50 protein-coding genes and 5 pseudogenes (1 of these 55 running past the window's edge) are annotated in these 57,671 nt (G+C 65.8%); 35 read left to right on the top strand and 20 right to left on the bottom strand.

The genetic code is table 11. The features are described 5' to 3' along the window. Together ACIBI9_RS62040 and ACIBI9_RS62035 are read right to left on the bottom strand one after the other, a co-directional pair. A protein-coding gene (locus tag ACIBI9_RS62040; protein WP_397237553.1) for a protoporphyrinogen/coproporphyrinogen oxidase crosses the window boundary here: on the bottom strand, positions 1-930 show its 5' portion. 408 nt of this gene lie to the left of the window's left edge; 930 of the gene's 1,338 nt are visible here — the first part of the coding sequence; the start codon lies at positions 928-930; the stop codon falls past the left edge of the window. Further along, positions 927-1,601 carry a PIG-L deacetylase family protein gene (locus ACIBI9_RS62035; RefSeq protein ID WP_397237552.1) on the bottom strand — a complete coding sequence of 225 codons (675 nt, stop codon included), beginning with the start codon at positions 1,599-1,601 and terminating at the stop codon, positions 927-929. Before ACIBI9_RS62035 ends, ACIBI9_RS62040 begins: the two co-directional genes overlap by 4 nt. A gap of 52 nt (positions 1,602-1,653) precedes the next feature. On the opposite strand from ACIBI9_RS62035, the gene ACIBI9_RS62030 reads away from it, so the two are divergent. After that, positions 1,654-2,574 carry an aKG-HExxH-type peptide beta-hydroxylase gene (locus ACIBI9_RS62030; protein WP_397237550.1) on the top strand — a complete coding sequence of 307 codons (921 nt, stop codon included), beginning with the start codon at positions 1,654-1,656 and terminating at the stop codon, positions 2,572-2,574. 49 nt (positions 2,575-2,623) lie between these two features. On the opposite strand, the gene ACIBI9_RS62025 is transcribed toward ACIBI9_RS62030, so the two are convergent. Further along, positions 2,624-4,399, bottom strand: a complete 1,776-nt coding sequence (locus ACIBI9_RS62025) for an ABC transporter ATP-binding protein (protein WP_397237548.1) — start codon at positions 4,397-4,399, stop codon at positions 2,624-2,626. Continuing rightward, positions 4,396-6,147 carry an ABC transporter ATP-binding protein gene (locus ACIBI9_RS62020; RefSeq protein WP_397237546.1) on the bottom strand — a complete coding sequence of 584 codons (1,752 nt, stop codon included), beginning with the start codon at positions 6,145-6,147 and terminating at the stop codon, positions 4,396-4,398. The genes ACIBI9_RS62025 and ACIBI9_RS62020 overlap by 4 nt, the downstream gene beginning before the upstream one ends. A 352-nt stretch (positions 6,148-6,499) precedes the next feature. Here ACIBI9_RS62020 and ACIBI9_RS62015 point away from each other — a divergent pair, with 352 nt between their 5' ends. The 4 genes from ACIBI9_RS62015 to ACIBI9_RS62000 are packed head-to-tail and all read left to right on the top strand — an operon-like array spanning position 6,500 to position 9,802. Further along, positions 6,500-7,195: a hypothetical protein gene (locus ACIBI9_RS62015; RefSeq protein WP_397237544.1), complete on the top strand. Its 696-nt coding sequence runs from the start codon at positions 6,500-6,502 to the stop codon at positions 7,193-7,195. Beyond that, positions 7,192-8,172 (top strand): NAD-dependent epimerase/dehydratase family protein, encoded by a 981-nt coding sequence (locus ACIBI9_RS62010; protein WP_397237542.1) that lies wholly within the window; start codon positions 7,192-7,194, stop codon positions 8,170-8,172. Before ACIBI9_RS62015 ends, ACIBI9_RS62010 begins: the two co-directional genes overlap by 4 nt. After that, on the top strand, positions 8,169-8,654 hold the full coding sequence (locus tag ACIBI9_RS62005) for an NUDIX domain-containing protein (protein ID WP_397237540.1): 486 nt from the start codon (positions 8,169-8,171) through the stop codon (positions 8,652-8,654). The genes ACIBI9_RS62010 and ACIBI9_RS62005 overlap by 4 nt, the downstream gene beginning before the upstream one ends. Beyond that, the gene (locus ACIBI9_RS62000) at positions 8,654-9,802 is read left to right on the top strand and encodes a nucleotidyltransferase family protein (RefSeq protein ID WP_397237574.1); all 1,149 of its coding nucleotides are present in this window, start codon (positions 8,654-8,656) and stop codon (positions 9,800-9,802) included. The genes ACIBI9_RS62005 and ACIBI9_RS62000 overlap by 1 nt, the downstream gene beginning before the upstream one ends. Before the next feature lie 98 nt (positions 9,803-9,900). On the opposite strand, the gene ACIBI9_RS61995 is transcribed toward ACIBI9_RS62000, so the two are convergent. Then, positions 9,901-10,953 (bottom strand): phosphoglycerate kinase, encoded by a 1,053-nt coding sequence (locus tag ACIBI9_RS61995; RefSeq protein WP_397237538.1) that lies wholly within the window; start codon positions 10,951-10,953, stop codon positions 9,901-9,903. Positions 10,954-11,087: 134 nt separating this feature from the next. Between ACIBI9_RS61995 and ACIBI9_RS61990 the strand changes: the two are divergent. The 3 pseudogenes from ACIBI9_RS61990 to ACIBI9_RS61980 form a co-directional block, all read left to right on the top strand. Further along, a pseudogene (locus ACIBI9_RS61990) lies at positions 11,088-11,397 on the top strand (transposase); the annotation flags it as partial. A 292-nt stretch (positions 11,398-11,689) separates the two neighbouring features. Then, positions 11,690-12,484, top strand: a pseudogene (locus ACIBI9_RS61985) (transposase); the annotation flags it as partial. A gap of 120 nt (positions 12,485-12,604) precedes the next feature. Then, a pseudogene (locus ACIBI9_RS61980) lies at positions 12,605-12,887 on the top strand (IS630 family transposase); the annotation flags it as partial. On the opposite strand, the gene ACIBI9_RS61975 reads toward ACIBI9_RS61980, so the two are convergent. From ACIBI9_RS61975 to ACIBI9_RS61960, 4 genes are all read right to left on the bottom strand, one after another. Next, positions 12,888-13,340, bottom strand: coding sequence for an NUDIX domain-containing protein (locus ACIBI9_RS61975; RefSeq protein WP_397237536.1), 453 nt, complete (start codon positions 13,338-13,340; stop codon positions 12,888-12,890). Then, entirely contained in the window at positions 13,337-14,152 is an 816-nt protein-coding gene (locus ACIBI9_RS61970) for an aldo/keto reductase (protein ID WP_397237534.1), read from the bottom strand. Before ACIBI9_RS61970 ends, ACIBI9_RS61975 begins: the two co-directional genes overlap by 4 nt. Continuing rightward, positions 14,145-15,323, bottom strand: coding sequence for a radical SAM protein (locus ACIBI9_RS61965; protein ID WP_397237532.1), 1,179 nt, complete (start codon positions 15,321-15,323; stop codon positions 14,145-14,147). The genes ACIBI9_RS61970 and ACIBI9_RS61965 overlap by 8 nt, the downstream gene beginning before the upstream one ends. A gap of 89 nt (positions 15,324-15,412) precedes the next feature. Beyond that, a complete protein-coding gene (locus ACIBI9_RS61960) occupies positions 15,413-15,547 on the bottom strand; it encodes a hypothetical protein (RefSeq protein WP_397237530.1) in 135 nt (44 codons plus the stop codon). A 297-nt stretch (positions 15,548-15,844) separates the two neighbouring features. Between ACIBI9_RS61960 and ACIBI9_RS61955 the strand changes: the two genes are divergently transcribed. Further along, entirely contained in the window at positions 15,845-16,465 is a 621-nt protein-coding gene (locus ACIBI9_RS61955) for a hypothetical protein (protein ID WP_397237528.1), read from the top strand. A 105-nt stretch (positions 16,466-16,570) separates the two neighbouring features. Here ACIBI9_RS61955 and ACIBI9_RS61950 read toward each other — a convergent pair whose 3' ends face one another. Next, on the bottom strand, positions 16,571-17,227 hold the full coding sequence (locus ACIBI9_RS61950) for a polysaccharide deacetylase family protein (protein ID WP_397237527.1): 657 nt from the start codon (positions 17,225-17,227) through the stop codon (positions 16,571-16,573). Positions 17,228-17,493: 266 nt separating this feature from the next. Here ACIBI9_RS61950 and ACIBI9_RS61945 point away from each other — a divergent pair, with 266 nt between their 5' ends. Continuing rightward, positions 17,494-18,159 (top strand): class I SAM-dependent DNA methyltransferase, encoded by a 666-nt coding sequence (locus ACIBI9_RS61945; RefSeq protein WP_397237525.1) that lies wholly within the window; start codon positions 17,494-17,496, stop codon positions 18,157-18,159. 30 nt (positions 18,160-18,189) lie between these two features. Here ACIBI9_RS61945 and ACIBI9_RS61940 read toward each other — a convergent pair whose 3' ends face one another. After that, entirely contained in the window at positions 18,190-18,384 is a 195-nt protein-coding gene (locus ACIBI9_RS61940) for a hypothetical protein (protein ID WP_397237523.1), read from the bottom strand. Continuing rightward, positions 18,381-19,508 (bottom strand): annotated as a pseudogene (locus tag ACIBI9_RS61935) (IS701 family transposase). Before ACIBI9_RS61935 ends, ACIBI9_RS61940 begins: the two are co-directional and overlap by 4 nt. A 460-nt stretch (positions 19,509-19,968) precedes the next feature. Between ACIBI9_RS61935 and ACIBI9_RS61930 the strand changes: the two are divergent. The 5 genes from ACIBI9_RS61930 (at position 19,969) to ACIBI9_RS61910 (ending at position 26,490) form a co-directional block, all read left to right on the top strand. Next, positions 19,969-21,924 carry a KedN5 family methylcobalamin-dependent radical SAM C-methyltransferase gene (locus ACIBI9_RS61930; RefSeq protein WP_397237521.1) on the top strand — a complete coding sequence of 652 codons (1,956 nt, stop codon included), beginning with the start codon at positions 19,969-19,971 and terminating at the stop codon, positions 21,922-21,924. A 1-nt stretch (position 21,925) separates the two neighbouring features. Beyond that, entirely contained in the window at positions 21,926-23,041 is a 1,116-nt protein-coding gene (locus tag ACIBI9_RS61925) for an acyl-CoA dehydrogenase family protein (RefSeq protein WP_397237519.1), read from the top strand. 153 nt (positions 23,042-23,194) lie between these two features. Next, positions 23,195-24,367 (top strand): acyl-CoA dehydrogenase family protein, encoded by a 1,173-nt coding sequence (locus ACIBI9_RS61920; protein ID WP_397237517.1) that lies wholly within the window; start codon positions 23,195-23,197, stop codon positions 24,365-24,367. A gap of 85 nt (positions 24,368-24,452) precedes the next feature. Then, positions 24,453-24,719: an acyl carrier protein gene (locus ACIBI9_RS61915; RefSeq protein WP_397237515.1), complete on the top strand. Its 267-nt coding sequence runs from the start codon at positions 24,453-24,455 to the stop codon at positions 24,717-24,719. Between the two features lie 127 nt (positions 24,720-24,846). After that, positions 24,847-26,490, top strand: a complete 1,644-nt coding sequence (locus ACIBI9_RS61910; RefSeq protein ID WP_397237513.1) for a glycoside hydrolase family 3 protein — start codon at positions 24,847-24,849, stop codon at positions 26,488-26,490. Between the two features lie 64 nt (positions 26,491-26,554). Here the strand turns inward: ACIBI9_RS61910 and ACIBI9_RS61905 are convergent, their stop codons facing one another. Further along, the gene (locus ACIBI9_RS61905; protein ID WP_397237511.1) at positions 26,555-27,799 is read right to left on the bottom strand and encodes a type III PLP-dependent enzyme; all 1,245 of its coding nucleotides are present in this window, start codon (positions 27,797-27,799) and stop codon (positions 26,555-26,557) included. A gap of 205 nt (positions 27,800-28,004) precedes the next feature. Here ACIBI9_RS61905 and ACIBI9_RS61900 point away from each other — a divergent pair, with 205 nt between their 5' ends. Then, positions 28,005-29,480 carry a class I adenylate-forming enzyme family protein gene (locus ACIBI9_RS61900; protein ID WP_397237509.1) on the top strand — a complete coding sequence of 492 codons (1,476 nt, stop codon included), beginning with the start codon at positions 28,005-28,007 and terminating at the stop codon, positions 29,478-29,480. Here the strand turns inward: ACIBI9_RS61900 and ACIBI9_RS61895 are convergent. Next, positions 29,477-31,129 carry an AMP-binding protein gene (locus tag ACIBI9_RS61895; protein ID WP_397237507.1) on the bottom strand — a complete coding sequence of 551 codons (1,653 nt, stop codon included), beginning with the start codon at positions 31,127-31,129 and terminating at the stop codon, positions 29,477-29,479. The genes ACIBI9_RS61900 and ACIBI9_RS61895 overlap by 4 nt on opposite strands. 398 nt (positions 31,130-31,527) lie before the next feature. Here ACIBI9_RS61895 and ACIBI9_RS61890 point away from each other — a divergent pair, with 398 nt between their 5' ends. After that, positions 31,528-31,800, top strand: coding sequence for an acyl carrier protein (locus tag ACIBI9_RS61890; RefSeq protein ID WP_397237505.1), 273 nt, complete (start codon positions 31,528-31,530; stop codon positions 31,798-31,800). 70 nt (positions 31,801-31,870) lie between these two features. On the opposite strand, the gene ACIBI9_RS61885 is transcribed toward ACIBI9_RS61890, so the two are convergent. The 4 genes from ACIBI9_RS61885 to ACIBI9_RS61870 all read right to left on the bottom strand — a co-directional run bounded on the left by ACIBI9_RS61885 (position 31,871) and on the right by ACIBI9_RS61870 (position 37,047). Next, positions 31,871-33,589, bottom strand: a complete 1,719-nt coding sequence (locus ACIBI9_RS61885; protein ID WP_397237503.1) for an acyl-CoA dehydrogenase family protein — start codon at positions 33,587-33,589, stop codon at positions 31,871-31,873. Continuing rightward, positions 33,586-34,551: a ferritin-like domain-containing protein gene (locus ACIBI9_RS61880; protein ID WP_397237501.1), complete on the bottom strand. Its 966-nt coding sequence runs from the start codon at positions 34,549-34,551 to the stop codon at positions 33,586-33,588. The genes ACIBI9_RS61885 and ACIBI9_RS61880 overlap by 4 nt, the downstream gene beginning before the upstream one ends. A gap of 38 nt (positions 34,552-34,589) precedes the next feature. Continuing rightward, on the bottom strand, positions 34,590-35,840 hold the full coding sequence (locus ACIBI9_RS61875; protein WP_397237499.1) for an aspartate aminotransferase family protein: 1,251 nt from the start codon (positions 35,838-35,840) through the stop codon (positions 34,590-34,592). Between the two features lie 289 nt (positions 35,841-36,129). After that, on the bottom strand, positions 36,130-37,047 hold the full coding sequence (locus ACIBI9_RS61870; protein ID WP_397237497.1) for a transglutaminase domain-containing protein: 918 nt from the start codon (positions 37,045-37,047) through the stop codon (positions 36,130-36,132). Positions 37,048-37,408: 361 nt separating this feature from the next. On the opposite strand from ACIBI9_RS61870, the gene ACIBI9_RS61865 reads away from it, so the two are divergent. Continuing rightward, complete coding sequence (locus tag ACIBI9_RS61865; RefSeq protein WP_397237495.1) at positions 37,409-38,398, top strand: hypothetical protein; 990 nt, start codon at positions 37,409-37,411, stop codon at positions 38,396-38,398. Next, positions 38,383-38,807: pseudogene (locus tag ACIBI9_RS61860) on the top strand (IS5/IS1182 family transposase); the annotation flags it as partial. The gene ACIBI9_RS61865 and the pseudogene ACIBI9_RS61860, both read left to right, overlap by 16 nt. Before the next feature lie 238 nt (positions 38,808-39,045). On the opposite strand, the gene ACIBI9_RS61855 reads toward ACIBI9_RS61860, so the two are convergent. Continuing rightward, positions 39,046-40,128, bottom strand: coding sequence for a streptomycin biosynthesis regulator (locus ACIBI9_RS61855; RefSeq protein WP_397237493.1), 1,083 nt, complete (start codon positions 40,126-40,128; stop codon positions 39,046-39,048). A 1,193-nt stretch (positions 40,129-41,321) separates the two neighbouring features. On the opposite strand from ACIBI9_RS61855, the gene ACIBI9_RS61850 reads away from it, so the two are divergent. The 7 genes from ACIBI9_RS61850 to ACIBI9_RS61820 all read left to right on the top strand — a co-directional run bounded on the left by ACIBI9_RS61850 (position 41,322) and on the right by ACIBI9_RS61820 (position 48,330). Then, positions 41,322-42,689 carry a condensation domain-containing protein gene (locus tag ACIBI9_RS61850; RefSeq protein WP_397237491.1) on the top strand — a complete coding sequence of 456 codons (1,368 nt, stop codon included), beginning with the start codon at positions 41,322-41,324 and terminating at the stop codon, positions 42,687-42,689. A 69-nt stretch (positions 42,690-42,758) separates the two neighbouring features. Further along, positions 42,759-43,673 (top strand): hypothetical protein, encoded by a 915-nt coding sequence (locus ACIBI9_RS61845; RefSeq protein WP_397237489.1) that lies wholly within the window; start codon positions 42,759-42,761, stop codon positions 43,671-43,673. Between the two features lie 85 nt (positions 43,674-43,758). Then, a complete protein-coding gene (locus ACIBI9_RS61840; protein ID WP_397162065.1) occupies positions 43,759-44,013 on the top strand; it encodes an acyl carrier protein in 255 nt (84 codons plus the stop codon). A gap of 165 nt (positions 44,014-44,178) precedes the next feature. Beyond that, entirely contained in the window at positions 44,179-44,577 is a 399-nt protein-coding gene (locus ACIBI9_RS61835) for an acyl-CoA dehydrogenase family protein (protein WP_192783573.1), read from the top strand. Then, positions 44,574-45,779, top strand: a complete 1,206-nt coding sequence (locus ACIBI9_RS61830) for an acyl-CoA dehydrogenase family protein (protein WP_397237487.1) — start codon at positions 44,574-44,576, stop codon at positions 45,777-45,779. Before ACIBI9_RS61835 ends, ACIBI9_RS61830 begins: the two co-directional genes overlap by 4 nt. Further along, entirely contained in the window at positions 45,776-46,150 is a 375-nt protein-coding gene (gene acpS, locus ACIBI9_RS61825; protein WP_397237485.1) for a holo-ACP synthase, read from the top strand. Before ACIBI9_RS61830 ends, acpS begins: the two co-directional genes overlap by 4 nt. Positions 46,151-46,608: 458 nt before the next feature. Then, positions 46,609-48,330 carry a carbamoyltransferase C-terminal domain-containing protein gene (locus ACIBI9_RS61820; RefSeq protein WP_397237483.1) on the top strand — a complete coding sequence of 574 codons (1,722 nt, stop codon included), beginning with the start codon at positions 46,609-46,611 and terminating at the stop codon, positions 48,328-48,330. Here ACIBI9_RS61820 and ACIBI9_RS61815 read toward each other — a convergent pair. After that, on the bottom strand, positions 48,325-49,107 hold the full coding sequence (locus ACIBI9_RS61815; protein ID WP_397237481.1) for an alpha/beta hydrolase: 783 nt from the start codon (positions 49,105-49,107) through the stop codon (positions 48,325-48,327). The two genes, ACIBI9_RS61820 and ACIBI9_RS61815, sit on opposite strands and share 6 nt — an antisense overlap. A 28-nt stretch (positions 49,108-49,135) precedes the next feature. On the opposite strand from ACIBI9_RS61815, the gene ACIBI9_RS61810 reads away from it, so the two are divergent. From ACIBI9_RS61810 to ACIBI9_RS61770, 9 genes are all read left to right on the top strand, one after another. After that, a complete protein-coding gene (locus ACIBI9_RS61810; protein WP_397237479.1) occupies positions 49,136-49,855 on the top strand; it encodes a hypothetical protein in 720 nt (239 codons plus the stop codon). Between the two features lie 5 nt (positions 49,856-49,860). Then, positions 49,861-51,132, top strand: a complete 1,272-nt coding sequence (locus tag ACIBI9_RS61805; RefSeq protein ID WP_397237477.1) for a UDP-N-acetylglucosamine 1-carboxyvinyltransferase — start codon at positions 49,861-49,863, stop codon at positions 51,130-51,132. Positions 51,133-51,148: 16 nt separating this feature from the next. Then, positions 51,149-52,168, top strand: coding sequence for a serine hydrolase domain-containing protein (locus ACIBI9_RS61800; RefSeq protein ID WP_397237475.1), 1,020 nt, complete (start codon positions 51,149-51,151; stop codon positions 52,166-52,168). After that, a complete protein-coding gene (locus tag ACIBI9_RS61795; protein ID WP_397237473.1) occupies positions 52,165-53,232 on the top strand; it encodes a UDP-N-acetylmuramate dehydrogenase in 1,068 nt (355 codons plus the stop codon). Before ACIBI9_RS61800 ends, ACIBI9_RS61795 begins: the two co-directional genes overlap by 4 nt. A gap of 9 nt (positions 53,233-53,241) precedes the next feature. Then, a complete protein-coding gene (locus tag ACIBI9_RS61790; RefSeq protein WP_397237471.1) occupies positions 53,242-53,883 on the top strand; it encodes an HAD family hydrolase in 642 nt (213 codons plus the stop codon). 50 nt (positions 53,884-53,933) lie between these two features. Beyond that, a complete protein-coding gene (locus ACIBI9_RS61785; protein WP_397237469.1) occupies positions 53,934-55,133 on the top strand; it encodes a nitrate/nitrite transporter in 1,200 nt (399 codons plus the stop codon). A 19-nt stretch (positions 55,134-55,152) separates the two neighbouring features. After that, positions 55,153-56,016 (top strand): class I SAM-dependent methyltransferase, encoded by an 864-nt coding sequence (locus tag ACIBI9_RS61780; protein WP_397237467.1) that lies wholly within the window; start codon positions 55,153-55,155, stop codon positions 56,014-56,016. 231 nt (positions 56,017-56,247) lie between these two features. Further along, entirely contained in the window at positions 56,248-56,703 is a 456-nt protein-coding gene (locus ACIBI9_RS61775) for a DUF402 domain-containing protein (protein WP_397237465.1), read from the top strand. A 499-nt stretch (positions 56,704-57,202) separates the two neighbouring features. Further along, the gene (locus ACIBI9_RS61770; protein ID WP_397237463.1) at positions 57,203-57,568 is read left to right on the top strand and encodes a transposase; all 366 of its coding nucleotides are present in this window, start codon (positions 57,203-57,205) and stop codon (positions 57,566-57,568) included. Positions 57,569-57,671: the final 103 nt, after the last annotated feature.

The raw sequence follows: 57,671 nt of genomic DNA, 5'->3' as shown, positions 1-57,671 counted from the left end.
ATAGTAGTGCCACAACGTGCGGTGCGCCGGTCGGCGGCCGCGGACCGACAGGGCGACCGACCGTACCCGGGTCGATGGAAGCCGCCGGCAGGCGGCTCGGAGACCGGCCGGGATCTGCGGGACCAGCTCGACGACGACCGGAAGCGGCAGGGTGGATACGCATGCCCGGTACCGGACAGTGCTGACGCCACCGGCGTGCCGTGCCCGGACCGTACGGGCCGCCGTGTCCACCTCCGTCACGGTGTGTCCCGTCCGCAGATGGCCGACCCTGGCGGCCAGTGCCCGGCTCAGCACTTCCATGCCTCGGACCGGCGCGTCCGCGAGAGGGCGTGGGTACCAGCCGTTCTTGTTATACGGTTCGGTCCGCGGGCCGGTCTTCACGGAGCCCCGGACGATCTCGTCGAGGCTGGGGCGCTGCAGGTTCCATTGGAATCCGGTGGTGGCCAGCTCGTCGAGCGGCCGTCGCCACTGCTTCCGGTTGTACGGGAAGTAGAAGAGCTCGCACATGGACGCGCCGAACATGGCGAGCAGCTGTTCGCCGTAGTGGCGGACGGGCGCCTCAGCGCCCAGCGCGGCGAAGTCGGCGAGACACCGGTCGCGTAATTCGGGCGGCAGATCACCGAGGTTGAGCTGGAACGGGTACCGGACGGCGTGGCCGGCGATGTCGATCAGCGCCCGCGGCGGGCACCGTTCCAGAACGTCGCCGAGCAACGCCCGGACCACCTGCTCGATCTCCCTGTCCGGCAGGTGCAGCAGATGGAGCACGTGGTCGAACCAGTAGCCGTCGAAGTTCTCGGTCCGGACCAGGCCACCTGGCCGGGCTTCCCGCTCCAGCACCATGCTGTGCCGGCCGAGCTCCGCCCCCACGGTCAGGCCTGCCACGCCGCCGCCGAGCACCACGACGCCGACGTCCTCGACCTCCCCGCTCACCCGAGCATCCGCTGCCTGATCGTGACGAAAGCCTCGGCCGCGTGGCAGCCGAACTGGGCCCCGCGCAGCGTGGCCAGCGCGCGGATGGCCTCGGAGGACCGCTCGTGCGGGAACGGCCGGATCTGGGACGCGAAGCATTCCATCGCGGCCACCTTGCGATCGAGCTCCGCCGCGACGTCGACGAACGCGGTCGGGCTGAAACGCGGCGTCCACGGCGCGTTCCAGTTCGACTGCGACAAGGTCTCGTAGCCGTAGACACCGGCTGGTGGCGCCGCTCCGATCGGCCGGGCGCACACCAGCGCGGACAACGACACCCGCTGATGGTCCAGGAACAGGTCGTGGCCGAACGGCAGGAACACCACGTCGGGACGGCGTTCGCTGAACACGTCCAGGAGCTGGGCGTTCATGTCGGCGTGGGATACCTGGTCGAGCTCGGCAATCGGGAAATCGAGCACCGTCGTGTTCGCCACGCCCAGCAGATCATGTGCCTTGCGCGCCTCGTCGACGCCGGCCCGGCCGAGTTCCGCCGGGAAGCGCGGAGGCTGCGCTCGCGACACGATGACCACCGAGACCTCGGCCCCCGCCTCGGCCAGTTTGCACATCGTCGCCCCCGCTCCCAGCACTTCGTCGTCGGGGTGCGGGGCGATCACGAGCACTCTCCGTGGACTCATTCACGCGATCATAGGACGGCGGTGCCGCTGTTCGGTACCTTACAATCCGGCCATGGGTACCGAGAGTCCGACCGACCTGGCCTGCGCGGAAATGCTCCGCATGTGGCCGACGGTCGCCGACCACCGGGTGGCGACCGCTGACCGCATCCTCACCGCCGCCCGCCCACTCCTGGGTGACGCGCCGGACATCGCCGAGCCCGCTGCCGCGCCCCGGTATGCGCTGCTCCACCACATGCTGCTGACACTGCAGGCAGCCGCGAAGGACGAGCGCTCCGACCTGGTCAAGGCGGCGGGTCGCCTGCTCGACGAGGCCGGCACCGTGCCGGCCGATCGCATCCGCACCGTGACGGCGGCTGATTGTTCCTCGTTCTCCATGACGGGCATGAGTGACCCGGTTCACGTGGTGCCGCCATCGGCCACCGCGACAGACCAGGCCGGCTTCGATCTCGCCGGTGCTCTGAAGGCGGTCCGGGCGGCCGGGTTCGGTCCGCTGATCGAGCGAGCCACGGGCGTGATCATCGATCTGGGAGCCCGTGCCGAGTACGCCTCTCCGGTGAGCTTCACCTTGAGCTTCCTGCCCGCCACCATGGGGATCGAATGGTCGTCCGACCCGGTCGAGGTCGGCGAGTCGATGGTGCACGAGGCCGCGCACACGTGGCTCAACGAGTGCTTCGACGCTCAGGGCATCAACGTCCCGGCCGGGCCTCTCATCTACTCTCCGTGGAAGGACGCCGACCGGCCGCCCAAGGGGATCATCCACGCCGCGTTCGCGTTCTCGACCGTGGTGCGGTACTTGTCTGCGGCCGGCGAGAGCCGGGACGTGGCCGATCGGCATGTGCGCCGGATCTCCGCCGAGAAGCGCATCATCGACAGGCACCGCGCGAGTGTCGAGTCGGCCATCGCCATGATGCCCGATGGCGACACCCGCAACATGGTGCTGAGCCAGCTCGACATCGCGCTGTCCGTGGAATGAGTGCCTCGATGCCCCCGCCCTGCGGGCCGGGGGTCGGTCGGCACCCTTGTCAGCGGTAGGACATGGCCTGCGCCCGGTACAGCCGCGCGTATCGGCCGTTCGCTGCCATCAGCTCCTGGTGCGTGCCCTGCTCACTGATCGCGCCTTCCTCGAGCACGACGATGTGATCGACCATGTGCAACGTCGAGAAGCGGTGCGACACCAGCACTGCGATGGTGCCGTGGCGCGCGCCGGCCTCGCGGGCCAACGCGGTGAACTGTTCGAACATGGCGTGCTCGGCGTGCGGATCGAGCGCGGCCGTCGGCTCGTCCAGCACCAGCAGCAGCGGGTCCTCACGCATCATCCCGCGAGCCAGGGCCAGCTTCTGCCACTGACCGTGCGACAGGTCGACGCCGCCGAACGCCGGCCCGAGCTGCGTTTCGAGTCCGTCTGGCAGCCCGTCGACGATGCTCCGCGCGGCCGCCGCGTCCACCGCCCGGCCGATGTGGCCGGCGTCGTCGATCCGCCTGGTGTCCCCGACTCCCACCGTCTCGCGGACCGTGAACTCGAACTTCACGAAATCCTGGTGGGAGCCGGACAGCCGGGCCTGCCAGGCGGCGGGACGGATCTCAAGCAGCGGCCGGCCGTCCACCGTGACTTCGCCGGAGGTCGGCCGATACAGGCCTGTGAGCAGCTTGACCAGCGTGCTCTTGCCGGCACCGTTCACCCCGACCAGGCCGATCATCGCCCCGGCCGGCATGTCCAGGCTCAGGTTCTCGATCACGTACCGGTCAGTGCCCGGATACGCGAACGTCACCCGATCCAGGCTGATCCCCTTGGTCAGGCGGTCCGGCGGGGCGGCGCCCTCGTCGACGAACTGATCGGAGTAGGCCCGGAGCCACTGGTACTGGTCGACGATGTTGCCGGCCGCCGCGACGTCGTTGGCGCTGAGCACAGTGCTGGAGAGCTGGTTGCGCAGCCGGCTGGCCAGCACGACCACGAGTACCACGTCGCCGAGGGAGGCCGACCCCTCGGCCGCGGCCTGGGCGATGAGCCACACGGCGACCGCGAAGCCGGCCCCGTAGCAAACCCAGCCGAGAAGCATCCACAGCGTGCCCTTCAGCCGGGCCAGCGTCTGGATCCGGATCACCTCGTTCCACCTCTCGTCGGCCCGCCGATCGATCTCCGCTGCGCTGCCCGAGACTCGGATCTCCTTGGCCGGCCTCGGGTCGACACACAGGTAGTGCAGAGCCTCCTCGTGCCGGCTCAGCTCGGCCGTGGCGTTGACCGCGCCGCGGAAGAGGTTCTGCCCTTTCCGCGCGAAGATCAGCGGTGGTACGCCGAGCAGTGCCAGCAGGCCGAGCATGGGCTGGACGCTGGCCAGCAGCCAGATGCTCAGCGCCAGGCTGACGGTGGTCGAGCAGGTTTCGGCTACCGACCAGCACGACGAGGCCAGGGTGAACGTGCCTTTCCGCAGGATGCGCAGGCGGTCGAGGTAACCGGGTTGCTCAAGGTGCGTGATCGTCGGAACCGCGCTGGTCCGCTGAAGGATCTCCTGGGAGAGCCGGAGGTCGACCTTCTCTGCCACGCCGACGCGCAGGTTGTACTGGACGCGGCCACCGGCCGCCTTGACTGCGTACGCGGCCCCGCCCATCGCCACCACCACCAGCAGGCCCCAGCTGGGCGAGAGGCCGGCGTGGTCCACCACCTGCTTCTGGCTCAGGGCCAGCGCCGCGACGCCGATCGCCTGCACGACGATCCAGGCGAACACGATGGCCGAGCCCTTCGGGTCCACGCGCACGGTCAGTGCCATGATGTCGGCGACGGTCCGCAGGCGGCGGCTCACGTCGTCACCTCGACCGTCTCGAAGCGGGCCGCCTGCAGGGCGAACATCTCGGCGTACTCACCACCGGCGGCCAGCAGCGAATCGTGGCTCCCCGACTCCACGATCCGGCCGTCCGCCAGCACGACGATCCGGTCGGCGTCGCGGATGGTCGACATCCGGTGCGAGATGAGCAGCACGGAGGCATCCCGGACCACGGCCGTCACCCGGCTGAAGAACTCCGTCTCGACCTCCACGTCCAGATGCGCGGTCGGCTCGTCGAACACCAGGACGCTGCGGCCGTGAGCGTTGGCGAACAACGCACGGGCGATGGCCAGTTTCTGCCACTGGCCGCCCGATGCCTCCCGCCCGTCCGAGCCACCACGCCACATCATCGTGTCGAGGCCGTCCGGCAGTTGCTCGATCAGATCCTCGGCCGCGGCGTCGCGGATCGCCGCCCGGATGCCGGTCACGTCGTCCAGTGCCTCCGGAGCAGACAACGCCACGTTGTCGGCGGCCGAGCCCGGGTACCGTACGAAGTCCTGGAACACTACGGTCATCCGCCGGCGCCACTGGTCGATGTCCAGCTCTGCAAGGTCGACCCCGTCGATCGTGATCCGGCCCGAGGTCGGCTTGTAGAGCCCTGCCAGCAGCTTGGTGAGTGTGGTCTTGCCCGCGCCGTTGCGGCCCACGAGGGCCACCCTCTCCCCCGGCTCGATCGTCAGGCACAGATCATCGAGAGTCGGCCGCGTCGCGTTCGGGTAGCTGAACGTCACGTTCTCGAAGCGGATCGCGGGCGTGCCGGTGAATGCCAGATCGCGGCCGGAAGCCGCGACCGGAGCCCGGTCGGTCTCCAAGCGGTTCAGGGCGTTGACGGCGCCGATCCCGAACTCGATGTCGAAGGCTTCCCGGCCCATACCGCTGATCAGGAACAGCGACCACGCTGCCATCAGGCACGTGGTCAGCGTGTCCTGGGATATCTCGCCACGCGCGGCGGCCAGGCCGGGCACGCCCAGCGCGAGACCGGCGCAGATGAACGCGATGGCGATGATCAGACGCTGGCGGCGCATCACCGCAGAACGCGGACGCGCGTAGGAGTCGAGCCACGCGGCCATCACCCGTTGGCGCCGCTCGGCCAGCCATCCGCCGATGCCGAACATGCGCACCTCTTTGGCGAAGGCGCCATCGCTCATGGCGTCGGACAAGTATTGGACCCGGCGCCCCTCGGCGCTGCGGGACTGGTCCACCAGTGACAGGTAGGTCCACTGGCGCCGCACGATGGATCGGCTGATCAGGCACAGCACGAACAGGCCGATGCCGAGCGGCACGTTGAAGGTGCAGATGAGCCCGGCACCGAACATCGCGCCGACCATCCGGAAGGTGATGATGGCCTGGCCGACCGCGGCGAGGCCAGGTGAGCCAGTGCGACCGCGGGTGCTGCCGATGTCCGATGCCCGCTGCACGTCGTCCTGGTATCCGGGGTCCTCCAGGTGCGCGATCCCGCGCGGCGACAACACGATGGCCCGCACCCTGCGGCGGACCAGGCCGTCGATCCTGCCGGCCATGTTGGCGGCAGCGAGGCTCGCCACCGAGTCGGACAGCTCCTCCATCACGAACATGACAATCAGCGCGAACAGCGGCAGGATGACCGCGGAGCCATCCGTTTCGCCGGCCAGCACCCGGGACGCCTCGCGGACGAGCCAGCCCGCGGCCAACGCGACCAGGGGACTCGCGACCGCGTTGGCCAGGTACGAGCCGAACAATCCGGCCAAGCCACTCGGCCGCCCTTGGAACAACAGGACAAGTAACCGGCGACGTTCACCGAATGTCTTCCGCCACGCCGGCAGCGCGGTCCGGAAGCGAAATCGTGGATAGGCAATAGCAGTATTCGAAACGGACTCCGCCAACGATCTCCCCGTTCGCAATTCTTCGCCGTTATCGGGCGCACGCCGGTTTGCCGCCCAAACGTAATGCCATTCCGAACCTAGGCGAGGACAACTCGCCAGTCAATGACGGTTTGAGAAAGGCCGAACCAGGCTTGTACGATGTAGGCCCGATTGAGATCTCGAAAGAAAGGCTGATCGAGTGCAAACCCATGTGCCGCCGGCCTTAGTCGCGAGTTCCATGGCCAAGGCGATCGAGACAGCGTCAGTCCACACAGATCCATTCACGTACGCGGTTCTCAGCGATATATTCCCGGACGACATGGTAGCGGAGCTCCACGCGCTCCTCCCCGACGACGCGGAATACGAACGACTCCGTAGCCCGGATTCGCTATTGAGCCGCAACCCGTTCCGCTCGTCCTGGCGGTTGAAACTCGACGAGCGTACGCCGGCCGATCCATCGCCGCGGTTCCGGGCCTGGGTCGCCGTTGCCGAAGAGCTGAAGAAGCCGGCCACCGTGGAGAGCTACCTGACGGCCTTCCGCGACTGGTTGCCGCGGGGTCTGCGCGCCGAGTCGCTGAAGATCGGCGTCCGGCTCTACCGCGACCTCGGTGGCTCCGTCATCGGCCCGCACACCGATGGGGCCGACAAGATCATGACGTGCATCCTGTACTTGCCCGGGGCATCCCCGCGAAGCGATTCGGGCACGCGCATCCTGCGGCACCGGGATCCGGCCTTCACTCCCCTGCCCGACTCCGAGTACGACCACACCCGCTACTACGACGCGTGGGACCTGTTCGAGACGGTGGAGGCGGTGCCGTACCAGGCAAACACGGCGATAGCCATGGTGCGCGGCCCGCGCTCGTTCCACAGCGTGGCCATCTCGCCCGACGCACCGCCACGGTTCAGCCTCATGTATCGGTTCATCGTCCAGTGAGCGGCTGTCCCGACGAACTCGTCCTGGTCACCGGTGGCGCCGGCTTCCTGGGCCGACATCTCGTTCGGCACCTGACCGAGAGAGGCCGGCCGGTTCGCGTGCTCGACGATCTGTCGACTGGCGACCACGCCGCCCTGCCCGCCGGGGTGGAACTACGCGAAGGCGACGTGCGCGACGCGGCCGCGGTCCGCTCCGCCTGCGAGGGTGCCACTACCGTGGTGCACATGGCCGGCGTCGTCGGCATGCGACTCGCCACCGCGCACCGGCAACTGTCCTTCGACGTGGCCACCATCGGGACAAGGAACGTCATCGAGGCAACCGGCGAACACGTCGACCTGGTGCTGTTCTCGTCCTCTGCCGTCTACGGCCTCAACGAGGCGGCCGTGCCCATGCGCGAGGCGGTCGCGATCCCACGGTCGGTGCCCCACGCCTACGATGGCGGCAAGGACGGCTACGCCACCGGCAAGTGGGAGATGGAGCGGTTCGGCCGCGAGGCCGCCATGGCCGGTCGGCGCACTCTGACCGTGCGACCGTTCAACGTGGTCGGCGACGGCCAGAGCTCGGCGTACGGAATGGTCATGCCGACCTTCCTTCAGCGCGCGCTCGAAGGCGAACCGCTCGTGGTGTACGGCGATGGCCGCCAGCGCCGGTGCTTCAGCGAGGTGAACACCTTTACCCGGGCTGTGTTCGACCTGATGGCCACGCGGGAGGCCTGGACGCCGGGCAGGAACGTGGTCAACGTCGGATCGACGGCGGAGACCGCGATCCTCGATCTGGCGCACCGCGTGATCGCCAAGGTGGGAAGCGACTCAGCCATCGTCCACGCCGACTACGGCTCTGTGTTCGCCGGGCGCCGCGACGTGACCCACCGGGTGCCGGACAGCACACTGCTGAACAGCCTCGTCGGCGAGCCCGGCTGGATGGACGTGGACATGATCATCACCGACATACTGCGGAAGCTGGTGGTTAAACAGTGATCAACGGTCAGTCGATCAGTGTCAGTGCCAAAGCGGCGGTCATCCGCGACGGCAAACTCCTGGTCACCGTCTACGAGGAGCCGTTCCTGCACTACAACCTGCCCGGGGGCCGGCTGCGCAACGGCGAGTCACTGGAGCAGGCGGTCGTCCGCAAGCTTCGGGAGGAATGCTGCGCCGACGTGGAAGTCGACCGCCTGCTGTACGTCTTCGAGTACATCCCGCCGGAGGGCGCCGACGACCCTGCGGAGTACCAGAAGGTTCAGTTCAACTTCCTGGCCCGGCTCGCGGACGGCTGCGAGCCGCGTCTCCCGGACACCAAGGGCGAGGAGGACGGCATCGCCTGGCTCGACCTCGCTGCGGTCGCCGACGCACCGATCCTCCCCCCGGTCGCCGGCAAGCTGCTCGAAGCACTGGCCAAGCTACCTGAGTACGATCCGCTCATTCCCGCGCATACACCGGTCGCGCCGAAGAGCGTGGCGTGATGGAGACGGCCGCCGTCAACCTCCGTGCCGAGTATCGGCTCCTCATGCTGTTGTCCCGTATCGATCTCGATGCCGAGGACCGGGCCGCCGTCCGCGAGTTGCTCGCCAAGTCCACGGACATCGACTGGGGGCTGTTCATCGACGCGGCCGGCCGGCATCGGGTGCTTCCGCTGGCCGCCGGCAACCTGGCGCGCTACGACCTGGCCTTCGACGAGAGCGACGGGCACCGGCTGCTTCCGTACTGGTGGCTGTTCGCTGGTGTCCCCCGGGCCAACGGCGAGCGCAACGCGGTGCTGCGTGCCGGGTACGCACCGGTTCTCCGTGCCCTGACCGAGGCGGGCGTGCCGTACGTGGTGCGCAAGGGTCCGGCGATCGGCGAGCGCCTGTACGGCGATTCGTCGCTGCGCGTCACCAACGACCTCGACATCATGGTGGCTGAGAGCGACCTGCCCCGGTTCGCGGACTGCCTCACGTCCGTCGGTTTTCAGCAGGGCCGGTTGGACCGGACGCGAGCGAGGATCGAGCCGTTCAGCCGCAGCACCACGATCTACTGGAAGGTTCACCTGGTGAACGAGCTTCCGTTCGTGCGGGCGGCCGGGTTCGCCGGGGTCGACCAGTACATCGTCGACGCGGTGACCAGCACGCTGCACTCGGCCGCCGCCCGGCCGGGAGACACCGCGGAGGTGCTCGCCCGGGCCGTGCCCACCGTCCTGCACGGCGAGCCGAGCTTCGTGCTCGACTGGCCCGACTGGCTGCACAATCTCGCGGTCCACCTGTACGAGGAGGCGGTCAGCCCGTACCACATCCGCCGGGGCAAGGACCTCCGGCTGCAGAAGTTCGTCGACATCGCCGCGATCGTCCGGGCCTCCAGAGGCCAGGACGACTGGGACCGCTTCGCCGCGCTGGTCTCGCAGTACCGTACGGAGCGCGAGATCTACTACACGCTTCACCACACGGATCTCGTCTTCCCTGGCGTGGTCCCGCCTCACATCCTGGCCGCGCTCCGCCCCACCGACCTGGTCTACCTCGATGAGTACGGCGGCCTGAAACGCCCGGCCGAAGCCTGGTCGCAGCCGTTCCTGGTCCGGCTGTTCGACACGAGTCGACGTCACGTCGCCGAGGGCCTCCAGATCCCGCCGAGTGCGTGACCGTCCGCCTGACCGGCCCACCGTACGGCGCTCCGTGCACGGACAGTCGCGCCGCTTCGGGCAGCCGACGGTCCGCACATCCCGTCGCGACCGGCGCCTCAGGCACTCCGCCGCAGTGCGCGTAACGCCGGCAGATCGCCGTCTCGCATAAAGGCCAGCAGCGCGCCTCCCGCCGTCGAAACGTGGTCGAGCCGATCGGTCAGCCCCAGGGTGCGCAACGCGGCCGCGGTGTGCCCTCCCCCGGCGACGGAACGGCCGGATGATCGACCGATCGCGAGGGCGACCTCCCGCGTCCCTGACGCGAACTCATCGATCTCGAACCGCCCGACGGGCCCGCTCCACAGCACCGAGCCGGCCGATTCGAGCACGGCGCCGAACGTGGCGACGGTCGAGGGCCCGATGTCGGCGATCCGCCCGTCCGCGTCGTGGACGAAGTCGGTCGGCAGGCGTACCGGTACGTCGCTGTCGGCAAAGGCCCGTACGGCGCCGAGGTCGGCCGGTGGAAGCCGGATCTCGTCGCCACGATGCGCGGCGCGCAGCGCGACGGCCGTCAGCCCGCCGACCAGCATCTCGTCGAACTGTCCTGCCAGCATGCGGGCCAGCGTCAGCTTGTCGGCGATCTTGGCACCGCCGATCAGGAGGACGCGGGGGCCAGAGGCCAGAGTGCGGAACCGGCTGAGCGACGTCACCTCGTCGACGAGCGCGAAACCCGCGGCCGAGGGCAGGATCGCCGGGACACCGACGACGGACGCGTGCCGGCGGTGCGCGACGGAGAACGCGTCGTTGACATACAGGTCGTGGCGGTCGGCCAGTTCTGCGGCGAACGCGGGGTCGTTGGCCTCCTCCCGGGGATCGAACCGGAGGTTGGGCAGCAGTTCGACCCCGTCGATGAGGCGGTCGACGATCGGGCGTAGCACCCCCGTGTCCAACTCGGGCTGTGGCCCGGACGGGTTGCCGAGATGGGTGGCGACGGTGACGCTCGCACCCTGTGCGCGCAACCAGCGGAGCGTCGGGATGCCGGCGAGGATGCGCTGGTCATCCAGCACCCGCCCGGCCACCAGAGGTGTGTTGAAGTCTGTGCGGACCAGGACTCGCCGGCCTCGCACCGCGATGTCCGGCAAGCGTGCGATGCCGGGCAGGTGGTCGTCCATCTAGTACTCCAGTGACACTTCGCGATCTTGAGGCGTTTGGGCCACATGGCGACGGCCACCGCGTGATCATCGGAGTTTGTGAAGACAACCAAAGATCGTGCGGTGGCCGCGGACCACAGCGTAGACCCTGACGGCTGGATGGTCATCTTCAACGAGCTGATGGCCCGGATCCCCGGCCGTTCGGCCGCGTCGAGCCCCGCCGCGCCGCCAGTGCGTACGTGCGCGGTCTGCTGGCCGACATCGACCGCAAGAACTGCTGGAACCTGGCCGAACACGCCGCCGCCAACGGCCCGCAGGCGCTGCAGCGGCTGCTGCGTACCGGCCCGCTGGGACGCCGAGGCCGTGCGTGATGACGTGCGCTCGTTCGCTGTCGAGCGGCTCGACCCCGGCGGTGTGCTGATCGTGGATGAGACAGGGTTCGTCAAGAAGGGCGCCCGTTCTGCGATAACTGTGAGACTCATGGGTGTGCTGCCTCAGACCGGGTTTGACCCGTGCGACAACTGGCCGATCGCGTGTCTTGCTGTCGATCTGTCGGCCCGGCCTGGGGCGGTATGTGGCGCCGGTCTGGAAAGCGTGTCCCGATTGGGGCCTTGGCCGAGAAGGCACCGTCACAGTTGTGACCGCCCTGCCCGGTCCGGCGCCGGTCATCAACACCGAACCGAATCAGGAGCAGACAACCCGTGCCCAGCACGCCCCACCCGAGGTATCCAAGCCCCTGGCATCCAACCTCCCGTAGGTGCTGCTGGGCGTCGATACCCATAAGGACGTCCACGTCGCCGCCGTGCTGCTGGGCAGCCACTCCATTGCAGCCACCGCCGCGGGCTATCGGACGCTGCTGGCCTGGGCTCGACAGTTCGGCAACGTCGTCCGCGCCGGGGTGGAGTGCACCGGTTCGTATGGTGCGGCGCTGGCCCGTTTCCTGCAGCAGGCGGGCTGTGCAGGTGATCGAGGTCAATCAGCCGGAACAAGGCGACCCGCCAGCGCCGCGGCAAGAACGACGCCGTTGACGCCGAATCGGCTGCCCGGGCGGTGTTGTCGGGCCAGGCCCAGTCCGTGCCCTAGAGCAGCGACGGGCTGGTGGCGGCCATGCGCATGTTCAAGCTGGCTCGCGACTCGGCGGTCAAGGCCCGCACCCAGGCGATCAACCAGCGGGGAAGGCCGTGCTGGTCAATGCCGACCCGACGCTGCGCGAATCGCTGACCGGGCTGGGCCTCCAACCACTGGTCCGCAGGTGCGCCGAGTTGCCCGAGCCCGCTGCCGAACGCCCCCCGCTCACGCCGCGGCGATCATCACGCCACAGCTCCCGGCCGGCCGCATCCTCCAGCTGGCCGCAGAAGCCCGGAACCTGGAACGACGCCTCCATGAAGCGGTCGCCGCTCATACTCCCCGGCTGCTGGAGCGCGTCGGTGTTGGACCGGACTGCGCCGCCGCGCTGCTCATCGCCGCCGGAGACAACGCCGAACGCCTGAACAGCGAAGCCTCCTTCGCCGCCCTGTGCGGTGCCAGCCCCATCGAGGCATCCTCGGGCAAAACCCCAGAGACATCCGCTGCCTCAAACGCTACGTCGCCCGCGAGCTCTACCCTCTCCTTCGCCCAAACTCTTCCCGTTCCTCCGGCCAGCCCGATGCGACTTGACATCCATAGAGGCATCGACAGCATCCATCACGCCAAGCCGTCGCCGCCTACCTGGCCGAGCATCCCAGCATGGAGAAGCTATTCGGAGCGCGCTACAGCCCGCACGACAACCCGGTGGAGCGCATTTGGGCCGCGCTCAAGGCATCATCGCCAACACCGCCGTCAGCTGGCCCGGCAGGCTCAGACAGATCCACGCCTTCTTCCGCGCACGCTCGCCGAGCCAGCTGCTGACCGCGGCGGCACCCTGGACCAGCCCCTGGCTGCCTGCCGGTTACAAACGGAACTTCTGGAATGCCGCTCTAGTCGACCGCGAGCAGACGATGGGCTGCCGGCGGCGCGTCCTTCAACGCCTCCAGGAGCAGCCCCTGGATCGGGGGCAGTAACGGTGCCGATGCGAGCCGGTCGAGTGCCACGGGCTCGATCGACGCCGACGCGCGATCGAGCCGGAACGCCGCGCCGACCCGCGCCGCCATCACGAACTCGAGCTTGTGGAAGACCGACGGATCGCTGCCCGAGCCGCCCGGTAGCGTCTCGTGCACGAAGAGCAGGTCCTCGATCTGGACACCGTCGCCCAACGACTCCGCGCACTTGCGGTTCAGAGTGTCCAGCATCGGCTCGTCCGGCCGCACGGATCCACCCGGCAGGTTGTAGTGCAGGTGCGGGTCGTGATGGGCGATGAGCAGCAGCCCGTCGCCCATCCGCACCGCCGCGCGGACCGCGATCTTGAGCCGCGGCGTGACCGAGGCGGTCATCGTGGATATCCGAAGATCCGGTCGAGCTCCGCGATGACGTCCGGCGGAAGCGACACGTCCCCGGCGTCGAGGTTGAGCTCGAGATGGTCGAGGCGGCGGGTGCCCGGAATCGGCGTGACGACGTCGGCCACAGTGAGCAGCCATGCCAGCGCGAGCTGGGTCGGCGGCAACCCGATCCGGTCGGCCACCGCGGCCATGCGATCGTCGGGCACCGCGTCGTTGAGCGGCGTATAGGCCAGGAAGCGGATGCCTTCGCGCGCGCAGATGCGCAGCACCGGTGAGGCGCTCAAGTCCCACAGACTCAGCCGGTTCTGTACGACCTCGACGTTGGCCACGCGCCGGGCCTCGGCGAGTTGCTCCACATCGACGTTACTGACGCCGATGCTTCGGATGAGCCCTTCCCGCTGCAACTCCCCGAGGCAGCCCATCGACTCGGCGAGAGGCACGTCCGGATCAGGCGTGTGCAACTGGTAGATGTCGATGATTTCGCGGCGCAGCCGACGCAGGCTCTGCAGGCAGGAGGAACGCAGGTGCTCGGGCCGGCCATTCGGCTTCCACCCGCCGTCTTCACAACGCACGAAGCCGCCCTTGGTCGCAACCATCGTCGCCGCACCTGGCGGAACCTCCTCGCCGATCAGGGACTCGTTGAACCCGGGGCCATAGGCGTCGGCGGTGTCGATGACCGGCACTTCGCGTTCGATCACACGCCGCAGGACCCGGCGCGCGTTCTCCAGGTTCTTCGGCGGCCCGAGCACGCGGGAGCCGGTGAGCCGCATCGCCCCGAAGCCGATGCGCCCCACACTCTCAGGCATGCGCCCGCGCCGCCTCCCCCTTGATCCGCGCGATGTCTTCCGAGACGTGGTCGATGATGCGCTTGCGTGCGTCGCAATACTGCTTCTCATAGACCGTTCCCTCGTACGGGATGCGCTCGGAGAGCATGCCGCCACGGCACGTGCTCTGGTGGCTGCAACCCGTGCACTTGTCCAACAGTCGCTGCATCTGGTGGAGAAGCGCCGGGTTCGCCCGGTAGTCGATCAGTTCCTCGACTGTCGTGAGCGTGTCCATGCTGCCGATCAGCGATTGCGGCAGGTCGATCTCATCGGTGGTTCCGATCCGGCCGTCGGGATAGAGCGTGACGACAAAGGGGCATTTGCGGTCGCTGAACGACTCGTAGCCGTTGAGCAGGCCGGCGATGCTGCGGATGACGCTGACGAAAGGCTCGATCGAGAACTTGGAGTACAGGCCCGTGTTCCGCCAGTAGTCGTAAGCCTGCAGAATGAACTCGGCGTACTCCATGGGGCTGGTCGACCACCCCGGCATTCCGACGCCGTCGGGGTTGAGAACCTGGAGCGAGACGCGGTTCGGCGTGGCGTACGCCTTGGTCGTGACGTTGTAGTCGAAACACGGCGCGAGCTTGACGCCTCGCACCGCGCCGAACTGCGCGATGTTGTCGAGCACCTCGGTGGCGCGGCCAAGCATCCGCCGGGTCACCACAGCGATGACGCCGACACCACGACCGCGTCGCTCGCACAGCTCCAGCGCTTGGACGACCTTCGCATACGTCGGGCGATCGTGGAAGTCGACGCGATGGGCGTTGCCTTCCTGATCACCGTCGAGGCTGATGCCGATGTCCAGACCTGGCCACTGCTCGTCGAAGAAGGCCAGCCATTCCTCGTTGAGGAGGATGCCGTTGGTCTGGATGGCGACCCGGGCGACGCCCGGATACTGACGAAGGAGCGCGAAGATCTCCGCCATGCGCGGCCTCTTCATCAGCAGCGGTTCGCCTCCGTGGAGCTGGATCGCGAGCGGCCGGCCGCCGCAACTGTCAAGGAACTTGGCGACGTCCTCGGTCTTCAGATATTGAGAACCTCCGTACGGCTTGCGGCGCTCGTAGCAGTAATGGCAGTTGATGTTGCAAGTCTCGCCGACAACCTTCAGCACGACCAGCAGACTGTCCTGCGATTGCGGCATGCGTAGCTGCATGATGATCCTTCGCTCTTCGGCTGCCGACAATCCAGACAGTGACTGGAGACAGATTTGCGTCTCCGGTCACGGTCCGGATCAGAGGTTCGTTACTCCTCGGGCTTGCCCCAGTCACGAGACGAAACAGCGGTGGAGTGCGCCGCCTCGTGCACCAGGCTGGCCTCATCGAGTTTTACCTGCTCGACGGCCTCGACGAATGCCTTGAAATTGTGTTCCTGCTCCACTGAAACCCTCCTGTCTGGTCTTCATTACGCTAATGGTGACAAGCCTCAGCAACATAACAACGGCTCAATGGCTCGTGCAAGAACGGCAAATCGATTCAGCGTATACGGACGCGGCAAATGAATCCTGAGCGCTGGACACGATTCGTGCGGCTGGTGCAGCGTGGAGCCGTACGCTCCTCCGTTCTGCCTCAGAAGCGGTGGTGACGCCGGCTGACATGCCACGGCGAATCGCAGGAGGGCGACGCATCCGACAGAGAAATCGCCCTGCCGAGGCGCTCCGATCCGAAACGGGGAATCATGCGAAGCACCCACCACTTGCGCCTGCGCCGACGCGACCCGCACACCAACACCATGGACGACGTCGCCGATTTCACGCAGCGATGGGACGATCCGTCCGCCGGGCGTCCGGAGGAGTTCTACCAGCTGAAACACTCGTCGTACGGCAACATCAACATCAGTGGCGAGCCGGCCGACTACACGGCCGATGATCTGTCGCCGCACGACGCTCAGTGGTGGGCGGCCATCGAGCCGGGCGTCGTCCCGCTCGTACGACTGGTCGTCGAGGAGTTCGGCTGGATCACCTACAGCAGTTGCGAAGGCCACCTGTACGTCGGACTCGACCACCCGCCGAAGTCCCGCGACCTGGGCATCCTGCCTCGTGACGAGGAGGAGGCGGAGCGCGTCGCCAAGGTCCTGGCCGACGCGCTGGACCGGGTCGAGGCGAGCGCGCTGACCACGCCGCACGTCTACCTCCGGGCCTGGCACAACGAGCTGGCCTGCAAGGCGTCGGGGCGGATTCACACCGTGTACGACCTGGCCATCGAGCCGGCCGAGGGCGCGAGCTGGCCGGACTACTTCGCCTGCGTGGACGCGGCGAGCGTCGAGATCGTGGCGCTCCTTCGCGCCGCGGCCGGATAGCGTGGCTGTGAGGTTCGTGCCGGCCCGTACAACTGCCGCACTGCCGCAGTTGTACGCCGCCCGGATCACGCACGTTCGGACACGTGGACTCGGTGGCCGGAGCGGTCAGCCGACGAATGGGCTCTGTGAGCTCACTCGGCTCCATACCGATGTGGGACCCAGCCGAGAAATGGCGTCGTCCGGCAATTGATCAAGAGTCACGAGCTGAAATTCTTCTCGTGCGCCTTTGATGAACGAAGGCAAGGCCGCCATGGTCAGCTGCGACCAGGAGTGGCAGACGATCACCGCGGGACCGTCCACCTCCCGCGTGCCGGCCGCCATGGCATGACCGACCTCAGCCGTCGTCGCCGTACAGTCCCAGTCCACGGGATCAACATTCCAGTAAACACTTCTGAACCCGGACTCGGCCAGCCGTGCGAGCACACGCGCATCGTCCGCGCCACGGCCGAACGGCAGCCGGAACCAAGGGAGCGGGTCGCGGCCCGTGACATTCTTGACGATCTTGTGACCGCGAGAAAGGTCCGCGTCCATGCCGTCGTCGTTGAGATAGGTATAGGCGGTGTGCCACTGGGAGTGAAGACCGATGAGGTGCCCCTCGTTCGCGATACGACGGGCTGTTTCGGGATACGCGGCTGCCCACGAGCCCTGGATGAAGAAGGACGCCTGTATCGCCGCCTCACGGAGGTGGTCAAGGGTGGCCTGCACGATGAGCGGGTCGCCATTCGGCTGATCCGGGTGTTCGACGTCGAACGTAAGCGCCACAGCTCTCATGTTGATCCCTCTGGAAGTCGGCTTATTCCGCCCGCGGGCGGCCTTTCAGGCGGGCTGCAAAGCGTACGGCATGCCATCACGCCCTACAACCGTCCGCCATAGAGCCCGGAGAACCAACTGGCTTCCCAAAGGATCGGCCTTCCAGGTAACTTCTTGCGAGGCCTGGGCACGGTGTCGTGTCTTTGGTTATCCGATGCCGCCCCTTTCGGGGTGCCAGTGACCGAGGAACACCTACCCCAACCCGACAAGGGGTCACATTGACGTTCGGTATTGATTACTTCGAGGAGCGCTACAAAGCAGACTCCGACCCGTTCCTCTTCGAATCCAGATGGTATGAGGAACGGAAGCGCAGAATCACACTCGCGGCGCTTCCGGATCAGCGATACGATAACGCTTTCGAACCCGGCTGCGCAACCGGAGTGCACACACTCGAGTTCGCGCGGCGATGCAAGCGGGTTCTTGCCGCGGATTTCTCCGAATCGGCCCTTCGGCATGCTCGGAGGCGGTACGCGCAGGCACAGGGCGGCGGCGACCGGCTCGGGCAGGTGGATTTTGCCAGGTTGATGCTGCCAGGTGAGTGGCCGGACGAGAAGTTCGATCTCATCGCGGTATTGGAGACGCTCTGCTATTTTGAGCGTGACGATTATCGAGACTTCGTCTCCAGAACCGTCGACAGCCTCATAGAGGGCGGTATTCTCCTGCTCGTCCACTGGCGTCCGCACGATGATACGCCGCTGAGCGCCGACGAAGTTCATCGCGGTTTCAGCGAACAGCCGGGCCTGGTTCTTCTCAGCCGGCACGAGGAACAATTTCTTCTCGAGGTCTATGGCAAGGGGTCTGCCGAAACGTTCCGATCGAGGCCAGGGCTCGTCGCGGAGGTCGAAGTCCGCCAGCAACGAAGCGCCCCCCTCACCGTGACCTAGGACTGATGAGCTGAGTGACCGGTACTACATTCACAGATCTTGAAGTAGTGGATCTCCGCGTCGGCGGTAGTGGCTGAGCCGGGCGCGGGCTTGGTGAAGGCGGCGGAAGGCTGACCAGGTCAGGACGTGTTCGATGGCGTTGGCGGCGGGGATGACCAGCCGGGCCAGGACGCGTCGGATCTCCGCCGGCGAGAGCGGGGGCACGGGTTCGGGGGCGTTGTTCATAGTGGTTGTAGCGGCGGCTGGCGGTCTTTTCCCTCGTCGGCGGGGGTGTCGTTGTCGTCGGGTAAGGCGGCCTGGGTGACGGCGAGGAAGGCCAGGGCGAGCATGGCGGTAGTGACGTGCCGATGCCAGGGCGTCCACTTGCGGACCTGGTATTGGGTCAGGCCGAGCAGCTCCTTGCTCTGAGCATTGTTCTCTTCGATTTTCCAGCGCAGCCCGGCGAGTTTGATCAATTCGGTGATCGGCGTGCTGAGCGGGGCATGGGCGAGGAAGAACTCGATCTCGGCCGAATCGGTCACCGAGCGGCGGATGAGCACGGTGTGGGCGTAACCGGGGGCGGGTTGCTGCTCGGCCAGATGCACGGGCACGGAGGTCCAGTCATACAGGCGGATGCCCTTGGCGCCCTGCCAGCAGGAGCGGCGCTCCCAGATGGCTGGGTTGCCGTGGGCCAGCAGGCGATCCAGCAGGTGGCCGACTGGTTCGGTGCCGCCGCGCACGGCGATCAGCGGGAGGTCGACAGGGACGGCCAGCACGTAGCCGATCTGCCGATCGTGGCAGAAGGCGCGCAGGCCGGGGTCGCGCCCGTAACCGGAGTCGCCGCACAGGTAGCGAAACGGAGTGCCGGCCGCGATCTCCTCGGTGAGCATGTCGATCGCCAGGTGAGGCTTGGTGGCGAAGACCACCTCATCGGGTACTCCGGCTTGCCTGCGCCGTTGCGGATCGGCTGCCCAGGTCTCGGGCAGGTACAGCCGCCGGTTGATGAAGGCGTGCCCGGCCGCCGAGGCTTAGGTGAGCATGGGCATGACCTGGCAGTTTTCGACTTGTCCGGTCAGTCCGCAGTATTGGCGGGCCACCGCTACCGACTTGTCGCCCTTCTTGATCGCGCTGGTGTCGTCGGCGATCAGCACGCCATCGGGGCGGCCGGGATGCTCCAGCACGTAGGCGCGTACCTTATCGCGCAGCGCGTCGGCGTCCCATTTGGCCCCGTTCAGCAGCCACTCGAACCGGTGGGCTTTGATGTGGCCGATGTGATCGGCCAGTTGCCAGGAGTTCTTCCGCGGGACGCCGGCCAGCAGAGCGCGGACCAGGTCACCGAACGTTGAGCGCGTCTCGGGCCGGGTGAACATCGGCCCCGCGATCCGCTCGGTCAACGCGCTCAGCTCTGCATCCCAGGACACGACCAGATCGTAGGTGAGAGAACAGGTCACACGATGACGGTGGAGCAATACCGGCCCCTGTATTCGATTACGATCAGTGGCGTGGCGAGTGTATAAAGGGCGGGACTGGCGGATCTGCAGCCGCCGGCGAATTCGGCTACCATGCAGCTGTCACAAAACAAGCCTTAGAGTTCTGATTGTGGTCGGCGACTCGTTCAACTGCGGCCGATTCTCACTTGAACGGTGACGCTTAATAGATGCCGTCGCCCAGCGGATCTCCGCCGCACATTCTCCAGGCCCGCGTGCAGAGCGTGTCCAGGCCGTCTCAGAGGTCGGTTCCCGCCCATTGACCGGACGCCGACCGGCTGTTCCCGCGGAGACCCGGGAGCGGAGCCGGACTCGCATACGCGAAGGATATGGTGAGCGACTGATGCCGGACAGCAAGTTGAGCGTTGCCATCGTGCAGCAGGGCGTATGGGACATGCCTCTCGAATCCGTTCCTCTGGCAGCCGGATACCTCAAGGCGTCGGCCATGGCCGACGAAAACATCTGCGCGGCCACCAAGATAGAGATTCTTAATTTTCGCGGAAAAGTGACGCATACCGAGATGGCGTTCAGGCTCTTCCGCCAGGAGATCCCCGATGTCCTGGCCTTCTCGGTGTTCGGGTGGAACTTCTCCGCGTTCAGTGCGCTGGCGACCGTTTACAAGCGGCTCAATCCCCGAGGTCTGGTAATTTTCGGCGGCACGCACGTGTCCCAGCAAGCGGTGCGGGTGTTCCGCTTGTGCTCGGACGTCGACATCGTCGTGAACGGGGAGGGAGAAATGACCTTCCGAGAGCTCCTCAGGGCGAGAACGGCCGGGACCTGGGCCGAGTCGCTGCCAAAGGTCGCGGGAGTCTCCTGGAGACGAGAAGACGGTGCGGCCGTCACCAATCCCGCACGTCCTCCGCTGGACCAGCTCGACGTCATCCCGTCCCCGTATCTCACGGGCGCGATCGACCTGATCGACGGGGCCGGACAGTTCCGATACGACGTGGCACTCCTCGAAACCAATCGTGGATGCCCATACAAGTGCTCGTTCTGCTATTGGGGAGGCGCGATAGGTCAGCGCGTCCGCGCCTTCTCCCGAGAACGGCTCCGCGCCGAGATAGAGCTCTTCGCGAAGCTGGGCGTTCATACGATCGTGGCCTGCGACGCCAACTTCGGCATGCTGCCCATCGACGGGGAGTTCGTCGAGGATCTCCTGGAGGTCAAGGAGGCGTACGGCTTCCCGAAAGCCTTCGAGACCTCGTGGGCGAAGAACAAATCCGCCCTGTTCTATGACATCGTCCGCAAGATGAAGGACGCAGGCCTGAAAAGCTCCTTCACCATGGCGCTCCAGTCGCTCGATCCAGAGGCGCTGCGGCTGATGGACCGCAAGAACATGAAGCTCAACAAGTGGAAGGACCTGGCCGCCTGGTTGCAGAAAGAAGGCTTGGACTGCTATGCGGAGCTGATCTGGGGCCTGCCGGGTGAGACCGCCGACTCGTTTCTCCAAGGTTATGACGAGCTCTCGGAAGTCGTATCACGCATCGCCGTCTATCCGCTCATGCTCCTGCCTAACACCAGGTTCAGTGAGAAAAAGGAAGAGCTCGGCATCATTTCGATTCGCGGTGACAGCGACGACTTCGAGTACGTCCTGGCCCACCGGCACCTCACGTTCGACGAGAATCAGCAGATGCTGCGGTTCCTCTTCTGGGCTCGTGTCATCGCGGAGAATGCCGTTCTGCGCCATATCTGGGCGCCACTCAGGAAGCTGGCGGGCATAACGCAGTCGCAGGTGCTCGAGAATATCTGTACCTGGGTCGAGGGAAGCGATGACGAGGCGGTGCTGCCCTTACGCGACATGGCCCGGCGGGCACATGGTGGCGGTGCGCCGGCCTACGCCGCGGCCATCGCGTACCTCTTCGTCGATCCGAACGGCACCCGAGCGCTCGAAAAATGGTGGCGTGCGGGGCTGACGCCCTTGATTCCCGCCGTTCACAGACCCCTGCTGGACGAGGTGTTCCGCTATGATCTCCTCACCCGGCCCGTATGCCCGGCCAACCCGGGTTCTGTTGACACCCCCTGTGGCCCTGATCTGCCCATAGTGCGTCTCAATGGCATTGACCGCTACGTCAGAGCAGGCATAGACCTCGAATTCGACGTTCCCTCAATACTTGCCGAACTGCGGGCAGGGCACGAGGTGTCCTCGGCACCGAAGAGGACGCGGATCGACCTCTATTACAAGACGGGCGCCCTGAACGCGGTGCTCTCGACCAACCACGAAGAAATCATGCACTACATGGGCGATGTCGCAGCCCCAGCCCGCCCGGCGCGAGACCAGAAATTCCAGGAAGGCGATTGAGATGGGTGTGACGTCGTGGCCGCTGCCCCCGGCGGAAGAGTACCGTGAGAATCCTTTCATCGCCGCGATCACCCGGGTCGCCGACCAGGTGCTCATACCGAATGCCCAGCTCGTCGACCGAGGAACAATCCCTCCGTCGCACCTCACCGCACTCGCCGAGATCGGCGCCTTCGGCCTGAGTGGGCCGAAGGCTTTCGGAGGCGCGGACGTGCCCTCGGCGGTCATGCGTGAATTCATGGAGATTCTCGCCGGTGCGTGCGCGTCGACCTGGCTGACCGCTGGGCAACATTTCCCGGCGATGCGGATGGTCGCGCAATCCCCGAACGATGCCCTGAAGCGGCGACTGCTGGGGAAGATGTGCTCCGGATCGGTCATCGCGGGAGCGGCCGTGTCACATCTTCGGCGATCCGGGCCACCGGCCCTTGTCGCGGTGCCGGAGAAGCAGGGCTGGCGAATCACCGGAAAGACCGACTGGTACAGCGGGTGGGGGCTCAACCACATCCTGGTGACCGGCGCTCATACCCGTGAAAGCAGAGTGGTCTTCCTGGTGATGAACGCGGAGGAGCAGGATTGTCTACGCGCGTCCGCTGACCTGCCACTCGCGGCCATGGGTGGCACGCGTACCGTGAGCCTGCGGTTGGACGGCGTCTTCGTGGAAGAAGCGAATGTGGTCGAGGTCGTCGACATGGACGCCTGGCACCGGCCCGACGCCCTGCGCCTGATCAACGCCAGTCCCGCCGTGTTCGGCATCGGCCGGGCGATCCTCGCCGCATTGCGGGATCGCGGCGTGGAGAGCGAGCAGCCGCGTGTCCGCGAGACAGCGAATCGCCTGGCCGGCCAGCTTGAGCACATTCGCAGCAGGGCGTATCACCTGGTGGATCACTCGCGTCCCGACGACGAGATCTCCGAGAAGATCAAGCTGAAGAACAGCGCCCTTTGGTTGCTGAACGAGATTGCGTTGACCTACCTCAGCGTCTGCGGCGCCGCCGGAATGACGCGTGACCATCCGGCCCAGCGCTGGGCGCGAGAGGCGCTGTTCTTCTGCACGGTCCAGGGGTCCACACCGCGGGTTCTCAGGGAGCGCGCCGACCTCCCCGCGAACCTCAGCATCGGTTGAGCTCGGAACTCCCGCCGACACGAGGATCGGTTCCCCATGCCGTCGGCGAACTCCGCTCAAATGGTTCCGCACCGAACGAAAGTCGTCTCCGCGACTCGGCTCCGGCTGTCACACGAGTCGAATCACCGCCGCTGACACTGAAACGGAGCTGACATGACCAAAGCCATCGCGCTCGCGACCGAGCTCCTTCCCGTACTCGCGCAGCACGCGGCGAAGGCGGACGCCGAGGCCGCGTTCCCGCACGAGAGCGTGCGGGCGCTGCGCGAATCCGGCCTCTTCGGGCTGCTGGTTCCGGCCGAGCACGGTGGCATGGACGGCGATCTCGGAGACCTGGTCGATGTGGCGGCACTCCTCGCCGGCGGTTGCCTGTCCACCGCGATGATCTGGGCCATGCATTGCCAACAGGTCGACGCCGTCGTACGGCACGCAGGTGAACGGCTACGCACGGAACTCCTGCCTCGTATAGCGCGGGAAGGCTACTATCTCGCCTCGGTCACTACCGAGCCGGGCAAGGGTGGCCACCTGCTGAGCGCGCATTCGGCGCTGCTCACCGAGGACGAGAATCTGGTGGTGCAGCGCAGCGCGCCGGTGGTGACGGGCGGCGAGTACGCCGATGGCTTCCTGATCACCATGAAGGCCGGCCCGGACGCGCCGTCGAATCGCATGAGCCTGGTCCACCTCGACCGTACCCAGGTCGACGCCCAGGTGGTCCGGGGCTGGGACGCGATGGGCATGCGCGCCACGCGCAGCGTCGGCATGCGGCTGTCCGGCATCGCCGCAGGCCACCAGGTGATCGGAGCACCCGGCGGATTCCGGGAGATCGCGATCGACAGCATGATTCCAGCAGGGCATCTGGCCTGGTCGTCCTGCTGGCTCGGCGCCGCGCGGGAGGCGCTGGACGGGCTAGTCGCGCTGATCCGGTCCGGGCAGCGCCCGCGCGGCATCTCCCCGGACAGCGATCTGGTCCGGCACCGGCTCGCCCGCGCTCGTATCGACCTGGAACTATCGGGGGCGTATCTCCTTCGCATGCGCGACGAAGTGCTGCGGCGGCGGCTCGCAGGGTCGCCGTTCAACGACCGTCCGCTGCACATCCGCCTGGACACCTTGAAGGTCGCCTGCTCGGAACTGACGTTCTCGGCGGTGGACCGCCTCGTGCAACTGGGCGGGGCGATGACCGGGTACCAGCGGGATGCGCCCGTTCCTCTGGAACGCCACTTCAGGGATCTGCGCTCGGCGAGCCTCAACTACTCCAACGACCGGCTGCTGACCGCCATCGGGGCGCTGACTCTGCTCGACGGCGCCGGCCCGCTGTCCTGGGCGCCATGAGCACACGCGACGACATGTCCTCGGCGTGTGCGGTTGATCCATATCCCTGTGGGAGATACCCGGTTCGGACAAGGAGGGTGTTCGCATGACCGAACAGCCGTGGCCCGCTCTCTTCGAGAAGACGCTGCGCACCTATTTGACCCCCCTTCCTTCCGGCGAGCCGATCTCTCCCGACCTCAGCCTCACCGACCACGGCGTGGACTCCATGGCGGCCGTCAGCCTGCTCCTCGACCTGGAGCAGGCATTCGGGGTGACGGTTCCCGACTACATGCTGACGGAGAACATGTTCGCGACACCGGCCGGCTTGTGGACGGTCATCGGCTCTCTGGTGGCCCAGAGTCCGGCCGAATGACGGTGGTCGTGGGCGAGCGCGCACGCCGGCCGGAATGCCTTCGTGGCGCCGACCGGCTGGCGCAGCCCCGATCCCGGTCGCGGTCCCCGGAACAGAACCTTCACGCGAAAGGCTCAACATGCAAGAGGTGAATGCCGCGGAGAACCAAGCCCTGACCTGGCTGGCCAAGCTCAGCCTCAGAGAAAAGGTCGGACAGCTCTTCATGTCACACGTGCACGGTCACACGTCCACAAACGTTTCGCCATGGGCGGCGCAGCGGAATCTGGCGGATTTCGGCGTGCGAGATGCCCGAGAGCTCATAGCGACCTACCACGTGGGAGGAGTGATCTATTACCGGTGGGCGATCAACCTGGTGGACCCCCTTCAGATCGCCCGGCTGTCGAACGGCATCCAGTGCGAGGCACCGACCGAGCTTTTCATCGCGATCGACCAGGAGAACGGCCGGGTGGATCGACTGGGAACAGCGTTCACCCAGTTCCCGGGAGCGATGGCCCTGGCGGCGACGGAAGACCCGCAGCATGCGCGTGCTGTGGGACGCGTTGTCGGGAAAGAGCTCAAGCGGGTAGGGATCAACCAGATCTACGCGCCGGTGTGCGACGTCCTGGCCGACGTGAACAACACGGTCATCGGCACTCGTTCATTCGGAACCGACCCGGCTCGCGTCGGCGCGTTCGCCGCCGCCAACACCGAGGGCCTGCAGCAGCATGTCTCGGCGGTGGCCAAGCACTTTCCTGGGCATGGCGCGACCGACATCGACTCCCACACGTCGCTGCCCACGATCCAGCGGGACCATGACTGGAGCAGGCGGGATCTCCCTCCTTTTCTCGACATCATCCACGTCGGTGTCGACGCCATCATGACCGCCCATATATCCGTTCCCGCACTGGATCGGGATGCACGACCCGCGACGCTCTCGCGACGCATACTCACCGATCTGCTGCGGAGCGAACTGAACTACCAAGGACTGATCGTCACGGACGCTCTGAACATGGGCGCCATCGACTCGGCGGATCAATCTCATGTCGTGGAGGCGTTCCAGGCCGGCGCCGATCTGCTGATGCGGCCGTCGAATTTTCCGCGCGCGTATGATGCCGTTCTTCGAGCGGTCGAATCCGGCGAGATTCTCGAGGACCGTCTGCATGAATCGGTATTACGGATTCTCCGGGTGAAGGCACGGCGACGCATTCTTGGTGGCGCACCGGTGGACGTGGCAGGCGTTTCGGACGCGGTGGCCGTTCCCGAGCACAAGGCGATCGCCCGGACGATCGGGCGTGAGTCCGTCACGCTGATCAGAGACGACGCCGGACTACTCCCTATACCTGCCGGTCGATACGCGCGCGTGCGGGTGATCGCCACCTGCGACAGCCCGACCTTCCTCGTCGCGAAACGATTGGCCGACAAACTTACTTCCGCCGGCCATCCCTCGGCTCCTACCGACCTGCATCACCTGCCGTCCCTGGACGACGTCAAGCGCTTGACGCGGGACGTCGAGCCTACCGACTTGATCGTCGCAATGACGGAACGCGCCTGGATGGAGGAGCGCTTCGGGCAGCGCGAGCTCGTGTCGGCCCTCGCGAGCCTCAATGTCCCGATCATTCATGTCTCTCTCGCCGAGCCCTTCGACATCACACACCTGTCACCCGGCCTCGGCGCCGCCCTCTGCGCCTACTCGGCGTCCCTGCCTTCTGTCGATGCGCTGGCGGACATCCTCACCGGCCACGATCGTCCGAAGGGAACCCTTCCGGTGAGCATGGCGAACGACAGTCCGTGAGCCGGCCCGCGCCTGGTCCCGCGGACGGTCGCAGGGGTCGAGCCCCTGGTCGGCACCGGCCGCCCTACCGGAAATTGTGGTGACGTTGCTTGCGGAGCAGGTCGTCCGGCTCGTCTCTCTCGCGTATGAGGTAAGACTTCCCCTCGTGGACGAGCACCTCGGCGGGGAAGCCGTGGCTGATGAACAGGCCAGGGGACGCGGAGAGCCCGTACGCCCCCGACTGGAAGATGCCAAGGACGTCACCGACGCGGGGCTTCGGCAGCATGACATTCCTGCCGAGCAGGTCGTTAGGCGTACAGAGGAGGCCCGCGATCTGGCAGACTTCCTCGGGCCCTGCCGCGTCCTCCAAGAGCCTGATGGGGAAGTTCCTTCTCATTATGGAGCCGATGCCCACGGCGGACAGATGGTGGTGGGTTCCTCCATCGGTGATCACGAAACTCTGCCCGTGGGATTCCTTCACCGAGCGCACCCGGACGAGATATACGCCGGCGGCGGCGACCAGGAACCGCCCCATCTCCAGAATCATCCTGGTGTCAGGGTGGTTGTGGGCGAACCGCTCGATCGCCGGGTTCATGACCTCCGCCAGCGCGTTTAGATCGAGTGGGTGCTCGCCTTCGAAGTACGGCACGCCGAACCCGCCGCCGATGTCCACGGCATCCAGGCGTATTCCCGTGGCGGCGGCAACCTCCTCGGCTAGGTCGAGCGCGTAGCCGGTGTTGGCTGCGATCGCCTGCCAGTCCAGGATCCTGGAGCCGCAGTAAACCTGGACGCCGGCCAGGTCGGCGTGCCGGAACCGGTTGGCGAGCCGCCGCTCGGCCAGCAGCGCCTTTTCGTCGATGCCGAACTGCCTCGGTTTCCCGCCCATCGCCAATCGCGCGCCCGGGGCGGACGAGGCCGGGTTGATCCGCAGGAGCACCCTTTGCCGTACGCCGCGCTCGCCGGCCAGGCGCTCGATCCGGTCGAGTTCGTCGAAGGCCTCACAGACAATGGCGTAGATATTGGCCGATATACATGCGTCGAGTTCGTCATCACTCTTTCCGGGGCCCAGAAAAATGACGTCCTCGGGTGCCGCACCGGCGGCGAGCACCGTTCTCAGCTCGGCGAGAGACGAAACCTCGGCCCGGGCGCCGTTCGCGTTCAGCAGCGCGAACACACTGATATTTGGATTAGCCTTCAGCGAGTAGAAGACCTCCAGACGAGAATGCAGGACATTTCGAACATGAGCAAGCGCCCCGGTCATGCGGGAACCGTCATACACGTACGTCGGCGTCCCGAACTCCAGCACCAGATCGTGATAAGGAATCTCCATCACAGCCTCCAGGCCACGAAGAACCGGTTCTCGGAAGACAGCGAAATATCGTCGTCACGTCATCATGACCTGTGACGAGCACCGGACATCGACCTCACCATGAGATATCACAGCGAGCAGGCCGTCCGGTAGGGCGGACCGGGAATACCCGCACGAGCATTCGCCCGGCCGGGGGCGCAGTTCAGCCTTCCATGGAGAAGTCCGCATGAGTTGCCTTTTTGATTTACTGGAAAACGCCGCTCACGTTCACGGCGATGCCAAAGCCGTTGGCCTGGGCGACCAGCGCCTGACGTACGGAGAGCTGCATCATGCCGCGCTGAGGGCCGCCACATGGCTGCACGAACAGGGGGTGCGGCGTGGCGACAGGGTCGCGATCCTGCTCTCCCAGTCCCTCGTGACGGTCCCGCTGCTGTACGGCTGCGCCCGCCTCGGGGCGCCGTTCGTCATCCTGCACGAACAGGTGCGCGGCCCTGCTCTCGATCACATCCTGTCGGATGCCGCGCCCTTCCTCCTTGTCGGCGACGATCCAGCGGTCATGACCCAGGCTCGGGCGGCCGGGGCCCGCGCGGTGGGAGTCGACGATCTCGTCATGGCCACTCGCGCGCCGGTGAAGGATGGATCCTGGGCGGCACCCCTGGCCGTGGACCCGGTCTGCCTGATCTACACCTCGGGAAGCACCAGCCTGCCCAAGGCGGTGGTCTCGACCCACGACCAGTTGCTCTTCGCCGCCCAGGCCATCCAATCCCAGCTGTGTTACCAGCCGGGCGACGTCGTCTTCGTCTGCCTTCCGCTCTCCTTCGACTACGGGTTGTACCAGCTCTTCCTCGCCGCCCTCAGCGGCGCCGCGGTTCACCTGGCAAGGCGGTACGAGGTCGGTCCCGCGCTGGTACGCGGCCTGAAGGAATCGGGCGCGACCGTGTTGCCGGCCGTACCGTCTATGGCCCAGAACCTGGTCCGCATGCTCGACAGGTTCGGCGGTGAGCTGCCGAAGCTGTGCCTGCTGACGAACACCGGCGCTGCCATGCCGGAAGATGTCCCGGCCAGGCTACGATCACTCCTGCCCGGGCTCCGCATCCAGCTCATGTACGGCCTCACGGAGTGCAAGCGCGCAACGATCATGCCGGTGGACGAGGACCTGCGCCGTCCCGGATCGTGCGGACGCGCCCTGCCGGGCACCGAGGTATTCACGGTGGACGACCAAGGGCGGCGGCTGCCCCCGGAGACCTACGGGGAGATCACGGTCAGAGGGCGGAACGTCATGGCGGGTTACTGGCGCAGCCCCAGTTTGACCGACGAACGTTTCCCCAGAAGGGACGGGCTTCTCCCCGAGCTGAGAACCGGCGACTACGGGCGGGTGGACGTCGATGGTTATCTCTATTTCTCGGGGCGTCGTGACGACATCTACAAATCCAACGGCTTCCGGGTGAGCGGCATCGAGATCGAGACGGCCTGCCTACGCATTCCCGGTGTGGACAAGGCGACGTTGCTTCCCCCCGACGGGACCAGGAAAGACGCCGTGCTGTTCGTGTCCGGCCCGCTCGACGCCTACGACGTGCTCAAACAGCTCGGCGCACAGATAGAGCAGTACAAAGTGCCGAAACGGTGTGAGGTCCTCCCGGACATGCCGATCAACCACAACGGCAAGATCGACAGGGCGGCGCTGGCGGCACTCCTGGGTTAGGCACGCGCGCCATCGGCGAGCGCCTCGGAGTCCCAGACCAGGTTCGTGGCCAGGGCGCCCTCCACCAGCCGCCCCCACATGGCCCGGCGTCTCGGCTTCCCACTCGTTGTCCGCATGACAACGCCGCGCGGCACCACGAATACCATCACCCTCAAGCCGCGCAGGTGCCTGGCCACGGTGCGGCCGATGTGCTCGACGCCGGCCTCCACGCCTCCCTCGACCAGCACAGCGACCGTATCGCGACCCTCGAAGGAGCCGACCAGCGCCACGGTCTGCCGCGGCCGTGGCGAGGCCCTGATCGCCACCTGTTCAACGTCCTCGGCGAAGAGCCACTGGCCGTATCGCTTGACCCCGTCGCCGAGGCGGCCGACGACGTACAATTGCCCGCCTCGCACGAAGCCGGCGTCTCCGGTCCTCAGCACTCCGCCGAACTTCTCGATGCCGCCGTCCTCTCGCACGTATCCGGCCGCCAGGGACTCACCTCGCACCTCGATCTCGCCGAGCATGCCCTCCGCGACTGGGCCGCCTTCCTCGTCCACCACCCGCATCTCCACCCCGCGGATCGGCGCGCCACAGGCCACCAACGTCGTGCCCGCACCTTCGCCGGTGACGACCCGGACGGGGCTGCCGAGCGCCAGCGTTCTCCCGTCCACGGTCATGGTGCTGAGGTCCGCCGCGCACGCACTGCCCGTGACCGCGAGGGTCGTCTCCGCCATGCCGTACGCCGGGACGACGACCTCCCGCCGCAGGCCGCACGGCGCCAGCAGGTCCAGGAACCGGCGGACCACGTGGGCGTGAATGCGCTCGGCTCCGACAACGGCCACTCGCCATCCGCTGAGATCGAGCTCGGTGATCTGGTCCTCCTGTACCTTCGCCACGATGTGGGCCAGTCCGAACGCGGGCATCGCGGTCACCGTCGCGCCGTGGTCCGCGAAACACCGGAGCCAGCGCAACGGCGACCGCACGAATTCCTGCGGTTGCATCAGCCACATGTCCGACACACCTTCGATCGGCAGCAGGAACATGCCGACCAGCCCCATGTCATGGTGGAGCGGCAGCCAGCTCGCATACGAGTCGGCGCCGGTGACCTCCAGCCAGGCGTGCATGGCGGCCGTGTTCGACTGCAGGGAGGCGAAGGGCACCGCGACACCACGAGGAGGTCCGACGGACCCCGAACTGAACTGGATCACGCCGATCTCTGGTATCACCGGGTGCGTGTCCAGCGGCTCGATGTCGTCAGGGATGTCGGTGACGACGGTGCATCCGTGCGCACGCACGACGGGCTCGATGATCGCCGCGGCATCCTCCGTCGTGGCGATCGCGGACGGTGACACCATCCGGACGATCCGGTCGACATGATTCAGGTACGCTGTCCGGTCCCGCAGCACCGAGGGTTGCGCCACAGGCGAAGGCGTGGCACCCAGCAGCAGCGCGGCGAAGAAGTCGGCCATGAACTCGGGTGAGGTCCGCCGGACCAGGACGACCACGTCGCCCTCGGACACTCCTGCAGCCCGTAACCGCCTCGCCGCCCGCCTCGTTTGCAGGGCCAAGTCGGCGTAGGAGTGGAAGTTCCACGTGCTGCCGTCCCGGTCGAGAATTCGCAAGCCACGGTCAGCGGGTGGGTTCTCCAGCCATGTCAGCAGTGCCACTCTCGTCCTCCCTCGGACCAGCCACGTGCCGGCTCAGTACGTCTCTACCTAGGGGATGTGAAGGCAGTCAATGAACATGTCGAACGTGTGTCCCATCACCGAGTTGCCGTCCGGATGCGCCGGCTCCACCATCGCACTCGCGTGCGGGCGTATAAGAGTGTGATCATTCGCCGGACGAGCAGACTGAGCTAATCTGAAGGCCGCAGGCGCCGCGTCGCCTCGATGGATCGTCGGTCCGTGCGACCGCCTCACCGCCTGCCGCCACGCAATGGTCAGCTCATCAATGACGAGCGACAATCGCAGAGAGGCCATGCATGTCCGACACCCACGCGTGCACGTGTCACGACCATGAGGCTCTCCGGCCGAAAGTAGACGATGTCGTACAACGGATGGTCGGAATGTTCGCGCCGGAGCCCTCCGAGCACGCTCACCTCGACGCCCGGCTTCTTGAGGACCTGGGGTTCGACTCGATGCGTCTGCTGGAGCTCGCCTTCAATCTGGAAGATCTCTTCACGATGGATCCGGCGAGCATGGGCGAGGCTCCTCCTGTCGGCACGGTGAGCGAGCTGTCCGAGTACCTCGCAGAAAAAGTGTGCACGAATGAGGCAACATTGCCGACCATGGACGCCGTCGAGGCCGCCATCGACGCCGCCGCCCTGCACTTCCTGTAGCCGATCGTCCCTGCCGGCCGGCTCGGGCTCCCACTACACCCGTCCCCCGGCCGACCGGCTCGGGCCCTGGCTAATCCGTTCCCGTCACAGCCGCTCGCAGCAGGGCCTTGTCCTGGCCCGGAGCCTGGTAGGGGCACAACACACCAACCGCCTTCTCGGCCTCGGGTGAGCCGACGGCGCGGCTGATGCCCCGCAGGCGGTCTGCCAGCCGGCCACCGAGCCACTCCACGGCGACGCCGGGGATCGCGGCATCCGTCTCCGTCACCCCGTCCGGAAGCCCCAAGGATGCCCGGCACGCGGGCGATGCCAGCTCGCACACCGCCAGCAGCGCCTCGATCTCGGCCAGCACGGCCGCCAGCTCGAAACGCAGGCCTTGCTCGGCGGCCCAGCGGCCAGTGGCACGCGCGGCCCGCGTCACTCCGTCCAGTGCGACCGCCAAGCCCGCCAGCACCTCAACGGGCGCGCTACCCGACTCGGACGCGAGGTCGCCGCACCGACCGGCCAATGCGGGGGCGTAGGGCCGCCAGGAGCGACGGGTTGCACGGATGGGCTGCGGCTCGGCCAGGTATACACTCCGGAGCGCTTCCATGCTCGGATGGACGCGCGCCGTGGTGGCGAAGCGCATCACCTGCGCACTGAGCTCGTCGAGCATGACATGACTCGTGCCATCGAACACGCCGTACAGCGGCACGTCTCGAACGAACCGGGCATAGGGCAGGGACTCGAGGAAGGCACGCGCCCCGAGCACCTGCCGTCCCTCGCCCACGGCCTCCTCCGCGAGCCGGCAACAGGCGTACTTGGCGGCAGCGCCGAAATAGCCCGCCCCGGAGCCGAAACGATTGCTCCCATATGCGGCCTTGACGGCCAGGGCCGCGATGACGACATCAAGGACCATCATGCGAACGAGATGCTCGGCGATGGCACCCAGCGACACGATGGGACCGCCGTACACGTCTCGCGTTCTCGCGTGGCCCAGCGCGAACTCAAGCGCTCCAGAGACCGCGCCGGACGCGAACGCCGCAACTCCCCCATGCGACAGCATCAGACTCTTCTGGACGATGGCGAAGCCGTCCCCGAGCCTGCCGACGACCGCGTCGTCCGCCGCCCACGTGTCGCGGAACCGCACACCGGAGATGTCCGCCGCCCGTACCGGCATGGTCCGCCACCGGGGCAGCGGCTCGACGGTCGCATCGCGTTCCAACAGGAAGAGGGAGAAGTCGCGAAGCCCGGCCAGCCGCTGCTCGCTTGGAGGTCCTGGGCGGGTACGCAGGAACGCCATCAGCAGGTCGTGCTCGGACCCGCCGTTGATGAGATGTTTCTCTCCCTCGAGCGTGAAACCGCCGTCGCCCCGCCGTGCGGCGGCCCTGTTGCGCAACAGGTTCGAGCCGTGGTCCAGCTCGGTGAGGAGCATCGCCGCGGACGCCCCGGCACCCACGCGCCGGGCCACCAACCCGCACTGCTCGTCGCTGCCCGACAGGTACACGGGCAGCAACGCCAAGGTGGTGCTTCCGATGGAGACGGCAAGGCTCCCGCTCCGTCGCGCCGTGAGCGCGTCGAGCGTGTTCAGCTCCAGGCAGTTGGCACGGTCCGGCATGAACAGCTCTGCCAGGCCCCGGGCGCGGAGGTCACGGATCACGGCACGCGGATACGTGCCGCACCGCTCCACCTCGTCGAGCGCCGCCGTTGTCGACGGCCGCGCCAGATGATCCTCGATGTCGCTCAATGGCGCGGTACGGCAGATGTCGTCCCGCATCAGCCGCCGCCAGGCAATCACGCCCTGATCGGTCATCGGTCGGCACCCGCCGAGCGTCTCAGCAGGGACAGCTGGTCCAGGTGCTCCCGCACGCCCTCGGTCAGCAGTTGCAGCTTGGCCAGATTACTGATGATTTTCGCGAACATCAGCCGGCGGAAATCACACATCACCGGATCCGTCATCGCAAACTCCACTCCGGCCGCCACATTGATGTCCATGCGCTCCCATACCTCTTCGAGCCGGAACCGGCGCGACATGAGCAGTGCCGACTCCTTGATGAACTCCTCCCGATCGGCCTTCTCCCGGCTGCTCAGCTCGTCGGACAGGCCCTCCAGAGCCAGCACTCCGAACGCCACGTGCCTGGCCTCGTCCCGCGCGACCAGCCTGGTGATCTGCCGGATGATCGGATCGAACCCCGAGACCTGGCTCATCCTGAAGACGGCGAGTGCCAGCCCTTCGACGATGATCTGCATGCCGAGGTAGATGATGTCCCAACGGCTGTCGGACACGATGTTCGACAGCATGGCGTGGAGTGCCGGGTTGATCGGGTAGCTGTGCCCGAGCCGCTCGAGGTACATGGAGAACGCCTCGACGTGCCGTGCCTCGTCAGTGACCTGGCTGGCGGCGTAGAACTTGTCGTCGAGGTCGGGGACAGTCTCCACCAGGCGGGCGGTCGCCAGGAGCGCCCCCTGCTCGCCATGAAGGAACTGGCTGGTGATCCAGGCGTGGTATTCCCAGCGGTAGTCGTTCCACAGTTCCGCTGGTACGGGACAGTTGTCGGGGCGGCGCGCCTGCACCGCCCCGGTCGTCAGGCTGTCCACCAGCGGGGCTCCATAGTGCAACTGCGGTGTCCAGTCGATGTCGGTCACCGCATTCCATTGGGCCGCCTTCCCCTTCTCGTAGAGAGCACGCAGCCTCGGCTGCTTCGCCGCGTAGTCCCAGGTGAATCTCGTGATGACCAGAGATTCGATGGCAGTCGATCCGTTCCCTTCCTGCACCAGGACTCCCTGTCCTCCCTCAGCCGCGTGTCACCGGGTCACACGGGCGATTCCTTGACGTAGGCCCGGCTCCTTGACGTAGGCCCGGACAGTTCGGACAGGGCCGACGAAAGGATCTGCAATGCCTGCTCGACCTCGTCGGCGCCCGCGACCAGCGGCGGCATCAACCTCAGCGTGGCCGGCCTGCTCATGCACGGCGACACCAGAAGCCCGCCGTGCGCGAGCCGTACGATCAGCTTCGCGGTGAGACCCTCGGAGGGCAGGTCGAGACCCCATAGCAGGCCCCTCCCCCGCACCCCCTCGACGAGGTGAGCATGCTCATGCCGCAGACGAGCGAGCCCGCGTTCCATCGCGGCGGCCAGCACCCGCCCCTGAGCGGCCAACGCCTCGATGGCTTCGAGCGCGACGGGCAGGGCCGCGCACGCTAGCGGGTGTCCGGAGAACGTCGCCGAATGAATGGTGGGATCGGCGAGCAACGGCGCGTACAAGCGCTCGCCGCACACGGCGGCCGACAACGGCAGCACGCCCCCTCCCAGCGACTTCCCCAGCAGGACGGCGTCCACAGGGAGCCCCGCCTCCATCGCGAGCGAGCGCTCGCCGCAGCGGCGAAGACCGGTCTGGATCTCGTCGGCGACTACGAACGTCCCGTGCTGGGCCGCTGCCGCACACCATGCGCGCATCACCTCACCGTCCAGGGGGCGAACGCCGTTCTCGCCCTGCAACGGCTCGAACACCAGCGCCGCCACGTCTCCTGCGGCGCACTCTTTCGCCACGGCGTCCGAGTCGTCAGGTGAGACGTGAACCACCGGTGCCAGCACGTCCTGCAACCCGCCGCGATAGCGCTCATGATGCGTGAGCGCCAGCGCCCCGAGGGACTTGCCGTGGAAACCCCCTTGCACCGCCACGATCCGGTTCCGTCCACTCGCCAGACGCGCGAGCTTGATGGCGGCCTCCACGGCGTCCGCGCCGTTCGCGCCGAAAAAGACACGATTGAGCGCACCGCCGAGATAGGCGGCCAGCGCCGCGGCGGCCGCAGCGGTCATCGGGTTGGTGAGCAGCCGGGTGGCTGTGGGCATGAGGTCGAGCTGGCGGTGCACGGCTTCCAGTACGTCAGGGTGCCGGTGCCCCAGGATCGTCACAGCGTAGGACCCGAAGTCGAGCGCGCTGCGCCCGTCGGACAATTCCACGCGACACTCCGACGCGCTGACCTCGACGGCCCCATTGCCCGCCAACCGGCCGCTGAGTGCCTGCTTCGGCGACAAATGGAGTTTCACGCGGGTGTATGCCATGCGTGCGGTCGCGGAGGAAGCGGGGGTGGTGTGCATTCCTGATTCGCCCAAGACAGGTCCTCCGGGAGTGGGGAAACTCAGCGTGTACGCGGGCGAGCGATTCCGAGACGTCAGCCACCTAAGCAGCCTTCAGCGCTGTTTGGCCAGCACATGGCAGAGCCCCGTCCGAGACGCGGACGCGGCTCGACATGCGACTTCGCCCGGGGTTGAAAAGAGCGCGCCGCTCCATCCGAAGGTAATATGTTCGACTGAATCAGCGGCACTGGTCGAACGGCCGCGCGATGGGGGATCAGCTCCCGCGCAGCCGTCTGGTTCGCACCTCGGCGGGAACGGGATCGCCCTCGTGCGCGCCTATCCACGTCGGTTCATCGCCGACGCGCACCAGCATCGCTCCTGGCGAGCGGAAACCGGGCCAGTCACACGCGTCAAGCAGCTCCATGTCGACCATGAATTTGATCAGCACCGGATCAATCGGCACCCATCGGTCCCCCACCAGAAACTCCGCCCAATTGTGGAGGGAGACGTACGGCGGGGCGACGATGAATCCGAATGACGGCCGGACCGGTACTCCATGGCGACGACCCTCGTGGACCAGGAGTCTGGTCGTACCGAGACAGTCGGACAGGCCGGTCTGCCGGATGAAGCCGAGATCGGTCTTGAGCGGCCTCGGGAGGTACATGAATTCGAGTTCCTCCATGCCCTGGAGGATGTGCCGGCTCTCCGGGGGGAGCAACGGCCATTCCGTGGCGAGGGACAACGTGGTCTTGTACGAGGCGCCGACATCCGCCGGTACTTCGCAATCGGCGTACCCGCCACCCGGTAGCAGGAATCTGTAGCCGCAGACCAGGCCATGGCCAGGCGTGGGGCAGGTCGCGTAATAGAAAATCTCATAGGTTCGCGGCTGGCTGCCCGGCTGGTTGAGGCTGGCCGCCCAGAACCGTCGCGCGGCCAGCGCGATCGGCCCAAAGCCGAGCCGGAAGGCCGCGTTGCGCAGATCCAGATGGTCCATACGCGGCCCGTCGGGCCCGTTGCCGGCCGGCAGCCCGTAGGCCAGCAACCGTTCCAGAAGCTCGCGGGTCAAGCGGTAACCCCGGATCGCGTCGTCCATCGACATCGTGAACGAGCGCGCCTCGTCGGGGATGAGCTTGAGCTTCGACACCAGGGCGCGCATGTGTCGGTCCAGCTCATCACTCAGGTCCTTGGCCACGGCTGGCTCTCCTCACCGGGAACGGCGTCGACAGGAGGTCCGCCTGGTTTCGGCACCGTTCCCGATCGTCTATGGCGGCCCGCGTCCGCGAATATCACCGACCGCGACCAGGTATCTCTTCGCCCACGGCTGTGCCCATGGATGGCTCTTGGGCCCCCGACGGGATCCGGCGGTTGTCAGACCGCTCACGCGGGGGCGCGGCGCAAGAAATGATACATATTTGGGCAGAGATGGCTGCTCTCCCGTCATGGACAAGAGGCCTGAAAGAGTGAGCCCGCGTGTTGCTCGGCTGATGACGTCTGGCGGAAATGGGCCACCGCAGCCAGAAGCGTCTTTCATTGATGAGCCGGAGAGGTTGGAAATGGATCTGCGTCACGCATGGCGGCACGTGGTCCCTACACCGCCGGAGTATCGCGATCTGATCGATCTCCACCGTACCCGGCAGATACTTCGCCGCCCCGGCCTTGATCCGGCTTCCATCCCGGGCGCCATCCAAGTCGAGGGCCGGACATATTACGACGCCCGGGACATGTACAACCTGGCTTTGTACTCCGGTCTGGGCAACACCCAGCCGGAGCTCGAGATGAAGTACCTCGGCCGCATAATCGTGCCGTCCGATCGGACCCGCACGTTGCGGTTCAACGTCGTCATGAGCGCCACTTGCCCACAGGGCACCGCGTGTGACAGCGATGAGTGGGAGGCACCAGAACTGTGTGGCAGCGCATGGGACGAAAAAATCACCGGAGCGGGCCGGGCCGAGTGGCAAGGAGTGATCACACGCCAGGGCACGAGCGCAACCATCCAGGACAGCCGGATCGGGGAAGTATGGCAGTATGCGCTACAGCGATATCGCTACCACTACACCCCACCCAAACTGTCCATCGAGGTTTCCTACACCTACCGCTGGAATGTCGGTGATTGTGTCGGCCTCTCCATGGCACTCGCGGGCCACCTCAAGGACATCAAAAAGGATGCGTACCCGCGAGTAGGCTACCTGGTCGCCGGGCTCGGCGCCCAGCGGCATGCCTGGGTGGAGGTCGTGGACAGCGACGGCCTGACCAAGACGCTGGACATCTCACTGGCCTGCCTGGCGTCCACGTACTTCACCAAGGAATATGCCGCGTTCTGTTTCGGCTCGACACTGAATCGCGCGTTGCCGCTGGAGAAGGGCGAGCTCGGCGTCGTCTGCCATCACTGCCGGGGATTGCGCATCCTGATTCACCCGGATCTGCAGACCGTCCGGAGAAGAGCATCCCGGCCTTCCGTTGTCCAACCACACGCTGACCCGTCCGGCCACCGGCTTCTCCATCGCCAACCACCACCGCCTGACGCTAGGTCCGAGAAAGCCTGAATCTGCCGGCTGAGCTGGCCGCCCTATACGCGCCACCGCAGCGCGCGCATCCCGGCCGACCCACACCATCTTGGACGGCACCCCCATCCCGATCGACCGCCTGGCCACGAGCGGCCGTCCTACAGCGACCAGCACAAGCAGCACGAGGTTGAACGCGCACCTCCCGGCCGACCCGGCGGACCGGCCGGTGTGGACCTCGCCGACACTACCGGGCAGGACACCTTTTCAACGGCATCGCCACCAGCCTCGGCTGTCCCGCAGCCAGCAAGACGTCAATCGCGCCCGCACCCGCGCCATCGAAAGCTGGAAGGTGCCGACCAAGCTGCGCTGCTGCCCGCATCGAGTCACCACACTCGTGCAGACCATCCTCCTCCTGCGGCTCATCGCAGAGGGCCGCTACTCAGGATGAAAAGGGTTCACGGAACGCTTCTCATCCTCCCGCCGCCTGCGCGACTTGATGATTCCGCAGGACGGCGATGGCCCCGCGCAGGTGGCCGGGCTTGTTCTTGCCCTTGTACGGAGTGCGGACCGGGCCTTCGGCTCCCTGGTATGCCTTGTCCAGAGTGATGATCCCGGCTTGCCCAGTGCGCGCGGGGTGCCCCAGCTGCGGGCGGCGCTCAGGTCGTGAGTCTTGGCCGGCAGCGCGCCTATCTCTCTTCGGAAGTTTGCAGCCGCCGTTCCAGCTGCTGCGCGAACTCTGCCCATTCGAAGGCACAGTCACGTGCCATCTGAGCGACGACAAAGGCGGAATGAGTGGGGATCTCGTGCACGATGTCCTCCCAACCTCTCGGGCCCGCCATGTGCGCGTACAACCAGTGCAGCACCTTACGTCCATTGACGCTGAGGCGCAGTGACGGATCCTTCCGAAGAGTGTCCAGCATCGAGGCGCGGTCCCGCGTCGGCGCGCGGTCATAATCTCGCGCCACGGCATCCGCGTGGCTCTTCCTCGCGGTGGGCGAATCCTCATGCCCGGCGCCGTCGTGTGGCCGAGGTCCCTCCTGTTCGGCGCGCAGCTTAGCCGGAACGGGGTCTTCTCCACGCTCCATCCGCCTGCGCACGTCCTGCACCGTCGCCGGAGAGATGCCCGCGAGCTTCGCCACTTCGCGTAACGAGGCGTCGGGCCGCTTCGCCATGATCTCGCTGGCCATGCGGCGGCCGTCGGCGCTGTTCAACGGCCGGAGCCGACCGTCGCGTCCGAGGCGTACCAGCGACCGGGCCTCTTCCGTACCCATCCGCTGGCGTAGGGCGGCCACCCTGCGCGGCCCGAGGCCGGTGATCGCGGCGATCGACCGATCGGAGGCATGAGGGTGGATCTCGATGATCTGAATCGCCGCCGCTTCCCGATCCGCGACGGTGAGTGGTAATCCGTGGGTGACGTTGGCCTTCACGGCGGCGATGAATGCCTCGCACTCGTCACCTTCGAAGAATCTTACCTTGATCGTCCGTACTTGCTTGAGCCGGGCGGCAACCAGCCGGTGCATTCCGTCGATCACCCGCATGCTCGGCCAGTGCACGAGGATTGGAGGCAGTTCCGACTGCGTCTCCGCGAGGACCTGCACATGCCCCGGGTCTTCTCCCTCAAGCCTAGGAGAATGGCCAGGCACTAACTCGTCGATGAGTATCCATTTAACCTCTGACTGATCGCCGATGTATCCTCGTGCAGGAAGCGAATGAATCCCGGCCGCTACGATCTCGCCTTCGGAGAAATACCCCTCGACTTGTTGACTCAAGCTAATCTCTCCTTGCATCCACACGTCTCGCCGCCCAGTTCGGCCAGACCGCTTCAAACGAAGTCTGCTGACCTCTGATGTCTCGCGTTATGGATCAATGGCCCCCTACAATGCCGCACCGACACTCGTTCGGCAGCCTGGCGGCGGGAGAACAAAGGCAGATTCGAGGCTCACGTGAGCATCCCGTCTGACGTCGCCGCCACAACTTGAACGATCGCCAGGTTTCATTGCCCGGCCGAAGTGTTACGACGGATGGCCTTGGAGAGCCGAGACGGCCTGTTTCCGACACGGGATCGACGATCTTCTCCCGGCCAAGGCTTCCTAGCACCACACGACCCTTTCAGAGTCCGCTTGAGAGAATGCCATCACTCGAAGTGTCCGCTTGATGTGTGACACCGCCCGGGCACAGCAGCCGACACGGCTCGATGGCTTCGCTAGGAGGACATCCTGCACAGGATACGCGGGGATCGGAGTGTGGATGAGCAGCCCGCAGAATTGTCTTGCGAATAGCATACCTACCCCCGCACACCTGTATCACAATCCCGCGCCAATCTTCGGGCATGGCCTTCTAGAGCGCTTTCAGCGCACTGATCCAGTTGAGGCTAACCCACCGTATTAACTGCTGACAACGCCGCAGGTAACGGAAGTTCGTCGATCACGACCGAGGTTCTTGTGGTTCCTGGGCGCCCCTTCGTCCCCTGCTCGGCCGTCGTACGGAAGTACGGACCTCGCTCCGCGGACGCGAGAGCAGTGCTGATCGCGTGCACTTCTACACCGGGATTCGCGGCATATCAAGCCCATTGGACGCACGCATGATGTCACGAGCCAGAAACCGGGACGTAAGTGCAACAGCGCTGGTCAACCTGGGCGACGCGCTCACCCGCGCAAGCCTGACCGGGGCCGCGCCAATGCGTCGGCACGCTGCCGGGAGTCGTATGCGGGCGCCGCCCAGCCCTGAACACCCGCAAAGCCGCGAACGGAGCAGCGCGGGCCCGCCGGCTGCACCCCCTTGGCCGAGTCGGCACGGTTGGTGCAGCCTGTTGTCCATAAGACTCGGTCCCCGAGACGCAGTTCGCGACCAAATTTCTGACCGGCGAATTAGTGGCGTAGCGGCTGGTCTCGCAGAATACGGCTTCGAATCCACGTCCTCACGGATTGAGTACGGTCACCCCCCCCAACGACAGGAGAGCACCATGAAGAGGAACACGGAATATGTGGAGATCGACTATTCTGAGCTGCCGCAGGAGCCTGACCACTCGTTCCCGCAGACCTGGGGGCAGCACTCTGTGTGGCAAGGCCTCGTCCACTTCGGTCAGGATGCGAACCTGCTCAACGTCGGACTGCAATGGAGACTACCCGGGGGAGTCACGATGCCCACGGTTCTGGGCGCACTGGCCGATCTCGTACGCGCGCACGCGACTCTTCGCACCGTCTTCCAGGAGACTCACGAGGGCCCTGCTCAAAAGGTAACCCAGCCGACCAAAGTGCCTGTCGAGATAGTGGACATCGCAGGCGAGACCCGCGAGTCGGTATACGGCGAGGTCCAGGAGAGCCTCGCCACGGTGTTCGACCACACGCAGGGGCCTCAATTCACCTTCATGGTTTTCACCGATCACGGTGTGCCACGATTCGTGTTCCCGAACATATCCCACCTAGCGGTCGACCGCCAAGGGCTCAAGGTTTTGGAGACGTCATTCCTGAAGTTCGTCGATGGGCAACACGTTCCGCCCGGCGAGGCGTATTGGCAACCGTTCGATCAGGTACAGCTGGAGAATACGCGCCTGGTGAGGTCCAAGGGCCAGCGCGCCTGTGATCAGTGGAGTAGGGCACTTCAGCGGACCGGCCCGCATCTGTGGGGCGCTCCGCGACTGGAAGGCGAGGACGTCCCGATCATTCACGCTAAGATGACTTCGTACCGAGCGGCGAAGGCCCTGCCAGCCGCGGTGACACGTCATAAAGCAATCGCGGGAAGCGTGCTGCTCGCGGCGATTTCGGCGGCTGTCGCCGCCGTCACTGGGCATGACGGCCACGCGGCCGTGGAGATCGTTTTCGCCAACCGGTACCTGCACCGGGCCGACGAGTACGCCGGTCCCTTGGCTCAGGGCGGCGTCATCGCGGCACCGTGCTCCTCGGCGGGAACACTTGCGGAGATGGTTCAGAGCATCAACGCCGATATGCCACGGGCCTACCTGAGCGCCTATTGGCCCCCCTCTTCCCTACAGGCATCCCTGCGCGATTGCGGATTCGATGCCATACACGACCGGGTCACCAGTTTTCTCTTCAACAACTTCATCACGGAGGCGCGGGCTTTCGAGCCGCACGATCGACAGGTCACGGAGGACACGGTTTTCGAATGGTTGCCGAGTTGGAATTACATGCCGAGTCACTGCTCTTTCCGGATCGGCTACGACGACGAGAAGCGTATCTTCGTCACGGCCCGCGTGAATTCCCGGCTGCTCAGCCGGAGCATGTTGACGAGATTGCTGTCAGGGGTGGAGTCCGCACTTCAGGCGATGGCAGAGGGGAACTCGGTCCGCGCGGGAGACCTGCCCTTGGACTGACCGGCGCCTTCGCCTCGGCGATTGCAGACGTGCGGCGGTGCGGGTCTCGGCGACAGAACGGAGGTTTCGATGACCCCTGCGGACGATGAGATCACACGGGCGGTGGCGAAGCTGCTCCGGGTACCGGATCGATGGCGTGATTTCCAGATCAATCATCACCGGGTCACCAAGGGTTACCGGATCGGGGCCGCCCTCCTGGAGAAGCTCCTGGACCTGGGCTTACCACACCGTTCCGTTGCGGGCGAGCGCATGTTCGACTCCCTGGATCTCCAGAACGTCAGCCTCGATCTGCGGTTACCCAGTTTCGTGTGGATGGGAATGCGCTCGTGGGGACGGATGCTTGAGGAGATGGATCGGCGCGGGCGGCTGGTCATGTCGGTGCGCATTACCGCTCGATGCCCTGAGCCCGGCCATCCAGGTCAATGCCAATTCGCTTTCGACACGCGGAAACTGGCAGATTTCGCGGTCGGTTCCCTGACCAAACACAATGCCCAGAGTTATTCTGTGCAGGCGTCCGTGACCGGCACTCCATTGTGCCTGGGGTCAGTATTCGAACCAATCGTCAAGGCGGCAGGAGAGATGACTTATCACATCCTTCCGGAGCCGCTGGGCTCCGACTTGACCTTTTTCACCGACTCCGGGCTCGCCGACTGCCACTTGGGGAGCCTCCATCTCGCCACGGTCGCCCGGCAGCAGGAGATCCCGCTGCGGTCCGCCACCGGCTATTACATCGCACGCCCCTACCCCGTTCGCCACGCCTGGGTGGAGCTAGAAGTGAACGGGGAACGGCATGCCGCTGACCCCTTCTTTCTGCGGGCGCTCAGCGGGTGGGGCATCATCTCGCCGGACCAGTGGCCGGCGGACCGGTGCCTCGACGGATTGCTGTGGAAGCTCGACAGCGCCGAACAGCTGATCAGTCACCGAGATTCCCCGGCAGAGACCTCCATAATGATCAGTTCCGCCCCCGTCTCGGTGAAGCCCTGAGTGTTCAGGAACCCCTGGACCGTGAGATAAGCCCAGCGACGGAGCGTCGCTCCGAGCACCTGGTCTCTATTGACAAGGAGTCCTTATGCGTGAGGCATCGGCATCCGTCCGGATCGAACTGGAGTCTCTTCTCGGTCACGAGATCGCCAGCCCCTCTCCCGATGTGCGGCTGTTCGAAGACCTCGCCCTGGATTCGACCAGCCTCCTCGAGCTGCTCATGAACCTGGAGGACAATGTGGGAATCGAGGTCGATCCCGATGAGATCAGTGCCGAGGTGTTCGCCACCATCGGTTCACTGACCGATTATGTTGAGAAGTGCCTGGCCAGGAAGACGGCCTAGTCGATGCGCCGGCACGACTCAGGTCGGCGAGACGTCATGGCGGCTCATGCCTGCGAGACGTGTGGCTACGAAGGGGGGCTGGCCGAAGGGCTGAGGACGGCGTTGGCCGGGTCGAGGCCGGGCAGTTGTGCAGCGGTCCCCGCCGACCAGGCCGTGGGTGAGGTGGTGCACCATCGGCTGGCCGCCGCAGAAGGGATCGTCTTTCTTCGCGACACACCTCCCGGCTCACCTGACCAGCAGCTCGGCTCCCGGCTCGCCGCCGCCCGGCTGGGCGCGACAAGGCGGGCTTTCGACGCGGTCGTCCACCGTCTGGGCAACCGCCAGTCCTCTGGTGAACCACTCCTGCGGCGCCAGCTCGTGACCGGCAGCGTCGCCGACACTGTTGCCGGCATCGAGCTCGCCCGAGCCATGCTGAATGCGCCGTATGAAGCCCACGATCTGATCACGGAGCTCGATGAAGGGATCATCATGCTCTTCGGTGGCGCCGGCTACATCACCGATCAGCCTACCCGCGCCCTCTATGTCTCCGCCATGATCGCGAATGTCTGGGGAGCGACTCGGTGATCGATCTGGACCGACGTCTGCAAGCGTGGCGCATAGTCTGCGCCGAGACCGCGGCCGAGTTACGCGATCTCGCACCGCCAATCGACCGGGACCCTTACGACATGAAGCCTCACCTCGGGAGGGAGGTCTTCTCCCGAATCCGGCAGTGGAGCACGCCCTGCCCGTATGGTGAGCCTTTCCGCATCGGCTCCTGGACCTTCCGTGCGGATTCGGCGCTCGAGTGGGTCATAGCCGTCACCGAACTGTCGCGCGGCGACGCGAGCAGCCTGCTCGCGTGCCCGATGCCCGACGTTGCCGGACTCATCGTCGATCTGCTGGGCACCGAAGAGCAGCGGCACCTCTTCTACTCGCGGATCGCCGACGGAAGGACCTGGACGTTCTTCGCGATGAGCGAGCCGGACCTCGGGAGCAACGCCACCTCGATGGAGACCCGCATCGAAGACGGACAGCTGTACGGGGTCAAACGGTACATCGGCAACGGCGCCCGCGGTCGAATCGGCGTGGTTTTCGGAAAGACGGGCCCGCATCTCCTGTCCATCAGAGCCGCGCTTGTAGAGGTACCGGCGCCAGGCTGGACGGCGGAATCCCTGGACATGATCGGTCTGCGTGGCGCGTGCCTGGCCGAGATCCGGCTCGAAGGAGTGCCCGTCATCGATCTGCTGGGCGAACATCTGACCGTCACTCGCCGAGGGCTCTGGGCTGCGATCAAGGTCTTTCACAACATGCGGATCCAGGTGGCCGCGATGGCGATGGGAACCTCCGCGGGCATCCTCGACCACGTACGAGCTCATCGTCCGCAAGCCCCTGGCCTGTCGCACGTGCAGGCCGCCAATGAGGCTTGCCAGGACCTCGTCTGGCAGGCCGCCGCAGGCTTGGATGCCGGCACCGAGCGAGGACACCGTTCCTCGGTCGTGAAACTGCTCGCGACACGGCAGGCCATGAGAACCGCCAGATGGGCGGCGAAGGCTCTCGGGCCGGCGTCATTGCTGGAGCATCCGCTGCTGGAGAAATGGACCAGGGACGTGGCCGGGTTCGAGTTCATGGACGGCACCAGCAACATCCAGCGGCTGCATATCGCGCGCACCTTTCTGAACTATCCTGCGCACACCGCCGGAGCACCTGGTCAGAAGCGCATGCCATCTCCCGTCCGGGACACGGAACTTCCGCAACCGCAGGGACGGATGCCTGGAGGTATGTCATGAGAATAGGCGTCGACCTTCTTCACATCTCGCGGTTCAACCGCATCGCGGAGCGCCCGCGTTTCCGTCGGATGCTGTTCTCCGCGAAGGAGCTCCAGGCAGCTCGGCACATGCGTCAGCCCCGGCTCGGCGAGTACCTCGCCGGGCGCTTCTGCGGCAAGGAGGCCGTCGCCAAAGTACTGGGCCGTGGATTCGGCCAGGGCCTGGAATGGCGCGACATAGAGATCCTTGCCGACGACTGGGGTGCCCCTTCCGTTTTCCTCCACAGTGGGGCCGCCCGCATCGCAGCGGCCGCGGGAGTCGGCGCGATCGACCTTTCGCTCACCCACCAGAATGATCTCGTCATCTGCGTCGCCGCCGTGCGCTGCCGATGAAGGGTACGGCTCCAAGAGGGCGTCGTCGCCCGAGCACGACACGTGGTACCCCGCTGACCGGCCGCTACAGCCTGACGTCCGGTCCACGCCTGCCGATCGAACGGCACCAGCGCAGCCGCCGAACGCACCGCCGGCGGCAAGGGCTCGCGTACCCGCGAGTCTTTCATCCGGCGCTGCTCCGGCCTTGGCAGCCGCTATCGCGGCGTTTAGGATCGCCCACGGCAACCACCCCGTCGTGTTTATTCACACCGCTCCGAGGGCGCGACCGGGGGAAGCCGAAAAGGAGGCGACCGAAACCTGCGCGAAAAGATGGCCATATTTCGGATGCACGCGTATTCGGTTCGCGGCTTTCTGTGACAATTCATCGAGAATGCAGAACACTTGACATTGCGGATTGCCATACATATGGTTTGGACTCGTCCGATCTGACGTGACTGTCAAGCCGAAGAAGGAGCAGTGTGAAGGTTCTCGGTGTGCACGATGGTCATTCTGCGTCCGCGTGCATAATCGACGACGGCCAGGTCGTCGCCGCTATTCAAGAAGAGCGATTAACTCGGGAAAAGAATCGCGGAGGAGCTCCCGAGACGGCAGTTCAGCGCATTCTCGAACTTACCGGGACGTCGCTGCCGGAAATCGATCAAGTCGCATTCAGCACGCTTGAGTTCCGAAACCCCGGATTGCACTCCACAGCCGACGTCATGACGGTCTTCAATCGCACATTCACCGCGCCGGCCGAACAACTGGCGCTCGAGTCACGAGGCGGCGCGGTGGAGCAGCAGCGCCGGAGAACGGAGTTTCTGCGGGATGCGGGATATCCCGAGGAGCGGATCCAGTTCATCGACCACCACACCTGCCATGCGGCAACCGCTTACTTCGCCAGGGGGACGTTCGACCGAGAGGTCCTCGTCCTCACCAGCGACGGACACGGAGACGACCTGTGCGCGTCGGTCTCGGTCGGCAGCAACGGCAAGCTGACGCGCTTGGCCTCCGTCCAGCGGGACGACTCGATCGCGGCCATCTATGGTTACGTGACATACTTGCTCGGTTTTGTACCACTTGAGCATGAATACAAGCTCATGGGAATGGCGCCCTATGCGGAGAAGACGAAGGCGGCAAGCGAGATCTGCGCCCTCTTCGAGTCCATGTTCGAGATGGACCCCGCCGAGCCACTGATCTGGAAGCGGCGATCGGGCACGCCGCCGGTCACCGAGATGGCTCCGATGCTCCTCGACCTGCTGCGCTTCCGTCGCTTCGACACGGTGACGGCCGGCCTGCAGATGTTCGCGGAGCGCGTCACCACACAATGGGTGACGAACGTCATTCGTTCGCTGGGCATAACAGATCTGGCCTTCGGCGGCGGCCTCTTCATGAACGTCAAGATCAACCAGCGCATCGCCGCGTTGCCCGAGGTCACCTCGGCCTTCTTCTGCCCTTCCGGAGGGGACGAGAGCAACTCGCTCGGCGCGGCCTGGGTCGCGGCGGATACCGCGCCTTCCCCCTCGGATGCCGGCCACCGTCCGCTTCCCGGCCTGTACCTGGGGTCCGAGTACACCAACGCCGACGTGGCGGCGGCGGTCGACCAGCACACCTTCCTCAAGAACGTACGCGTGCGCGAGGTCGACGACATCGAGGACCAGTGCGCCGCCCTGCTCGCGGACAAGAACATCGTCGCGCGCTTCGCCGGCCGCATGGAATTCGGCGCGCGGGCTTTGGGCAACCGCTCCATCCTGGCCAACCCCAGCGACCCGGATGCCACCCTGATCATCAATCAGATGGTGAAGAAGCGGGACTTCTGGATGCCTTTCGCACCCACCGTTCTGCGGGAGAGAGCACACGACTACCTCACCGACTGGCGGGAGTTCGGCGGTGAGTACATGGCTCAGGCATTCTCCTTGAAAGAGGACAAGTTTCACGAGCTGAGAGCCGCCGTACATCCGCAGGATCACACGTGCAGGCCGCAGATCCTCTCGGCGGAGGCGAATCCCCACTACCACCGCCTTATCAAGCTGTTCGAGCAGCGCACTGGCATCGGCGCCGTTCTCAACACCTCCTTCAACCTGCACGGCTATCCGATCGTGGAGTCGCCGACCCAGGCGTTACGGGTTTTCGACCTGTCGGGCCTGCGTTACCTGGCCCTGGGCAACCTCCTGATCGAGCAGGTCGACGCACCGGCCTCATGAGGCGTGGTGCCCTCCCAGCAGCCAATCCGCTGTCGCGAGGATCGCCTCGTCCTCGCGCTCGCGGGTGTCGAAACCGTGCTCCGCGCCGATGATGGTCCGAAACTCGCACGCAACGCGCTCTCGGGACGCGGCCCTCGCGACCTCGTAGGAGACATAACTGTCCTGGTCGCCGTGGACGATGAGGGTGGGTACCGAACTGCTCAGCAGCTCATCGAGCGGGCGGCGGAGTGCGAATTCCTCCCACAACGGACGTCCGATCGCGAATCTCCCGTCGATCAGCAACGTGCCGGATGCGAGCATGCGTCGCTGCTGCTGAGGGCCGAAGTTGGCTCGCCCCCACGGCAGTTGCGGCTCGAGAAAGGTGTGGCGAAGATCCAGGACCGGGCACCAGAGCACCAGCCCGGCCAGCCGGCCTTCGAGATCGGGCAACGAGAGTGTCGCGCTCACCGCGCCGAAGCTGGTCGCGACGAGCGACAAAGGTAGATCTCCCAGGGATCTCGCATAGGCAAGCGCCGCCCGCAGATCCAGGATCTCTCCCGCGATCGTCACGTCCGCCGACGTTCCGCCGCTCCTGCCATGCCCGCGAAAGGAGAACCTCAGCATTGCGCAGCCTGCAGCCACGAGAATGTCCGCCAGCCGCGGGAACTTGCCTCGTGCCTCCATGTCCCCCGTTATGCCGTGCAGCGCGACCACCATTCCCTTGGGCTCGCCCGCCGGCTCGTGCAACACGGCGTCCAGCAGAACGCCGTCCTCCGCGACCAGTCCGACCTGCCGCATACCAGACCTCTTTTTCATGGAGCGCCACGTGAGCGGGAACTTACCTGGAACGACTGAGCACACTACCGAGAATCTCGTATTCGAGAAGCTCCAGATCTCGTACTACTTCGACATCAAGCACCTGCCGTTCGCCGATCTCTTCGAGAGTTGCGCTTCCGTCCTGCACATCAAGCGGGCGATGACGGATTGGCTGGGTGAGCGCGCGCGGCGCGACATTCGCGGCGCCGTGCACCCTGCCGCGCATGTGGAGGGCGAGGTGATCGTGGAGCGCGGTGCCGTTGTCGAGGCCGGTGCCTACATCGAAGGGCCGACGCTCATCTGCGCCGGCTCCGTCGTCCGATCGCATGCCTATATCCGGGACAATGTCATCATCGGGCCGCGCTGCAAAATCGGTCATTGCACGGAAGTGACCCGGTCAATAGTCATGTCCGAATCACAGGCGACGCACATGGTGTTCATCGGCGATTCGGTGGTCGGCAGCCACGTGAACATCGGCAGCTCGTGCGTCACCACGAACCTCAGAGTCGACCGTCCGGTCCAGGAACCCGCGGTGGACGAGATATCGGTGAACGTCGACGGGCACCCGGTGCCGACCGGCTACACGAAATTCGGTGCGGTGATCGGTGACCACGCGCAGCTGCCGGCGCTGATCTCGACGTCGCCGGGCACGCTGATCGGGCCACGCACCGTGATCTACCCCAGGAACCAGATCGGCGGCGTTCTGCCCGCCGACTCGAGAATCAGGTGAGCGCCATGAACCATCTCCTGGTGAGCGGCGGCCAGCCGCTGCACGGCCGATGCCTGGTGCAGGGGTCCAAGAACATCGCCCTGCACCTCTACGCTGCGTCGCTCCTCATACCCGACGTGGTCGAGCTGTCCAACGCCCCGGACATCATCGACACGCACGTCTGCGCGGAGCTGTTGCGGAGCTTGGGCGCGGACGCCGACTACGCCGACCAGACGTTGAGGACGAAGGCCGCGGGGAAGATCAGCTCGGTGATCCCGGCCGGGCTCGGCGGCCGGATCCGCCCGACCGCCTGCTTCGGCGCGGCCGTGCTCGTCCGTGCGGGGCAGGTGGCGTTCCCCCTTCCGGGAGGTGACGCGTTCTGCGACCGTCCCATCGATCGGCACCTGGCGGTGATGGCCTCGGCCGGCGCCGACATCACGCTTCACAGCGGACGGGTGGAGGCCACGCTGCCCGCAGGGCGCCCCGAGGCGTTCTCCGCCTCGTTGAACACCGCCTTCGGACCCAGTCTGGGAGCCACCGTCACCGCCCTCTTCCTGGCGGTGACGGCGAGCGGAACGTCCGTGCTGACGGACGCGAGCATTGAGCCCGAGGTGATGCACACGATCCATTTCCTCAACAGGGCCGGGGCCGACATCACTGTCCAGCCTGATGGACGCATCGAGATCCAAGGCGTGGACGGCCTGCGCAGCTCGAACTATATGGTGCCCGTCGACCGATTGGAGGCCGGTACGCTCGTGATGGCCACGGCCGCCACCAGCGGCCGCACCACGCTTGAAGGCGCCCGGCTCGCGGATTTTCCGTCGGCCTTCCATGATGCCGTCAATGCCGTCGGCATCGAGATATCGGACGTTCCGGGAGGGGTCGCCGTCGCCCGGAGGCATGACCTCAGGGCCATCGACTTCGCCACCGCCCCGCACCCGGGATTCCCCACAGACCTGCAGCCTCAGATGACGGCGTTGCTCACGCTGGCGGACGGGCAGAGCACCGTCACGGAGGCGGTCTACCCGAAACGCGCCACCCATGTCGCCGGCCTTCGTGAATTCGGCGCCGATATTAGCGAGAATGGCAATACGCTGAGGGTGCGCGGCCCACGCACACTAACAGGCACCCACGCGACCGGAGTGGACATCCGCTGTGTCACGGCATTACTATTGGCGGCTCTGACCGCCACAGGGACCTCCCGCATATCGGGCATCTTTCACCTGAATCGCGGATATAGTTCTCTCGTCCCGAAGTTGGCGAATCTCGGGGCGGACATCTCTTTCTCTGACCTCTAGCGGAGAGATTCAACTGATGACAGGAAAGTGGCTGGACCTGGCGGCTGAGTCCGTCTCCTCCTGGCTTGACGAATTGGTCGCGAGTGGTGGTGCACCCGGTGCCGTCGCCATCGTGGGCACGGTCGAGCAAACGCGAGTGCTGACACACGGGGTGATCGCGCCAGGCTTGGTCGACCTTCCTCCGCACGAGACCGTGCTGTTCGATATCGCGTCCCTCACGAAAATCGTCGCCACCTGGGTCGGAGTCGGTCAGGCCGTCGCTGCGGGTGACCTCCACCTCGACGCGCCGGTCGGCGAGTATTTCGGCGAAAGGTCCCTGCCGGGGTCAGTCGTGACCACTCGGCAGATTCTTTCGCACACCAGCGGCCTTATGGCGGCCACCCGATTCGACCGTTACGTCGGCTCGGGGCGCGACCTCGTGGAGCTGATCCTCTCCGAACCGCTGGACACACCGCCGGGCACCGCATACCGGTATATCAATAGAGGTTTCGTGCTGCTCGGCCTGCTCCTCAAGAGACTCTACAAACGCCCGCTCGATCAGCTGATGTCCGAACGGGTCTGGCAGCCCTGGTCGATGAACGACACTAGCTTCGGTCCTCTCACGGCCTCGCCTACCGTCGCCCCGACGGAGACCAGGCTCCCAGGCACCCGTCCTGTCTGGGGGGTCGTGCACGATGAGAACGCCGCACAGATGGGAGGGGTTGCGGGCCATGCCGGGGTCTTCACCACGGCACGCGACCTGGCCGCGTTCTGCCGGCGCGTGATCACCGACGACTGGACGGACACGAGTTTCGACCGCTACGTCGAGCAGAGCGTCCGGGTCCATGCCGGCGGCGACGAACATCGCGGCCTGGCCTGGCTACTGTCGGACGACGGTCGCACCATGTACCACCACGGCTTCACAGGAAGCAGCGTGTTCGTCTTCAAGGAGAAGGCGGCGTACGTCACCGTGCTGTCCAATGCGGTGTACAACTCGAGAGACCGACGGGGCCTCGCGACCCTGCGTCACAACATCAAGGGGCTGGCGGAACGATGAGTGGACAGTCCGCCACCACCGGCGTGCCCTTAGGCCCACTCACAACCTTCGGTGTCGGCGGTCCATGCGACAGGCTGTTGGAGATCCGTACGCCGGACGACCTCATCGACCACGCCATGACCAGTTCCGGCGCTCCCCCACTGACCCTGGGCGAAGGCAGCAACGTCGTCGTCTCCGATCAAGGCTACCCGCATGTGGTACTGCTCATGAGGACCCGAGGGCTGGAGGCCTGCACCATCGACGACTCCACGATCGAAGTCACCGTCGCGGCCGGCGAGCCGTTCGCCCGCCTGATCGACTTCGTGGTGTCGGAAGGGTTTTCCGGCCTGGAGTGCCTCGCGGGCATCCCCGGCACCGTGGGCGCGCTCCCCATCCAGAACGTGGGAGCGTACGGCCAGGAGGTTGCGCAGACCATCACCAAGGTCGAGGTCTGGGACTGGGCCAGGCGGAGGCACCGGCAGCTCGCCCCGGCCGAGTGCCTCTTCGGGTACCGGTCAAGCCTGTTCAAGGAGAACCCTGATCGCCACACCGTGATGTCGGTGTCCTTCCGGCTGAGCCGCGGCTTCTTGAGCGCACCGATCACCTACGATCAGGTGGCCGTCGAACTGGGGACCGACCTCGGCGCGCGGGTGCCGATCTCGGACCTCGTACCGGCCATCCTGGCGATCCGGCGCCGCAAAGGGATGGTGGTGGACCCGGCAGATCCCGAAAGCAGGTCCGCGGGCTCCTTCTTCCTCAACCCCCTCCTCTCCGCAAGGGCCTGGGCGGAGCTGAAACGGCGAGTGGCCGCATTGACCGGCCAAGAGCCTCCTGTGCTGTCCGGAAGCGACGGTCACGTCCGCACCAGTGCGGGATGGCTGATGGAGAAGGCCGGGTTCCGGCGCGGACAGCGCTTCCGTTCGGCCCGCATCTCCCGTAAGCACACACTTGCCCTCGTCGCCCACAACGGCACGACCGCCGCGGACATCGCCTTCGCCGCCAGGAGCATCGTCCAGCAAGTCCATGAACTCTTCGGCGTGACATTGATGCCGGAGCCCCGCTTCATCGGCGTCATGGACACGTAGGGAGACTACATGGAGAGCACCACTACGCCGATCACACTCCCGCTGCCCCTCGACCAGATCGGTGGTCTGATCTTCGACCTCGACGGCACCCTGGTCGACACCAGGTCGATCAACCGCGCGGCACTCGACATGATCCTCGCAGCGTACGACATCGATCTGACGGGGGTCCCTCGTCCTCCTCAGGGGACCGCGTTCACCGACTGGGTCAGACTACTCACGGACCACAGACGGCTGCCGAGCGGCATGTCCGCCGAGCGGTTCAAGCAACTCGGCGAGCACGCGGTCATCGAGCAGGCTGCGCTGGCACCCGTGATCGAGCCGGTGGCAGGGCTGGCACGATGGGCGCATGGACTGGAGCCGCGCTTACCCGCGGCCGTGGCCACCGGGAGCAGCCGGCCGGTGGCAAGCGCACTGCTGACCGGAGGCGGTCTGGCCAGGTTCTTCGACACGATCATCACCCGAGAGCATGTCGCGCGCGGCAAACCGGCGCCCGATCTCTTTCTCGCCGCAGCTGAGCGACTCGCCGCACCTCCCCACGCCTGTGTCGTGCTGGAAGACACCGATCTCGGCTTGGAGGCGGCGCGGCGCGCGGGCATGGTGGCAGTGGACATACGTCCCTATCGTGAACTCTCCCACGGTCCTGCTGTATGACGGCACCCTCCCTCACGACCTCGCCCCGGTCTGGCAGGCGCGGCTGGGTCATGTGGGGCCTGGCGTCGCTGGTCTACGCCACCGCGATGTTCCACCGCACCAGCCTCACCGTGGCCGTGGACCTCGCCGAGCAGAGGTTCCAGATCGGCCCCGGCGCTCTATCGTTGCTGGCGGTCTACCAATTGCTCGCCTACGCCATCCTGCAGTTGCCGGCAGGACTGGCCGCCGACCGGCTCGGACCCCGGAGAACACTTGTGGTGGCCATGGTGCTCATCGGCGGCGGCCAGATCGTTTTCTCGCTCGCCAATGCCTACCCGCTGGCCTTGCTCGCCAGGGGAATCCTCGGTGTGGGGGACGCTCTCACATTCATGGGCGGCCTGCGCCTCATCACCGCGTGGAACGCCTCGAACCGGGTGGCTCTGCAGGTCCAACTGATGTCAGTGATCGGCATGGCCGGCAGCTTGATCAGCACGATCCCCCTGTCGCTCGCGCTGACCACGATAGGTTGGACCCCAACCTTTCTCAGCACGGGCGCGACGACGATCTGTCTCGCCGTCGTGGTACTCCTCACGGTGACGAGTGATCCCCCCGCCCCTCGGTCCCCGTCGGTTCTGCCCGGGCTCTTCCGCGATCTGCGGAGCGTGTGGCTCGTGCCCGGCACCCGTTTGGGGATGTGGATGGTCATCGCATCCGCCTTCTCCTTCGTCTCCTTCTCGACATTGTGGGGATATCCGTATTTAACCCGGGCTCAGGGACTGGGCGCCGACTCCGCAAGCCGGCTGCTCACCGTGCTGATCCTGACCAACATGATCACGGGACCGCTGTTCGGCCTGCTTGCGTCACGGCGTCCCGAGCTGCGGACCCGATTGAGCGGACTTGTGATCACGCTGGTGTGCTTCATGTGGGTGGTGCTTCTGCTCTGGCCCGGCCGAGCGCCCAGCGCCGCGGTCGTGGCCCTGGTCCTGGTGCTCGGTCTGTGCGGCCCCGCGACCATGCTCGGCGTGGACGTCGCCCGCACCTCCAATGACGCCACGCGGGTGGCGACCGCGGCCGCAATGGCCAATCTCGGCGGTTATGTTGCCGCCCTGCTCACGATCCTTTCCATCGGATGGCTACTGGACCTCGGCCAGCGGAACGGTCTCCCAGTCGGTGCGGCCTTCGCCCTGGCCTTCGGCTCACAATTCGTGCTCTTCCTCTTCGCCGGCCTGCAGATCTTTCATTGGGTTCGCAAGGTGCGCGCCCAGACGTGACGGACCAAGGAGACAGGAAATGGCCACCTCTTTCTACATTGACAATCCCTATCCGATGCACGGCAACCATGGCGAACTCTATGAGAAGGAACTCCGGCGCTTCTTCGAGTCGTTTTCACCGCACCGCATCCTCGACGCCGGCTGCGGCACCGGCGCCATGACCCGCCAACTGGCGATGCACTTCCCCGAGGCGTCAGTGCTCGGCGTCGACCGCTCGACCGCTTCCATCGAGCTGGCTCGGCAGAGGCACAGTGGCCTGCCCAATGTCACTTTCGAAATGCTCGATCTCGAGACCGAGGTGCCCGGCGGTGGCAACGTCTTCGATTTCATCTTCTGCCAGGGCGTCCTGCACCACATGAACGATCCCGCAGCAGCCCTCAGAAACATTTATGCGGCGACGAGTCGGGATATGGCCGGATACATCTGGCTTTATTCGAGGCACGGTCGCGTCGAGATCGCCCAGATTCGAGAACTCCTGACCATCTTTAGCGCCGAGAACCGCCCCGTGGATAATCTGCTCGCCATACTGGAGACCTTACGCCCCGCCTATTCCAACTTGTACGCTGCGGAAGAACGGGATCTCCTGGAGTGGGTCGGCGACGACCCGGTCTGGACCCGGGACGACGAGCGGAAGGCCCGATACATGGATCGCTACGTCAATCCGATCGCCGACCATTACTCGGTCCGGGACGCCGCCGAACTGCTGCGCAGCACCGGCTTCACGATAACCGCCGTACCGACGCTGGAAGCCATCGAACTGGACCCCGCCCTGGCCCAGTTGATCTCGTCCTCCGTGGCGGATCCCCTCGACAGGTACGCCGCCATGGAACTCGTCATCCGACCGTGGGGCGTAGGCTATCTGGTGCGCAAGGAACAGGGTTAGCCAGGACGAGGGATGGGCACGATAGGCAATTGGAAACCAGGCTCCACCGTTCTGTACCGCTATGGAAGGAGCGGAAGGGCGCGTTTCGTTAACGCGGGAATCCTCATCGAGGATTCGCCCGACGGACTTGTGCTGTGGATCCCACCCGGCTCTCCTATGATCCGCTCATGTCCCCAGCAGGGTGGCGAGCTACGAGATATCTCCATAGAAGAGCGCTTCACAGTGCCTACAGTGCAACGACTCGGCACCTGGCGCGGGCCCGGCGCAATCCGTTTCGTGCCAACCGATCGGGAATGGTCGATCTCCTGGTTCTTCACTGAAGACGGGCAATTCTCCGGCTGGTATGGAAACCTCGAGGCGCCACAGATCCGCTGGGAGACGCCCGGCCCCAGCCCCGTCTACGGAATCGACACCGCCGACCGGATCCTGGACGTTCTCATCTCCCCCGATCTGTCATCCACATGGAAGGACGAGGACGAACTGCGCGCCGTGGTCGAGCAAGGCATGTTCAGCGCGGTGCAAGAGCAGCAAATCCGACTACACGCTCAGGAACTCACACGCATGGCCTCCCAGGGCCTTCCGCCCTTCGACGGCCGATGGATCGACTACAAACCCGACCCCTCCTGGCAGACGCCCAGCCTCCCGTCCTTGTGGGACCTCCCTCATCACTACACCGCAAGCCTCTGACCTCGATACGTGTCAGATACGGGGATGCTGCCAAACGATCGCGAGTATCCTGACCTGCAGGAGGGAAGTCATCGAGGCAGGCGCCTGTACAGTGCCGAAACTGGTTCATGGAAGCTGGCCTGGCCCCCTGTCTCGGCACTCATGTTCCTACGCCTGCTGTATATGCTGATGATCCGGTTGTTCGGCTGGCTGACGCTTCTCGCGCGGGTGACATCTCCAAGAAGGTGGAAATCTTGGTGCTGCACTCCCGCTGGACATCGCGGGAAAAGTCCCTGATATCACCTCGGTGACGCTCTGCATGCGGTGAAATTCGGAGGTGGTTGCCCACCGACGTCGAGTGCGCCTGGTGCCAGTTGAGCCCGTGAAAGTCTGACGCTGGGAGCTGCTTCAGGGGCTCTGCCTTGTTGCTTCGAGCACGCGAATCCGCCTCTTGCCGTCCCCGTCTGCTCCCGTGGGCAGCCACATGTCGATCACCTTCCACTCAAGCTGGAGATGTGGCGTGCAGGAGACCGAGGAACCGTTAGAACTCGTGCAGCGAGTCGCCACTCTGGACATCGGCAAGACCACGTTGATGGCGTGTATCCGGGTCCCGCATGAGGACAAGCCCGGCCGCAGGTTGCAGGAGGTGAGCGAGTACGCCACCACAACGCGGTCCCTGCTGACGCTGGCCGACCGGTTGCGCTGCCAGGGCGTCACCCTGGTCGCGATAGAGGCAACGTCGGACTATTGGAAGCCGGTGTTCTACCTGCTCGAAGCCGAGGGGTTCGAGTGCTGGCTGCTGAACGCCAAGCACGTCAAAAACGTGCCCGGCCGGCCCAAGACCGACTGTGAGAATCAACGGGTGCCGCCTCGGACCGCAGTTTGACCCGAAGACCGACTGGCTCCGTGCCTTGAGTTTGATCTGTCGACTGCTGTCCGGAGCGGTGCTTGCTACCGCCGGAGCGATGGGGCGTGTCCCGATAGGGGCC

This window comes from Nonomuraea sp. NPDC050451 (assembly GCF_044458585.1).
The sequence above is the reverse complement of the archived record's forward strand: the minus strand, read 5'-3'. Positions and strand labels throughout refer to the sequence as shown.

What these genes read in the sequence shown, in the direction of transcription:
- ACIBI9_RS62035 (WP_397237552.1), bottom strand. Translation starts at nt 1,601, where the DNA reads ATGAGTCCACGGAGAGTGCTCGTGATCGCCCCGCACCCCGACGACGAA.
- ACIBI9_RS61800 (WP_397237475.1), top strand. Translation starts at nt 51,149, where the DNA reads ATGACAGGAAAGTGGCTGGACCTGGCGGCTGAGTCCGTCTCCTCCTGG.
- ACIBI9_RS61905 (WP_397237511.1), bottom strand. Translation starts at nt 27,799, where the DNA reads ATGGAGATTCCTTATCACGATCTGGTGCTGGAGTTCGGGACGCCGACG.
- ACIBI9_RS61885 (WP_397237503.1), bottom strand. Translation starts at nt 33,589, where the DNA reads ATGACCGATCAGGGCGTGATTGCCTGGCGGCGGCTGATGCGGGACGAC.
- ACIBI9_RS62000 (WP_397237574.1), top strand. Translation starts at nt 8,654, where the DNA reads ATGGAGACGGCCGCCGTCAACCTCCGTGCCGAGTATCGGCTCCTCATG.
- ACIBI9_RS61920 (WP_397237517.1), top strand. Translation starts at nt 23,195, where the DNA reads ATGACCAAAGCCATCGCGCTCGCGACCGAGCTCCTTCCCGTACTCGCG.
- ACIBI9_RS61925 (WP_397237519.1), top strand. Translation starts at nt 21,926, where the DNA reads ATGGGTGTGACGTCGTGGCCGCTGCCCCCGGCGGAAGAGTACCGTGAG.
- ACIBI9_RS61785 (WP_397237469.1), top strand. Translation starts at nt 53,934, where the DNA reads ATGTGGGGCCTGGCGTCGCTGGTCTACGCCACCGCGATGTTCCACCGC.
- ACIBI9_RS61875 (WP_397237499.1), bottom strand. Translation starts at nt 35,840, where the DNA reads ATGGCATACACCCGCGTGAAACTCCATTTGTCGCCGAAGCAGGCACTC.
- ACIBI9_RS61780 (WP_397237467.1), top strand. Translation starts at nt 55,153, where the DNA reads ATGGCCACCTCTTTCTACATTGACAATCCCTATCCGATGCACGGCAAC.
- ACIBI9_RS61940 (WP_397237523.1), bottom strand. Translation starts at nt 18,384, where the DNA reads ATGAACAACGCCCCCGAACCCGTGCCCCCGCTCTCGCCGGCGGAGATC.
- ACIBI9_RS61965 (WP_397237532.1), bottom strand. Translation starts at nt 15,323, where the DNA reads ATGCAGCTACGCATGCCGCAATCGCAGGACAGTCTGCTGGTCGTGCTG.
- ACIBI9_RS61850 (WP_397237491.1), top strand. Translation starts at nt 41,322, where the DNA reads ATGAAGAGGAACACGGAATATGTGGAGATCGACTATTCTGAGCTGCCG.
- ACIBI9_RS62030 (WP_397237550.1), top strand. Translation starts at nt 1,654, where the DNA reads ATGGGTACCGAGAGTCCGACCGACCTGGCCTGCGCGGAAATGCTCCGC.
- ACIBI9_RS61795 (WP_397237473.1), top strand. Translation starts at nt 52,165, where the DNA reads ATGAGTGGACAGTCCGCCACCACCGGCGTGCCCTTAGGCCCACTCACA.
- ACIBI9_RS61930 (WP_397237521.1), top strand. Translation starts at nt 19,969, where the DNA reads ATGCCGGACAGCAAGTTGAGCGTTGCCATCGTGCAGCAGGGCGTATGG.
- ACIBI9_RS61900 (WP_397237509.1), top strand. Translation starts at nt 28,005, where the DNA reads ATGAGTTGCCTTTTTGATTTACTGGAAAACGCCGCTCACGTTCACGGC.
- ACIBI9_RS61995 (WP_397237538.1), bottom strand. Translation starts at nt 10,953, where the DNA reads ATGGACGACCACCTGCCCGGCATCGCACGCTTGCCGGACATCGCGGTG.
- acpS (WP_397237485.1), top strand. Translation starts at nt 45,776, where the DNA reads ATGAGAATAGGCGTCGACCTTCTTCACATCTCGCGGTTCAACCGCATC.
- ACIBI9_RS61955 (WP_397237528.1), top strand. Translation starts at nt 15,845, where the DNA reads ATGCGAAGCACCCACCACTTGCGCCTGCGCCGACGCGACCCGCACACC.
- ACIBI9_RS61840 (WP_397162065.1), top strand. Translation starts at nt 43,759, where the DNA reads ATGCGTGAGGCATCGGCATCCGTCCGGATCGAACTGGAGTCTCTTCTC.
- ACIBI9_RS61970 (WP_397237534.1), bottom strand. Translation starts at nt 14,152, where the DNA reads ATGCCTGAGAGTGTGGGGCGCATCGGCTTCGGGGCGATGCGGCTCACC.
- ACIBI9_RS62015 (WP_397237544.1), top strand. Translation starts at nt 6,500, where the DNA reads ATGGCCAAGGCGATCGAGACAGCGTCAGTCCACACAGATCCATTCACG.
- ACIBI9_RS61805 (WP_397237477.1), top strand. Translation starts at nt 49,861, where the DNA reads ATGAACCATCTCCTGGTGAGCGGCGGCCAGCCGCTGCACGGCCGATGC.
- ACIBI9_RS61865 (WP_397237495.1), top strand. Translation starts at nt 37,409, where the DNA reads ATGGATCTGCGTCACGCATGGCGGCACGTGGTCCCTACACCGCCGGAG.
- ACIBI9_RS61790 (WP_397237471.1), top strand. Translation starts at nt 53,242, where the DNA reads ATGGAGAGCACCACTACGCCGATCACACTCCCGCTGCCCCTCGACCAG.
- ACIBI9_RS61845 (WP_397237489.1), top strand. Translation starts at nt 42,759, where the DNA reads ATGACCCCTGCGGACGATGAGATCACACGGGCGGTGGCGAAGCTGCTC.
- ACIBI9_RS61975 (WP_397237536.1), bottom strand. Translation starts at nt 13,340, where the DNA reads ATGACCGCCTCGGTCACGCCGCGGCTCAAGATCGCGGTCCGCGCGGCG.
- ACIBI9_RS61890 (WP_397237505.1), top strand. Translation starts at nt 31,528, where the DNA reads ATGTTCGCGCCGGAGCCCTCCGAGCACGCTCACCTCGACGCCCGGCTT.
- ACIBI9_RS61915 (WP_397237515.1), top strand. Translation starts at nt 24,453, where the DNA reads ATGACCGAACAGCCGTGGCCCGCTCTCTTCGAGAAGACGCTGCGCACC.
- ACIBI9_RS61815 (WP_397237481.1), bottom strand. Translation starts at nt 49,107, where the DNA reads ATGCGGCAGGTCGGACTGGTCGCGGAGGACGGCGTTCTGCTGGACGCC.